At 65.5% G+C, this 53,932-nt stretch carries 61 protein-coding genes and 1 riboswitch (2 of these 62 running past the window's edge); of the genes, 39 read left to right on the top strand and 22 right to left on the bottom strand.

Going from position 1 to position 53,932, the window contains the following annotated elements:
* On the bottom strand, nt 1-347 hold the start of the coding sequence (locus FJV43_RS22950) for a DUF1800 family protein (RefSeq protein WP_239621253.1). The gene continues 1,210 nt to the left of window position 1, outside the view; only the first 347 of its 1,557 coding nucleotides appear in the window; it begins with the start codon at nt 345-347; its stop codon lies beyond the left edge, outside the window.
* A gap of 113 nt (nt 348-460) precedes the next feature.
* On the opposite strand from FJV43_RS22950, the gene FJV43_RS22945 reads away from it, so the two are divergent.
* Nucleotides 461-658, top strand: coding sequence for a cysteine-rich CWC family protein (locus tag FJV43_RS22945; RefSeq protein WP_239621251.1), 198 nt, complete (start codon nt 461-463; stop codon nt 656-658).
* Nucleotides 659-730: 72 nt separating this feature from the next.
* Here the strand turns inward: FJV43_RS22945 and FJV43_RS22940 are convergent, their stop codons facing one another.
* The 3 genes from FJV43_RS22940 to FJV43_RS22930 form a co-directional block, all read right to left on the bottom strand.
* Nucleotides 731-1,429 (bottom strand): glutathione S-transferase family protein, encoded by a 699-nt coding sequence (locus tag FJV43_RS22940; RefSeq protein WP_239621249.1) that lies wholly within the window; start codon nt 1,427-1,429, stop codon nt 731-733.
* Nucleotides 1,430-1,561: 132 nt separating this feature from the next.
* Nucleotides 1,562-1,792 (bottom strand): hypothetical protein, encoded by a 231-nt coding sequence (locus FJV43_RS22935; RefSeq protein ID WP_239621247.1) that lies wholly within the window; start codon nt 1,790-1,792, stop codon nt 1,562-1,564.
* Nucleotides 1,789-2,568, bottom strand: a complete 780-nt coding sequence (locus FJV43_RS22930; RefSeq protein ID WP_239621245.1) for a sulfite exporter TauE/SafE family protein — start codon at nt 2,566-2,568, stop codon at nt 1,789-1,791. The genes FJV43_RS22935 and FJV43_RS22930 overlap by 4 nt, the downstream gene beginning before the upstream one ends.
* 314 nt (nt 2,569-2,882) lie before the next feature.
* Between FJV43_RS22930 and FJV43_RS22925 the strand changes: the two genes are divergently transcribed.
* The 9 genes from FJV43_RS22925 (at nt 2,883) to FJV43_RS22885 (ending at nt 11,737) form a co-directional block, all read left to right on the top strand.
* Nucleotides 2,883-3,797: a LysR substrate-binding domain-containing protein gene (locus tag FJV43_RS22925; protein ID WP_239621243.1), complete on the top strand. Its 915-nt coding sequence runs from the start codon at nt 2,883-2,885 to the stop codon at nt 3,795-3,797.
* A gap of 115 nt (nt 3,798-3,912) precedes the next feature.
* On the top strand, nt 3,913-4,137 hold the full coding sequence (locus tag FJV43_RS22920; protein ID WP_028176666.1) for a hypothetical protein: 225 nt from the start codon (nt 3,913-3,915) through the stop codon (nt 4,135-4,137).
* Nucleotides 4,138-4,192: 55 nt separating this feature from the next.
* Nucleotides 4,193-4,420, top strand: a complete 228-nt coding sequence (locus FJV43_RS22915) for a hypothetical protein (RefSeq protein ID WP_239621241.1) — start codon at nt 4,193-4,195, stop codon at nt 4,418-4,420.
* A gap of 94 nt (nt 4,421-4,514) precedes the next feature.
* Nucleotides 4,515-7,478 carry an excinuclease ABC subunit UvrB gene (gene uvrB / locus FJV43_RS22910; protein ID WP_239621239.1) on the top strand — a complete coding sequence of 988 codons (2,964 nt, stop codon included), beginning with the start codon at nt 4,515-4,517 and terminating at the stop codon, nt 7,476-7,478.
* A gap of 641 nt (nt 7,479-8,119) precedes the next feature.
* A complete protein-coding gene (locus FJV43_RS22905) occupies nt 8,120-8,566 on the top strand; it encodes a nuclear transport factor 2 family protein (protein ID WP_239621237.1) in 447 nt (148 codons plus the stop codon).
* 234 nt (nt 8,567-8,800) lie between these two features.
* Nucleotides 8,801-9,241: a nuclear transport factor 2 family protein gene (locus tag FJV43_RS22900; protein ID WP_061877450.1), complete on the top strand. Its 441-nt coding sequence runs from the start codon at nt 8,801-8,803 to the stop codon at nt 9,239-9,241.
* A gap of 351 nt (nt 9,242-9,592) precedes the next feature.
* A complete protein-coding gene (locus tag FJV43_RS22895) occupies nt 9,593-10,504 on the top strand; it encodes a hypothetical protein (protein ID WP_239629557.1) in 912 nt (303 codons plus the stop codon).
* 327 nt (nt 10,505-10,831) lie between these two features.
* The gene (locus tag FJV43_RS22890) at nt 10,832-11,254 is read left to right on the top strand and encodes a hypothetical protein (RefSeq protein WP_028176660.1); all 423 of its coding nucleotides are present in this window, start codon (nt 10,832-10,834) and stop codon (nt 11,252-11,254) included.
* 345 nt (nt 11,255-11,599) lie between these two features.
* Nucleotides 11,600-11,737 (top strand): hypothetical protein, encoded by a 138-nt coding sequence (locus tag FJV43_RS22885; protein ID WP_239621235.1) that lies wholly within the window; start codon nt 11,600-11,602, stop codon nt 11,735-11,737.
* Nucleotides 11,738-11,875: 138 nt separating this feature from the next.
* On the opposite strand, the gene FJV43_RS22880 is transcribed toward FJV43_RS22885, so the two are convergent.
* From FJV43_RS22880 to FJV43_RS22870, 3 genes are all read right to left on the bottom strand, one after another.
* Nucleotides 11,876-12,022 (bottom strand): hypothetical protein, encoded by a 147-nt coding sequence (locus FJV43_RS22880; RefSeq protein WP_194391538.1) that lies wholly within the window; start codon nt 12,020-12,022, stop codon nt 11,876-11,878.
* 196 nt (nt 12,023-12,218) lie between these two features.
* Nucleotides 12,219-12,701 (bottom strand): MaoC family dehydratase, encoded by a 483-nt coding sequence (locus FJV43_RS22875; RefSeq protein WP_239621234.1) that lies wholly within the window; start codon nt 12,699-12,701, stop codon nt 12,219-12,221.
* Complete coding sequence (locus tag FJV43_RS22870; protein WP_239621226.1) at nt 12,701-13,153, bottom strand: MaoC family dehydratase; 453 nt, start codon at nt 13,151-13,153, stop codon at nt 12,701-12,703. Before FJV43_RS22870 ends, FJV43_RS22875 begins: the two co-directional genes overlap by 1 nt.
* 156 nt (nt 13,154-13,309) lie before the next feature.
* On the opposite strand from FJV43_RS22870, the gene FJV43_RS22865 reads away from it, so the two are divergent.
* A complete protein-coding gene (locus tag FJV43_RS22865; protein ID WP_028176656.1) occupies nt 13,310-13,606 on the top strand; it encodes a DUF4282 domain-containing protein in 297 nt (98 codons plus the stop codon).
* Nucleotides 13,607-13,745: 139 nt separating this feature from the next.
* Here FJV43_RS22865 and ychF read toward each other — a convergent pair whose 3' ends face one another.
* The 4 genes from ychF to FJV43_RS22845 form a co-directional block, all read right to left on the bottom strand.
* Entirely contained in the window at nt 13,746-14,843 is a 1,098-nt protein-coding gene (gene ychF, locus FJV43_RS22860; RefSeq protein ID WP_239621224.1) for a redox-regulated ATPase YchF, read from the bottom strand.
* 149 nt (nt 14,844-14,992) lie between these two features.
* Nucleotides 14,993-15,598 carry an aminoacyl-tRNA hydrolase gene (gene pth / locus FJV43_RS22855; RefSeq protein ID WP_239621222.1) on the bottom strand — a complete coding sequence of 202 codons (606 nt, stop codon included), beginning with the start codon at nt 15,596-15,598 and terminating at the stop codon, nt 14,993-14,995.
* Between the two features lie 58 nt (nt 15,599-15,656).
* A complete protein-coding gene (locus FJV43_RS22850) occupies nt 15,657-16,376 on the bottom strand; it encodes a 50S ribosomal protein L25/general stress protein Ctc (protein WP_239621214.1) in 720 nt (239 codons plus the stop codon).
* 284 nt (nt 16,377-16,660) lie between these two features.
* Entirely contained in the window at nt 16,661-16,912 is a 252-nt protein-coding gene (locus tag FJV43_RS22845; protein WP_194391531.1) for an accessory factor UbiK family protein, read from the bottom strand.
* Nucleotides 16,913-17,113: 201 nt separating this feature from the next.
* On the opposite strand from FJV43_RS22845, the gene lgt reads away from it, so the two are divergent.
* From lgt to FJV43_RS22820, 5 genes are all read left to right on the top strand, one after another.
* The gene (lgt, locus tag FJV43_RS22840) at nt 17,114-17,959 is read left to right on the top strand and encodes a prolipoprotein diacylglyceryl transferase (RefSeq protein WP_239621212.1); all 846 of its coding nucleotides are present in this window, start codon (nt 17,114-17,116) and stop codon (nt 17,957-17,959) included.
* A gap of 20 nt (nt 17,960-17,979) precedes the next feature.
* The gene (locus FJV43_RS22835) at nt 17,980-19,098 is read left to right on the top strand and encodes an SAM-dependent methyltransferase (protein WP_239621209.1); all 1,119 of its coding nucleotides are present in this window, start codon (nt 17,980-17,982) and stop codon (nt 19,096-19,098) included.
* Nucleotides 19,095-19,862: a peptidoglycan editing factor PgeF gene (gene pgeF / locus FJV43_RS22830; RefSeq protein WP_239621207.1), complete on the top strand. Its 768-nt coding sequence runs from the start codon at nt 19,095-19,097 to the stop codon at nt 19,860-19,862. The genes FJV43_RS22835 and pgeF overlap by 4 nt, the downstream gene beginning before the upstream one ends.
* A 252-nt stretch (nt 19,863-20,114) precedes the next feature.
* Nucleotides 20,115-20,741, top strand: coding sequence for a hypothetical protein (locus tag FJV43_RS22825; protein WP_239621205.1), 627 nt, complete (start codon nt 20,115-20,117; stop codon nt 20,739-20,741).
* Nucleotides 20,742-20,935: 194 nt separating this feature from the next.
* A complete protein-coding gene (locus FJV43_RS22820) occupies nt 20,936-21,889 on the top strand; it encodes a ribose-phosphate pyrophosphokinase (protein WP_028176647.1) in 954 nt (317 codons plus the stop codon).
* A 157-nt stretch (nt 21,890-22,046) separates the two neighbouring features.
* On the opposite strand, the gene FJV43_RS22815 is transcribed toward FJV43_RS22820, so the two are convergent.
* Nucleotides 22,047-22,610: a 6,7-dimethyl-8-ribityllumazine synthase gene (locus FJV43_RS22815; RefSeq protein ID WP_239621203.1), complete on the bottom strand. Its 564-nt coding sequence runs from the start codon at nt 22,608-22,610 to the stop codon at nt 22,047-22,049.
* A gap of 76 nt (nt 22,611-22,686) precedes the next feature.
* A riboswitch (FMN riboswitch) is annotated at nt 22,687-22,858 on the bottom strand.
* Nucleotides 22,859-23,299: 441 nt separating this feature from the next.
* Between FJV43_RS22815 and FJV43_RS22810 the strand changes: the two genes are divergently transcribed.
* On the top strand, nt 23,300-23,800 hold the full coding sequence (locus FJV43_RS22810; RefSeq protein ID WP_028176645.1) for a YbjN domain-containing protein: 501 nt from the start codon (nt 23,300-23,302) through the stop codon (nt 23,798-23,800).
* A gap of 205 nt (nt 23,801-24,005) precedes the next feature.
* Complete coding sequence (gene proC, locus FJV43_RS22805) at nt 24,006-24,830, top strand: pyrroline-5-carboxylate reductase (protein ID WP_239621201.1); 825 nt, start codon at nt 24,006-24,008, stop codon at nt 24,828-24,830.
* A 125-nt stretch (nt 24,831-24,955) separates the two neighbouring features.
* Here the strand turns inward: proC and FJV43_RS22800 are convergent, their stop codons facing one another.
* The 5 genes from FJV43_RS22800 to FJV43_RS22780 all read right to left on the bottom strand — a co-directional run bounded on the left by FJV43_RS22800 (nt 24,956) and on the right by FJV43_RS22780 (nt 29,211).
* Nucleotides 24,956-25,360 (bottom strand): hotdog domain-containing protein, encoded by a 405-nt coding sequence (locus FJV43_RS22800; RefSeq protein WP_239621199.1) that lies wholly within the window; start codon nt 25,358-25,360, stop codon nt 24,956-24,958.
* A 111-nt stretch (nt 25,361-25,471) separates the two neighbouring features.
* On the bottom strand, nt 25,472-25,675 hold the full coding sequence (locus FJV43_RS22795) for a tautomerase family protein (protein WP_025033847.1): 204 nt from the start codon (nt 25,673-25,675) through the stop codon (nt 25,472-25,474).
* A 117-nt stretch (nt 25,676-25,792) separates the two neighbouring features.
* Nucleotides 25,793-27,313, bottom strand: coding sequence for a histidine--tRNA ligase (hisS, locus tag FJV43_RS22790; RefSeq protein WP_239621198.1), 1,521 nt, complete (start codon nt 27,311-27,313; stop codon nt 25,793-25,795).
* Between the two features lie 159 nt (nt 27,314-27,472).
* Nucleotides 27,473-27,997 carry a DUF2314 domain-containing protein gene (locus tag FJV43_RS22785; protein ID WP_239621196.1) on the bottom strand — a complete coding sequence of 175 codons (525 nt, stop codon included), beginning with the start codon at nt 27,995-27,997 and terminating at the stop codon, nt 27,473-27,475.
* 131 nt (nt 27,998-28,128) lie between these two features.
* Nucleotides 28,129-29,211: a branched-chain amino acid aminotransferase gene (locus FJV43_RS22780; RefSeq protein ID WP_239621183.1), complete on the bottom strand. Its 1,083-nt coding sequence runs from the start codon at nt 29,209-29,211 to the stop codon at nt 28,129-28,131.
* A gap of 413 nt (nt 29,212-29,624) precedes the next feature.
* Between FJV43_RS22780 and FJV43_RS22775 the strand changes: the two genes are divergently transcribed.
* Genes FJV43_RS22775 through FJV43_RS22765 form a run of 3 tightly spaced genes read left to right on the top strand, consistent with a single transcriptional unit; the run spans nt 29,625 to nt 32,230 of the window.
* Nucleotides 29,625-30,089, top strand: a complete 465-nt coding sequence (locus FJV43_RS22775) for a MarR family transcriptional regulator (RefSeq protein ID WP_165935919.1) — start codon at nt 29,625-29,627, stop codon at nt 30,087-30,089.
* Complete coding sequence (locus FJV43_RS22770) at nt 30,086-30,817, top strand: response regulator transcription factor (RefSeq protein WP_035674584.1); 732 nt, start codon at nt 30,086-30,088, stop codon at nt 30,815-30,817. The genes FJV43_RS22775 and FJV43_RS22770 overlap by 4 nt, the downstream gene beginning before the upstream one ends.
* 24 nt (nt 30,818-30,841) lie before the next feature.
* Nucleotides 30,842-32,230 (top strand): ATP-binding protein, encoded by a 1,389-nt coding sequence (locus tag FJV43_RS22765; protein ID WP_239621179.1) that lies wholly within the window; start codon nt 30,842-30,844, stop codon nt 32,228-32,230.
* Nucleotides 32,231-32,404: 174 nt separating this feature from the next.
* Here FJV43_RS22765 and FJV43_RS22760 read toward each other — a convergent pair whose 3' ends face one another.
* Both FJV43_RS22760 and FJV43_RS22755 read right to left on the bottom strand, forming a co-directional pair.
* On the bottom strand, nt 32,405-32,935 hold the full coding sequence (locus FJV43_RS22760) for a DUF3617 family protein (protein ID WP_239621177.1): 531 nt from the start codon (nt 32,933-32,935) through the stop codon (nt 32,405-32,407).
* 42 nt (nt 32,936-32,977) lie between these two features.
* Nucleotides 32,978-33,271 (bottom strand): hypothetical protein, encoded by a 294-nt coding sequence (locus FJV43_RS22755; protein WP_239621175.1) that lies wholly within the window; start codon nt 33,269-33,271, stop codon nt 32,978-32,980.
* Nucleotides 33,272-33,455: 184 nt separating this feature from the next.
* On the opposite strand from FJV43_RS22755, the gene FJV43_RS22750 reads away from it, so the two are divergent.
* From FJV43_RS22750 to FJV43_RS22735, 4 genes are all read left to right on the top strand, one after another.
* Nucleotides 33,456-33,917 (top strand): hypothetical protein, encoded by a 462-nt coding sequence (locus tag FJV43_RS22750; protein ID WP_239621173.1) that lies wholly within the window; start codon nt 33,456-33,458, stop codon nt 33,915-33,917.
* 119 nt (nt 33,918-34,036) lie between these two features.
* Nucleotides 34,037-34,729, top strand: a complete 693-nt coding sequence (locus FJV43_RS22745) for a ribonuclease T2 (RefSeq protein ID WP_239621171.1) — start codon at nt 34,037-34,039, stop codon at nt 34,727-34,729.
* Between the two features lie 84 nt (nt 34,730-34,813).
* The gene (gene rlmJ, locus FJV43_RS22740; RefSeq protein WP_239621169.1) at nt 34,814-35,674 is read left to right on the top strand and encodes a 23S rRNA (adenine(2030)-N(6))-methyltransferase RlmJ; all 861 of its coding nucleotides are present in this window, start codon (nt 34,814-34,816) and stop codon (nt 35,672-35,674) included.
* Nucleotides 35,675-35,938: 264 nt separating this feature from the next.
* Nucleotides 35,939-36,154 carry a cold-shock protein gene (locus FJV43_RS22735; RefSeq protein ID WP_028176631.1) on the top strand — a complete coding sequence of 72 codons (216 nt, stop codon included), beginning with the start codon at nt 35,939-35,941 and terminating at the stop codon, nt 36,152-36,154.
* A gap of 70 nt (nt 36,155-36,224) precedes the next feature.
* Here the strand turns inward: FJV43_RS22735 and FJV43_RS22730 are convergent, their stop codons facing one another.
* The gene (locus FJV43_RS22730; protein ID WP_061877423.1) at nt 36,225-36,848 is read right to left on the bottom strand and encodes an outer membrane protein; all 624 of its coding nucleotides are present in this window, start codon (nt 36,846-36,848) and stop codon (nt 36,225-36,227) included.
* A gap of 234 nt (nt 36,849-37,082) precedes the next feature.
* Here FJV43_RS22730 and uvrC point away from each other — a divergent pair, with 234 nt between their 5' ends.
* The 7 genes from uvrC to FJV43_RS22695 all read left to right on the top strand — a co-directional run bounded on the left by uvrC (nt 37,083) and on the right by FJV43_RS22695 (nt 43,402).
* The gene (gene uvrC, locus FJV43_RS22725) at nt 37,083-39,158 is read left to right on the top strand and encodes an excinuclease ABC subunit UvrC (RefSeq protein ID WP_239621167.1); all 2,076 of its coding nucleotides are present in this window, start codon (nt 37,083-37,085) and stop codon (nt 39,156-39,158) included.
* A 108-nt stretch (nt 39,159-39,266) separates the two neighbouring features.
* Nucleotides 39,267-39,884 (top strand): CDP-diacylglycerol--glycerol-3-phosphate 3-phosphatidyltransferase, encoded by a 618-nt coding sequence (pgsA, locus tag FJV43_RS22720; protein ID WP_028176628.1) that lies wholly within the window; start codon nt 39,267-39,269, stop codon nt 39,882-39,884.
* Nucleotides 39,881-40,132: a molybdopterin converting factor subunit 1 gene (gene moaD / locus FJV43_RS22715; RefSeq protein ID WP_028176627.1), complete on the top strand. Its 252-nt coding sequence runs from the start codon at nt 39,881-39,883 to the stop codon at nt 40,130-40,132. Before pgsA ends, moaD begins: the two co-directional genes overlap by 4 nt.
* A 4-nt stretch (nt 40,133-40,136) precedes the next feature.
* On the top strand, nt 40,137-40,604 hold the full coding sequence (locus FJV43_RS22710) for a molybdenum cofactor biosynthesis protein MoaE (protein ID WP_239621165.1): 468 nt from the start codon (nt 40,137-40,139) through the stop codon (nt 40,602-40,604).
* Nucleotides 40,604-41,563, top strand: coding sequence for a 50S ribosomal protein L3 N(5)-glutamine methyltransferase (prmB, locus tag FJV43_RS22705; protein WP_239621158.1), 960 nt, complete (start codon nt 40,604-40,606; stop codon nt 41,561-41,563). The genes FJV43_RS22710 and prmB overlap by 1 nt, the downstream gene beginning before the upstream one ends.
* A 91-nt stretch (nt 41,564-41,654) precedes the next feature.
* Nucleotides 41,655-42,272: a phage holin family protein gene (locus FJV43_RS22700; RefSeq protein ID WP_239621157.1), complete on the top strand. Its 618-nt coding sequence runs from the start codon at nt 41,655-41,657 to the stop codon at nt 42,270-42,272.
* Nucleotides 42,272-43,402: a YihY/virulence factor BrkB family protein gene (locus FJV43_RS22695; RefSeq protein ID WP_239621155.1), complete on the top strand. Its 1,131-nt coding sequence runs from the start codon at nt 42,272-42,274 to the stop codon at nt 43,400-43,402. Before FJV43_RS22700 ends, FJV43_RS22695 begins: the two co-directional genes overlap by 1 nt.
* A 45-nt stretch (nt 43,403-43,447) precedes the next feature.
* On the opposite strand, the gene FJV43_RS22690 is transcribed toward FJV43_RS22695, so the two are convergent.
* Nucleotides 43,448-44,287, bottom strand: a complete 840-nt coding sequence (locus FJV43_RS22690) for a class I SAM-dependent methyltransferase (RefSeq protein ID WP_239621153.1) — start codon at nt 44,285-44,287, stop codon at nt 43,448-43,450.
* Between the two features lie 273 nt (nt 44,288-44,560).
* Here FJV43_RS22690 and FJV43_RS22685 point away from each other — a divergent pair, with 273 nt between their 5' ends.
* Together FJV43_RS22685 and FJV43_RS22680 are read left to right on the top strand one after the other, a co-directional pair.
* Nucleotides 44,561-46,027, top strand: a complete 1,467-nt coding sequence (locus FJV43_RS22685; protein WP_239621151.1) for an EAL domain-containing protein — start codon at nt 44,561-44,563, stop codon at nt 46,025-46,027.
* 15 nt (nt 46,028-46,042) lie between these two features.
* Entirely contained in the window at nt 46,043-46,897 is an 855-nt protein-coding gene (locus FJV43_RS22680) for a TIGR01459 family HAD-type hydrolase (RefSeq protein ID WP_239621150.1), read from the top strand.
* Between the two features lie 172 nt (nt 46,898-47,069).
* Here FJV43_RS22680 and FJV43_RS22675 read toward each other — a convergent pair whose 3' ends face one another.
* Nucleotides 47,070-47,465, bottom strand: a complete 396-nt coding sequence (locus tag FJV43_RS22675; protein WP_008567674.1) for a response regulator — start codon at nt 47,463-47,465, stop codon at nt 47,070-47,072.
* A gap of 230 nt (nt 47,466-47,695) precedes the next feature.
* Between FJV43_RS22675 and FJV43_RS22670 the strand changes: the two genes are divergently transcribed.
* From FJV43_RS22670 to FJV43_RS22650, 5 genes are all read left to right on the top strand, one after another.
* Nucleotides 47,696-48,667 (top strand): bifunctional riboflavin kinase/FAD synthetase, encoded by a 972-nt coding sequence (locus FJV43_RS22670; protein ID WP_239621148.1) that lies wholly within the window; start codon nt 47,696-47,698, stop codon nt 48,665-48,667.
* Nucleotides 48,668-48,870: 203 nt separating this feature from the next.
* On the top strand, nt 48,871-51,915 hold the full coding sequence (gene ileS, locus FJV43_RS22665) for an isoleucine--tRNA ligase (protein ID WP_239621146.1): 3,045 nt from the start codon (nt 48,871-48,873) through the stop codon (nt 51,913-51,915).
* Between the two features lie 9 nt (nt 51,916-51,924).
* Entirely contained in the window at nt 51,925-52,419 is a 495-nt protein-coding gene (lspA, locus tag FJV43_RS22660; protein WP_239621144.1) for a signal peptidase II, read from the top strand.
* Nucleotides 52,420-52,515: 96 nt separating this feature from the next.
* Complete coding sequence (locus FJV43_RS22655; protein WP_239621143.1) at nt 52,516-53,238, top strand: hypothetical protein; 723 nt, start codon at nt 52,516-52,518, stop codon at nt 53,236-53,238.
* 197 nt (nt 53,239-53,435) lie between these two features.
* Nucleotides 53,436-53,932, top strand: partial view of a pitrilysin family protein gene (locus FJV43_RS22650; protein WP_239629556.1) — the 5' portion only. The gene runs 895 nt beyond the window's last position; only the first 497 of its 1,392 coding nucleotides appear in the window; its start codon is at nt 53,436-53,438; its stop codon lies beyond the right edge, outside the window.

The following is a 53,932-nucleotide window of genomic DNA, read 5'->3' as shown; positions in this document are numbered from 1 at the left end:
ATCTGGCCGGCGATCTCCGTCGCCGCCGCGTTCAGCGATGGATTGCGGCGGAGCCCGGCGTTCCGTTCGGTCGGCGCGGCCGGCGGCGTCTCAGCGGGCGCGGCGGCCTTCGCCGCCTCGCGCGCCTGCTTGACCTGGTCCTGATAGGCAAACACCGCCTGCCCGAGTTGCGGCGTCGATTGCAGTCCCGACACTTCCAGCAGCACGCCGTTGGGACGCGCAAGCTCGGCCTTCACGAAGCCGCGCGGGTCGGAGCTTGCGTTGATGAGATCGCCCGACGCGCCGCCGCGGGCGCCGAAGCCAAAGCGGTTGAGCGCGACGAGGGCAGCTTGCGCATCGCGGGCCATCGATCTGTCCTTCGCGCGTTGGAGCCGCTTTCCTGATACGTGCGCGGCGCGTAATATACCGCAGCGACAGATGAACCCGACATGAAAATGACGGCGAAGCTTCGGCGTAGATCATGACAAATCCGAAAGAATCCGCGTTGCAGGAACCGCGCCGCCTCGCCTGCTCCCGCTGCGGCACCGAGTTCGGCTGCGACCTCTCGGGCACGTGCTGGTGCGCGGAGGAGACGGCAAAACTGCCGATGCCGCTCGAGGGCGAGGATTGTCTGTGCCGGGAGTGCTTGCGGAAGGCTGCGGCAGAGGCTGCTGGTTAGACGCGAGAACGTATCCGCACTCTCCGTGTCATCCCGGCGTTCCCCAAGACAACAGTATGGAGGCAGCGAGCCCTACAGCGCAAACCCCGGCGATGTCCGCGCCATGCCGTCGAACGCGTCGAGCAGTCTTTCGCGCCAAGCATAGACCGGATCGTCCGCCTCCAGCAGCTTGAACGGACTGACCACCCGCGCCCACTGAAAACCGCCGAACACGATGTAGTCGGCGTAGTTCGGCGCGTTTCCGCCGAGATAGGGCTGTTTCTTCAGGGCCTGCCGCATCACCTCCAGCGACTTGCGGAACGCGACCACGCCGGTGTCGCGGCTCGCCATCACCTCTTCCAGACTCTTGCCGCCGAAGCGCGCCTCGCGCGACTTGCGGAAATAGACGGCGTCGACCTCGGCGAGGTTGTTCGGGATGTCGGCGACGATCAGCGGAAAGATGCCGCCGACGATGGCGATGTCGCCGAAGGCATTGATCATGCGCGCCATGGCGCGGCCGCCCTCGCCGCCGAACAACGACGAACGATCGGGAAACTTGTCTTCCAGATAATTCGCGATGGTCCAGGAATCGACCACGGGCTCGTCGTCGTGCAACAGCACCGGCACCTTCTCCGAGCCGTGCGGCTGAAGCGTGCTCTTCTCGGTGAAGCGCCAGGGCAGCGATTCCGCCGCCAGCCCCTTGTGCGCCAGCGCCATCCGGGTGCGCCAGCAATACGGGCTGAACGGACGCGACGTGTCGGTGCCAACGAGTTCGTAGAGTTTGAGTGACATGGGCTGGCAGCCTCCTCATGCTCCGTCATTGCGAGGAGCTCCTGCGACGAAGCAATCCAGACTGTCGCCGCGGAAGCATTCTGGATTGGTTCGCTGGCGCTCGCAATGAACATGTGGAGACAGATCTGCGGATCACCGTCCGTTCGTGCGCAGCAATCTCTCGCCGTCCTCCGTCACCGCGATGACCAGCCCCACGCCGGCTATCGTCTCGCGGGCGACGTAGCCGCGATCCGCGGCATCTTCCCAGATGGTGAGGCGCGGGCAGGAGGTTTTCCAGGTCGCGATCACCTCGGCATAGGCGCGCGGCTCGCGCGCGACCCATTCGACGAAGTCCAGCACCAGCGGATCGGCGTTGCAGCTCATTGCAAACCTCCCTTGTCGAAGGCGGCCAGCACCGGGGTACGAACCAGGAGCCAGCCGCCATAGGCGATGTAGTAGCAGGCAATGGTGGTGATCAGCTTGTTCGACCATGCCAGGAATTGCTGGTCGGTCATGGCTTCGAGGATGCGCCGCGCCAGCGTGGTGCCGAGCATCGAGGCGACAATCGCAACGCCGGCGAGCACGGGATCGAGGCTCGCCGCCTGGTCGATGATGCCGCCGAAATAGAGGAGCTTGGTGAAATGGCCGACGAGCTGGCACATCGCCTTGGTGGCGACCTTCTCGCGCCGGCCGAAATCGCCGCCGAGGAAGAAGGTGTCGAGCAGCGGGCCGGAGACGCCGGTCATCAGCATCAGGCCCATGCAGATGGTGCCATAGACGGTGCCCTGCCAGAGACGGGCGGGATCGGGCTTGATGGTCGTCGGCAGGAGCCGCGCCATAAACGGCGTGGCGCCCAGCATCAGCAGTGCCACCGGCTTGTCCGGCACGTAGCGGGTAAGCGACCAGGCTGCGAGCGCGACGGCAGCGCCAACCATATAGTTCGCGACCGGCCGCCAGCGGATATGCGCCCGCCACAAGAAAGCGCGCCAGCCGTTGGAGGCCATCTGCGTGATCGCATGCAGCACCATCGCGGTCGGCAACGGCATCAGGGCCAGCAGCACGCCGATCAGGACCAGCCCGCCCGCCATGCCGAACAGCCCCGACAGGAACGCGGTGGCGACCATCAGCAATCCAAGGGCAGCGATCATGATGGGCGTCACGAGCAAAATCTCCGTGGTGCATGTAAGGGACGTGAGCTGCTCATTCCCCCTCGCCCCGCAAGCGGGGAGAGGGTTGGGGTGAGGGGGAGCCTCCGCAAGGGAAGTGGCAGTTGGACTCGCGGAGAGTCCCCCTCACCCGGAATCCAAGCTCTGCTTGGATTCCGGCCTCTCCCCGCAGGCGGGGAGAGGCGAAGAGGCCGCACCCGCGCTCCAACAAATCAGCAGGAATTGTGCTCATTCTAGTGCCTCGCTTGCTCGCCTCGCGCAAACTGAGTTATCTTGCCCTGGCATCAGCTTTCCTGAGGGTCGGGCATTTGCGGCGGTTGCTGTTTCTCAACGGCATCAAGGCGTTCGAGGCGGCGGCGCGGACCGGCAGCTTTGCTGCGGCCGGGCTGGAGCTGAGCGTGTCGGCGGCCGCCGTCAGCCGCATGGTGCATCTGCTCGAAGAGCGGCTCGGCGTCGCGTTGTTCGAGCGCAAGGCCAACCGCCTGGTGCTGACGCAGGCCGGCCGCGCCTATCAGAGCGGGCTGACCCCGATCTTCGATGCGCTGGCGAGCCTCACCGCGCAGGTGACGGCGCCCTCGAGCGTGCGCGTGCTCACCATCGGTGTCGGCCACACCTTTGCGATGCGCTGGCTGATCCCGCGCCTGTCGGAGTTTCGCAGCGAGGAGCCCGACATCGAGGTGCGCTTCACCACCGGCGGCGCGTCGGTTCCGTTCGGCGAGGACTGGAGCTGCGGCATCAAGCTCGGCACCGGCGACTGGCCCGGCCTCGTCGCCGAGCCGCTGTTTGCCGGCGACCTCACGCCGGTCTGCGTGCCCCGCCTCGCGGGCGGGCTGAAGCGCCCGGCCGACCTGAAGGGTCCGAGCCTGATCCGCGTCGCGCACTCCGCTGAGGACTGGCCGATCTGGCTGAAGGCCGCGGGCGTTGCGCGGATCAACGCGCGTGGACCCGAGTTCCAGTTTTACGGCCAGGCGCTGCAGGCAGCTGCCGACGGGCTCGGCATCGCCATGGGCATCCGCCCCTATATCGACGACGATCTCGCTGCCGGCCGGCTGGTGGCGCCCTTCGACCTCTCGGTGCCCAAGGGCATGCGCTGGTACCTGCTCTATCGCAGCTTTCAGACCGAGCAGCGCGACTTTGCCGCCTTCCGCCGCTGGATCATGCGCGCGGCCTCGGAACCCGCCGCCCGCCCCCGCCGGATCGGCCGCGCCAGCGCGCGGAACTGAAGCCTTTTCGACAAGCTTGAGCAAAAAAAGCCGCGTCGCTTGTGAACCGCTTCACATTCTGAAACTCGCAATCGTGGTCCCCTGACCCTCCGAAAAAAAAGTGGGACCTACACTCATGACGACCCTTTACGACGGCTTTGACATCGAATCCTTCGAAGCTGGCAAGGGGCTGTGGCACGCGCGGATCCGCCGGGCCGATTTCAGCCCGGTAGCCATCGACGGCGTGCTGTTTCCTGCCATGGAAGTCGGCTTCGCCTGGCCCGATCCCGATGCGGCGATCGCCGATGCCAAGCACCACATCGATCGCTTCCGCCGGCGGGCCGAAGGCGACGACGAATAGGCCAGCGGGTCCGCGGGCGGACCAGAGAAAAAGCGCGCAGGGGGGAACACCGGTCATGTCCATCATCGAAACCGACGCAGCGCGGCCGCGGATCTACACCCGCGTGGTGCTGTCCAACTGCCCGGAATGCGACGGCGATCTCGCGGTGCTCCGCGTGATCGCCGGCCGCGCCGGATGCGAGTACTGGACCATGCGCTGCAGCGATTGCGGCGGCATCCATCTCGACATCCTCGAGCCGCATGTCCCGGACGAAGACGACGGCGGGCCGCTGCCGGCGGCCTGAAGGTTCCGGCCTGCTGCCAACCTGCTGTCAGCAGCCCGCATCGCGACGGGCATTCGCCCTTTATCGCGGGGCGGACTCGTCCCATATTCGGCTGATGGCGAAGAAACCTGCATCCTCCGAAAAGTCCGGCAAATCCCCCAAGACCAAGGCCCCGAACTCGAAGGCGCATCGCCCCGATGTGCAGCCGATCGGGCCGGCGCTGGCCGAGCTGCTCAATCCCGCGATCAATCGCGGCGATGCCGGCCTTGGATCCGGCACCGGGCTGCAACCGCCGCCGGACAATTCGCGCGACCGCCGCGCCGGAGGCGAGGCCGCTGCGCATCGCGCGCGGGCCTCGACGCCGAAGGAATTTCCGCAGGACACTGCGCGGCCGATGCCGCTGCGGCCCAATCCGCAGCCGCCGGGGGCACGTCAGGCCGGATTGGAAGAGGCGCCGCAGGCCAATTACGGCACCGCGGCCACGATCCCGACGCTCGATCCGGAACTGGCCCGCCAGCTCGGGCTTCCCACCGAGGAGGACGATGCCGAGGCGCTGGCGCGGCCGCCGCGCAGCAAGATGGAGGCGCTCGGCGTCAAGGCGACCGCGGATGCGCTGGAAGCGCTGATCCGCGAGGGCCGGCCGGAGTTCCGCAAGGGCGACGGCTCCACGAAGGTGTGGACGCCGCACCGGCCGCCGCGCCCGGAGAAGTCCGAAGGCGGCGTGCGCTTCGAGATCAAGTCGTCCTACGAGCCCAAGGGCGACCAGCCGACCGCGATCGCCGAGCTGGTCGAGGGCATCAACCGCAACGACCGCTCGCAGGTGCTGCTCGGCGTCACCGGCTCGGGCAAGACCTACACCATGGCCAAGGTGATCGAGGCGACGCAGCGCCCGGCCCTGATCCTGGCGCCGAACAAGACGCTGGCCGCCCAGCTCTACGGCGAGTTCAGGAACTTCTTCCCGGACAACGCGGTCGAGTACTTCGTCTCGTACTACGACTATTACCAGCCGGAGGCCTACGTCCCCCGCACCGACACCTATATCGAGAAGGATTCCTCCATCAACGAGCAGATCGACCGCATGCGCCACTCGGCGACGCGCGCGCTGCTCGAGCGCGACGACGTCATCATCGTCGCCTCGGTGTCCTGCATCTACGGTATCGGTTCGGTCGAGACCTACACCGCGATGACGTTCGCGCTGAAGAAGGGCGAGCGCATCGACCAGCGCCAGCTCATCGCCGACCTCGTCGCGCTGCAATACAAGCGCACCCAGGCCGATTTCACCCGCGGCACCTTCCGTGTCCGCGGCGACGTCATCGACATCTTCCCGGCGCACTATGAAGACCGCGCCTGGCGCGTGAACCTGTTCGGCGACACCATCGAGACCATCGAGGAGTTCGACCCGCTCACCGGCCACAAGCAGGACGAGCTCGAATTCATCAAGATGTACGCCAATTCGCACTATGTGACGCCGCGCCCGACGCTGGTGCAGGCGATCAAGTCGATCAAGTTCGAGCTGAAGCAGCGGCTCGACCAGCTGCACGACCAGGGGCGCCTGCTCGAGGCGCAGCGGCTGGAGCAGCGTACCACCTTCGACCTCGAGATGATGGAAGCGACCGGAAGCTGCGCCGGCATCGAGAACTATTCGCGCTATCTCACGGGACGCCGTCCCGGCGAGCCGCCGCCGACGCTGTTCGAATACGTCCCCGACAATGCGCTGATCTTCGCTGACGAGAGCCACGTCACCATCCCGCAGATCGGCGCCATGTTCCGCGGCGACTTCCGCCGCAAGGCGACGCTGGCCGAATACGGCTTCCGCCTGCCCTCCTGCATGGACAACCGCCCCTTGCGCTTCGAGGAGTGGGACATGATGCGGCCGCAGACCGTCGCCGTCTCCGCTACGCCCGGCAGCTGGGAGCTGAACGAGAGCGGCGGCGTGTTCGTCGAGCAGGTGATCCGCCCGACTGGCCTGATCGATCCGCCCGTCGACATCCGCCCGGCGCGTACGCAGGTAGACGATCTTGTCGGCGAGGTGCGCGCCACCGCGCAGGCCGGCTATCGCTCGCTGATCACGGTGCTCACCAAGCGCATGGCGGAGGACCTCACCGAATATCTGCACGAGCAGGGCATCCGCGTCCGCTACATGCACTCAGACATCGACACCATCGAGCGCATCGAGATCATCCGCGACCTGCGCCTCGGCGCGTTCGACGCGCTGGTCGGCATCAACCTGCTGCGCGAAGGTCTCGACATTCCCGAATGCGCCCTGGTCGCGATTCTCGACGCCGACAAGGAAGGCTTTTTGCGCAGCGAGACCTCGCTGATCCAGACCATCGGCCGCGCCGCGCGCAACGTCGACGGCAAGGTGATCCTCTATGCCGACCAGATGACCGGCTCGATGGAGCGCGCCATCGCCGAGACCAACCGCCGCCGCGAGAAGCAGGTCGAGTACAACACCGCCAACGGCATCACGCCGGAGAGCGTGAAGAAGCAGATCGGCGACATCCTCAACTCGGTCTACGAGCGCGACCACGTGCTGGTCGAGGTCGGCGGCCACGACATGACCGACGACGTCATCTCGATCGGCCACAATTTCGAAGCCGTACTCGCCGATCTCGAAACCCGCATGCGCGAGGCCGCCGCCGACCTGAACTTCGAGGAGGCCGCGCGCCTGCGCGACGAAGTCAAGCGCCTGCGCGCGACAGAGCTCGCGGTGGTCGACGACCCCACCGCGAAGCAGCGCACCGTGCAGGGCAAGGCCGGCGCCTATGCCGGAGCGAAGAAGTACGGCGACGCCGCGAACTTGCCGGTGAGCGCCATGAAGAAGAAAACCGTCAGCTCGGCACTGAAGGCGAGCGGCGGCGGCAGCGGCTCGAAGGTGCACAAGCCGCATCTCGACGAAATGCACGGCCCGGAGTCCCTGCCTTACCGCGAAAACCGCGCGCTGCCGTCGAAGCCGTTCGGCAGCACCAGCCGCATCATCCAGCCGACGGATTCAAGGCAGTCGGGCCCGGAGTTCGGACCGGCGCCGAAGTCGACGGGCGGAATGCCGGGGCGACGGGGTGGGTGGAAGAAGAGGTAGGCGCAACCGCGCTGGTTGTGGCTATGGATTCCGGGCTCGCTGCTTCGCAGCGCCCCGGAATGACGAGGAGAGATTTGCTCTCCTCCCCCCATGCTCGCCGTCATCACCGACAGCAGCAGCAAGATCGTCACGAGCTGGAGCGAGGCGACGGGCTGGGTGCGCCAGGCCGTGATCTTGTCGGAGAGCGACAGATGGGCCTCGAAGAATTCTGGCTCATAGACGGTCCTGAACAAGGCCGGGAAGTCTCCCTGTTGAGACGGGGATGACGTTAGGCGGGATATCCGGGGGGTGATGTGAGATGGGTCAGGCGGTGCGGCCGCGGACGTCGCCTCTCCCCCACCTGCGGCAGCGCCATCTCACATGACTCTGGCGGCGCCTGAGCGCGCACCACGTCCTTCGAGACGGCGCTTATGCGCCTCCTGCTCCGCGCGCATTGCGCCATGCGCGCCATGCGCGCCATGCAACCGGATGGGCGGGAATTCCCGCATACCGCAATTCAACCCCCAATTGCACGCCATGAACCAGGCATGGCGCTCGCGCGTCATAATGTCTGCAACGTCCCTGTGACTTTGCGGATTGTCGGTGCGCGACACCACGCGTCGGCGCTGCGTGACGCCACGGGCCAGAGGAGGACGGGCAGGATGACGGTCGAGAAGCTGAATCGCCAACGCATCGTGCATCTGCTCGAGGCCTTCGCGCGCGGCGATATCGAGACGGCGCTGTCCTGCTGCACCGACGACGTCGACTTCCTCACCCACGCGCCCGTCGACGTGCTGCCGCACATGGTGCCGCGCCACGGCAAGGCCGAGCTGCGCGAGCTCTGGCAGACGGTCTGGTCGCGCTATTCGGAAATCCGCTACAAGGCGCCGCACATCCTCGCCGAAGGCGAGGCGGTCGCGACCTACATGCACGCCTATTACAGGAAGCGCAGCAACGACCGCATCGTGCAGTTCGACATGGCGGTGTTCTACACCTTCCGCGGCGGGCTGGTGGCGGAGATCCGCGAAATCATCGATTCCTACGACCTGGTGCAGCAGGTGCTGGAGCGGGAGATCGGGCCGCTGATCACGGGGGCGCGGGGCGATTGATGCTTCTCTCCCCTCGCCCTGGAACCCGCGTCGGGCTTGCGTACAGACCCGGAAGATTACGGGGTTCTGTTGTAAATCTTACAAATTCCGTTCAATGGTGCATTGCAAAAATGTGAATTGCGTTTTGGCCGAAACCGCTTATTTTATTTGTATACAAACGAGTTGAGCCCCGGCACCAGACCGTGCGTGGGGTTGTTTTCCGTTTTTCGCAAGCCAGCTTCAGGACTGCCCAAAATGACAGAGCACAGCCTCTGGCGTTTCTCGCGCGCGTTGCACCGCGCGATCAACGACCGGCATTTCGAGGACATCGAAGCGCTCATCGACGAGGACGTCGAGTGGGCGCTCTACGGCCCGATCGACATGTTTCCGTTCCTCGGCGCGCGCCAGGGCAAGGAGGCCGTGCTCGACGTCATCCGCCAGCTCGCCGACAATTTCCACGTTCGCCGCTTCGACCGCGAGAGCATCATGCTCGGCGTCGATTCCGCCGCCTCGATGCTGCGCTATTCACTGACCGCACTGGATTCCAACAAGCCGATCAGCTTGCGCGTGGCGCAGTTCGCCCAGTTCAGGGCGGGCAAGCTCGTCAGCATGCGCGTGCTGATCGACACCTTCGATCTGGTCGAGCAGGCACTCGGCCGCGCCATTCATCTGCCGAAGATGACCAGCGTCGGCTAACGCATGATCCGGAAAAGTGCGAAGCGGTTTTCCGAAAAGATCATGCGCAAACAACAACCTAAAGCGCGATGATGATCATCGCGCTTTAGGGGGGGACGCCAACGGGCCCCGCTTGTCGGGACCGACGACAAGGCTACCGCGACGTCCTGGCCTCCAGCCCCGCCGGATGCCGTCGCATCAAAAGCTCGTCGTCGGGCGCGCGCAGTTCGCGCGGCCCGTTGGTTCGCGTCCCCTTTGGAGAACCGCCACAATTCCGCAACGATGGATCAGCATCCTGTGAGCGGAATGGCGCATGGCTGAACGCCGATGTATATTATCGGCAAGCATGCGCTGGGGTTCGCGGGCAGGACGATGGAATTCTCGACAGGGTTTGGCTGGACCAGGCTGCCGGTGCTGGCGGCCGCATTCATTCTGGGCTCGGTGCTGACGTTACAGGCGCAGATCATTCCACCGGTCGCAGCAGTGCCCGACGAGGAGGCCGAGACCGAGGCCGCCGAGGCCCCCGACGTCAACGACCCCGACGTGCTCAAGGGCATCGACGTCGACAAGCTCGACTGGAGCCAGCTCGCGGTCGATGCCGGGACCGGTATCGACCCCATGGCTGCCAAGAAGCGCGCCCAGGCCGCAGCCAGGGACGGCCTGGACTGGTCCTCGAACCCCAATGCAAACGGCTCCTCGGCAGTGACCGTGAAGCAGTCCGTGTTCTCGTTCTGGGATACGCGGATCGGCGCCGACATGACGGTGACGAGCGAGCCGCGGACGATGTCCGAGCTGCTGGCGCAGAAGGCCACCAATGGCGGCAGCCTGCCGCAATCCTCCGGCAGCGCCTGGGCGGCGGCGACCGCGCCGGGCGCGGGCTCGCTCTGGGACAAGACCGCCGTGGAAGCCCGGGTCGATCCCGGCGCCGAGCACAGCAAGATCGGGGCATCGCTGACCAAGTCGGTGCCGCTGTCGGGCGACACGTCGCTGACGCTGCAGAACGGCTACAGCGTCAACCAGCAGGGCACCACCGCAGTCCCCGGCATCGGCGGACACGTCACGCGCAATTACGAGACCGACCAGACCGCCAAGGTCACCCTCACCGACACCGGCACCAGCATCACCGCCGGCCAGACGCTGTCGACCACCGACGACAAATGGCTGCGCAGAATCGGCGCCGAGCAGAAGCTGTTCGACAACGTCACTGTCTCCGGCTCGGTCGGCGAGACCTCGCAGGGCGCGATCAACAAGAGCGTGACGGCAGGGTTCAAGAAGAGCTGGTAGTCCCAGCTCCACCTTCTCCTCTCATCCTGAGGGCGCTCCGAAGGAGCGCGTCTCGAAGGATCGAGGCCCCTCTGCCGCAGCCGGGCCTGCATGGTTCGAGACGCGCGCGAAGAGCGCGCTCCTCATCATGAGGGGATAGGGTTGTCGTCGCCGCAACGGCGTTCATACTCTCCTAACCATGCGCCACGGCAAAACCCCTGAATCGTCCCCCCTTGCCGCATCTCGGCCCATTTGCGGCCAAATTCGGACGCCTTGATGAGGCAGCCTCACAGACGTCGTCGTGCGGGGGACACTCGCGCTGCGCTCAACGCGAACAGGGGAACAACGATGAACGCCACCCGTCCCGAAAAGATCGAAGCCACCGAGACCGAAACGGTCGACACCAACCTCGCCGCCGTGACCGAGGTCGAAGCCGGCATCCGCGATTTCGTCCGCAACGACATCGCCTATCTGCGCCGCCCGGCCGCGACCACGACCGACGCGCCGCCGCTCGACCCGAGCGCGGAAGCCACCGTCAACAACGTCAACTCGCTGATCCAGCGCGTCGCCGGCACGTCGCTCGCCGAGATCGAGAACCTGATCTCCGAGCTCGAGAGCCTGCGCGACCTGCTCCACGCCGAAGGCCAGCGCGTCCAGCGCGAGATCTCCGGCTACGCCCAGCTCAGCCAGGCCGCGATGAAGTCGACCCGCATGATCGCCGACAACGTCGCGCAGTGGAAGCGCGCCGCCGACGGCCTGCGCAACAGCTGATCGCAAAGCACGGCATCACCGGCCGCCGCGTTCCGGAAGGGGCGCGGCGGTTTTTGTTGGGGGGTGCGATCTCCCCAACGAAGGTGTCATCGCCCGACTTGATCGGGCGATCCGGTACTCCGAGACGGTGAGGCAGGAGCCGAGAGGCCGCGGCGTACTGGATGCCCCGGTCAAGCCGGGGCATGACCGTGGAGGGGATGACTGAAGGACATGGCAGCGCGGCAGTGAACACGCGGTCACGCACTCGCGCGGCCCAACACAGCCCCGCCTTTGAACCCTCCGCCCCGTCCCCGCGACAAACGCCAAGCGCTCGTGGCCGTTTTGGCCGAGCCTTGGGGACACGTCATGGAAAGCATTCGGCCCGACAACACGGACCCTATATCGCTGCAGCCCGCGCCGAATCAGCTCGGCACGATCATGCTGCGCTTTGTCGGATTGCTGGCGGTCGCGATCGCGGTGCTGGCGTTCGTCTACAGCCGCTGACAGAGGGCCGGACGTCGCCCCCTAAAGCGCGATGCGATTCGGATGAAGCGTCATCGCGGTCCGGATTGTCGTTTAAGCAGATCGTTCCTGAAACCGCTGCGCGCTTTTCCGGATCATGCTTCAGAAATCAACGCCCCCTTATCGGGCGGCCTCCACGGTCGAGGCGTCGAGGGTGTAGCCGCCATCGGCATAGCCCTTCACCACCATGCCGGCGACCAGCATCACGGCGAGCGTCGCGGTCGCGAAGATGAATCCAACGAATTTGAGTGCGCCGCGGTCTGCCATGGTCCTCGTCCCCTGTCCTCTGCCAATTCGTTTCAAATAGACAGCGACAGGTTCATAATTAGTTAGCAACTCACTGGTTCCGCCAAACTGCTCGCGGTAACCATGTTGCGCAGGCTTATGGCAGCCGCCCGGAATCGCGTCCATAGCGCGCGGGCAACACTCGCGCACTCATTTGCACCTTCATTCTGGAACGAGTCTAAGCGCTGTTCGCACGCGTCGGCACGAACGCGCTGGCGGTGATGGAATAGACTTCCTCGCCGCGCTGGTTGGTGCCGGTGGTCCGGGCCGTCAGAATGCCCCAGCCGGGGCGCGAGGCCGAGGTGCGCTTGTCGACGACGACGTTGACGAAAGCAACGGTGTCGCCGGCGAGCACGGGCCTGATCCAGCGCAGGTCGCGAAAGCCCGGCGACGGGCCCCACACCGCGACCTCCTCGCCGCGCGCTGCTGCTTCCCGCGCCAGACGCTGGCCGTCGGCGACAAGCAGGCTCATGCAGGCCGAGCCGACATGCCAGCCGGAGGCGGCGAGCCCGCCGAACAGCGAGTGCTTGCCTTCCTCCTCGTCGAGGTGAAAACGCTGCGGATCGAACTTTGCGGCGAACGTCTTGATGGCCTCGGCCGTGAACGTATAGCTGCCGATCTCGCGGCGCTGTCCGATCGCGATGTCTTCGAAGAACCGCATCAGACCGCTCCCTCGCGCCGCTTGATCAGGATCGGCGAGGTCATCTCGGCGAGGGCCTGCCCCGCCGCGTTGCGCATGGTGCATTTGAACTTGACGATGCCGAGCTCCGGTCGGCTCTTCGAGGTGCGCGCCTCCACGACGTCGACGTCGAGCATGAGATCGTCGCCGGGTCGAAGTGGCGACAGCCAGCGCACCTCATCCACGCCGGGCGAGCCGAGCGATGCGGCGCGGGTGATGAAGCCGTCGGCCATCATCCGCATCATCAGCGAGCACAGGTGCCAGCCCGAGCCGGACAGGCCGCGCAGCATGCTTTTCGCCGCCGCCTCCTCGTCGAGGTGCATCGGCTGCGGATCGAACTCGGCGGCAAAGGCCAATATCTCGTCGCGGGTGACACGGCGCGGGCCGAACGTTCCGAACCGGCCGGGCGGGAAATCTTCGAAGGTCAGGGTCATCTTGGGATTGGTTGGCGGAAATGACAGATTGTGGCCGCACTTTGCGGCAATCTCAACCCGCCGGCCCGCATGGCTCGTGCTACATATGGGGTGTCGGCGTTGGTCCTGAGTCGGATCTACCGACGGCCGAGGCCTGATTTGCCCCTGGGGAGAGCGATGTTTTCATTCAGCGACCTGTTTCAATGGGACCGCTTCATCACGCCGACGATCATCAAGACCTTCTATTGGCTGGTGATCGCGCTGATCTGCCTGTTCGGCCTCTCCGGCATTTTCTCTGGCCTGGCTGCGATGGCGATCAGCCCGTTCGGCGGCTTCCTGGTGCTACTGTCCTCGATCGCCAGCGTCGTGGTCGGCATCGTGTTCTCGCGCATCGTCGCGGAGCTGATCCTGATCGTCTTCCGCATCAACGAGCATCTCGGCGCGATCCGCGACCAGGGCGGCGGGATACGGTGAGCTTCTCGTGTCCCGGACGCGGCGCGGCATGAAATGACGCGACGCAGAGCCGGGACCCATGCCTCCGCATTTGGGACTCCTGGGCCCCGGCTCTGCAGCGCACCGCAAGCGCGCTGCGTCCGGGGCACGAGATCCAAGCTTACGTATTGAACCTGAAATGCATCACGTCGCCGTCGGCGACGACGTATTCCTTGCCTTCGAGGCGGAGCTTGCCGGCATCGCGCGCGCCGGCTTCGCCGCCGAACGCGATATAGTCCTCATACGCGATGGTCTCGGCGCGGATGAAACCTTTCTCGAAGTCGGTATGGATCACGCCGGCCGCGGCCGGCGCCTTGGTGCCGCGATGGATGGTCCAGGCGCGCGCTTCCTTCGGGCCGATGGTGAAGTAGGTGATGAGGTCGAGCAGCGTGTAGCCGGCGCGGATCAGGCGGTCGAGGCCGGCTTCCTCCAGCCCCAGCGTCTCCAGGAACTCCGCACGCTCCTCACGGGAAATGGTCGCGATCTCGGATTCGATTTTCGCCGAGATGACGACGGCAACCGCGCCTTCCTTGGCGGCCTGCTCCTGCACGGCCTTCGAGAACGAATTGCCGGTCGCGGCCGAGCCTTCCTCGACGTTGCAGACATAGAGCACCGGCTTGGACGACAGCAGGCCGAGCATGGAGAAGGCGCGCTCCTCCTCGGGCTTGCGGTCGACGAGGCGCGCGGGCTTGCCCTCGCGCAGCAGCACCAGGGTGCGGTTGACGAGATCGAGCTGCTCCTTGGCGTCCTTGTCGTTGCCCTTGGCTTTCTTGGTGAGATTGTCGACGCGCTTCTCGAGACTGTCGAGATCGGCGAGCATCAGCTCGGTCTCGATGGTCTCGATATCGGCGAGCGGGGCGATCTTGCCCTCGACATGGGTGATGTCGGAATCCTCAAAGCAGCGCACCACATGCGCGATGGCATCGACCTCGCGGATATTGGCGAGGAACTGGTTGCCGAGGCCTTCGCCCTTGGAGGCGCCGCGCACGAGGCCCGCGATGTCGACGAAGGTCAGCCGCGTCGGGATGATCTGGCCGGACTTGGCGATAACGGCGAGCTTCTCCAGCCGCGGATCGGGCACGGCGACCTCGCCGACATTCGGCTCGATGGTGCAGAACGGATAGTTCGCGGCCTGCGCCGCGGCCGTCTCGGTCAGCGCATTGAACAAGGTCGACTTGCCGACATTGGGCAATCCGACGATCCCGCATTTGAATCCCATGGTATCCTCTATCCGTATTCGTCATGGCCGGGCTTCGTCCCGGCCATCCACGCCTTAACGCGCGGAACGAAGAACGTGGATGCCCGGAACATCTAGCGCGAAGACGCGCTTCGCGCTTCTGCCCGGGCATGACGGAGAAAACGGCGACCCTATTCCTTGCCGTTGTCGTCCTTGGTCAAAAATCCCTTCGCCTGCATGGCCAGATGCACCCTGTTGGCGAAGGTCGCATCCGTGCCCTTGGCAAGCAGCGCGGCGTGCTCGGCGACGGCGTCGCAGAGCGTCGCCACCCATTCGTTGTCGGCCTTGGCGAAGTCCGACAGCACGTGGCCGTGCACCAGTTCCTTGACGCCGGGATGACCGATGCCGAGCCGCACCCGGCGGTAGTCGTTGCCGATATGCGCCGAGATCGAGCGCAGGCCGTTGTGGCCGGCGATGCCGCCGCCGATCTTCACCCGAACCTTGCCCGGCGGCAGCTCGAGCTCGTCATGGAACACGGTGACGTCGCCTTCGGCGATCTTGAAGAAGCCTGCCGCCTCCTGAACGCTGCGGCCGGACTCGTTCATGTAGGTCGTGGGCTTGAGCAGGATCACGCGCTCAGACCCGAGCGCGCCTTCCGAGGTCTCGCCCTGAAAGCGGCGGCGCCATGGTGCGAAACCGTGACGCCGCGCGATCTCGTCGACGGCCATGAAGCCGATATTGTGCCGGTTACGTGCGTATTTCGCGCCGGGATTGCCGAGCCCAACAAAGAGTCGCATGACGCGGCGCGCCCCTCGCTCGGCGCGCGATCAAGGACCGCGCGCCAGCCTTGAGAGATTACTTCTTCTTGTCGCCGCCGGCGGGAGCCTTGGCAGCCGCCGCCGGAGCAGCAGCAGCCGGAGCAGCCGCACCAGCCGCCGGAGCCGCCGCAGCGCCCGGAGCCGCGCCACCGGCAGCCGCCGCAGCCGCGGCCTTCTGCTCTTCGGCGTAGCCGGACGGCGGCACGATGGTGACGAGGGTCGCGTCCTCGCGGGTCAGCGCCTTCACGCCGGCCGGCAGCTTGACGTCCGACAGATGCAGCGAGTGACCGATTTCGAGCGAGCCGACATCGGCCTCGATGTATTGCGGAATGCTCTCGACGCCGCATTCGAGTTCGATCGCGTGGGCGACGATGTTGACGGTGCCGCCGCGCTTCACGCCCGGGGAGGTTTCAGCCTTCACCACGTGCAGGGGAACGCTGATGCGGATGGTGGCGCCTTCGCCGAGCCGCATGAAGTCGACATGGATCGGGAAGTCCTTGACCGGATCGAGGTGGTAGTCGCGCGGAATCACGCGGTGCTTCTTGCCCTCGAGGTCGATGTCGACCAGCGTGGTCAGGAACCGGCCGGCGAGGATGCGCTGGCGCAGTTCACGATCTTCGATCGAGATCGTCAGCGGGGGCTGGTTGTTGCCGTAGATCACTCCGGGCACTCTGCCGGCGCGACGCTCAGCCCGGGCGGCCCCCTTGCCGCTCTTCGGACGTGCGGTCGCCTTCAATTCCTTGACGGTCGTCGCCATATCGTTAAGTCCTTGTTTTTGCAAAAGTTAATGGGCCGCAGCGCGGCCCATGGCATCATCCGCAGCAAGCCTCCAGGGGTGCGGGGGCCGCGAACGTGGCGGGCTTTTACCCGGAAGATGCGGAAATGACAAGGAGAATGGGCTGGCGGGAAGAGGTACCGGCTGCCGTCATTCCGGGGCGGTCGCACCAGCGACCGAACTAGGGTGCGCAATTGCGCACCTGGGAATCTCGGGATTCCCGGTTCGATGCTGCCGCATCGCCCCGGAAGGACGCCGAGGGAAACTTACCCGCCGAGCTTGGCCTCCAGCGCCGCGATGCGGGCCTTCAGCGCCTCGTTCTCCTCGCGCGCGAGGCGCGCCATGTCCTTGACCGCCTCGAACTCCTCGCGCTTGACGAGGTCCATGTCGCGCAGGAATTTTTCCGCCTGGGTGCGCATCACGGTGTCGAACTCGCGCTTGACGCCCTGGGCGGCACCGGCGGCGTCGTTCATCAGGCGGCCGATCTCGTCGAACAACCGGTTGCTGGTCTGGGTCATCTCGGCCTCCGATAAACTTTGCGCGAACTCTCGAAAAGACAATGGCAATCCGCATCGAACGGTTCAAGGGCCGATCGCCGGTATCCTTGTCATGAACCGGTTTCCTTGCAATCGTATTCAACGTGCCTGCATAAGAAGAATCACGCGGCGTCCGCTGCTGGTGCTCCGTCGCCGCAATCTCGTCCAGACATAGAAGGCGCGATGCCCTTTCTGCTGATCGACTTTCCCGCCTTCAAGCCGATCGCGATCGAGATCGGTCCGTTCGCGATCCGCTGGTATGCGCTGGCCTATATCTGCGGCATCGTATTCGGTTGGCTCTATGCGCGCTCGCTCCTGAAGAACCAGCGCCTGTGGGGCGGACCGGCGCCGATCTCGCTGGTTCAGATCGACGACTTCATCCTGTGGGTCACGCTCGGCATCATCCTCGGCGGCCGCACCGGCTACGTGCTGTTCTACAATCTGCCCTTCTTCATCGATCATCCCGCCGCGATCTTCAAATTGTGGGAAGGCGGCATGTCGTTCCATGGCGGCTTCCTCGGCTGCGTCGTCGCGGTGATGTGGTTCGCCTATTGCAACCGCATCTCGATCCTGTCGCTCGGCGACATCACCACCGCCGTCGCCCCGGTCGGGCTGCTGCTCGGACGAATCGCCAACTTCATCAACGGCGAATTGTGGGGCCGCGCCACGGATGCGAGCCTGCCCTGGGCGATGGTCTTCCCCAACGATCCGACGCAGCTGCCGCGCCATCCGAGCCAGCTTTACGAAGCGGGCATGGAGGGCATCCTGCTGTTCACGGTGCTCGCGATCATGATCCGCTTCGGCGCGCTGAAGCGCCCCGGCATGATCCTCGGCGCCTTCATCCTGATCTACGGCCTGACCCGCATCGCCGGCGAGCATTTCCGCGAGCCGGACGCGCAGCTCGGTTTCCTCTGGGGCGGGTTAACCATGGGCATGCTGTTGTCGATCCCGATGCTTATCGTCGGTGCGTTACTTATTGTATGGGCTGTCAGGCGGGGGGCGCCGAAGCCCCTCCAGGCCATTCGTTAGTTCATTTCGAGAAGACAGCCGTGACCGACTCGCCGCTCCTCAACGAGATCAAGGCGCTGATCAAATCCTCAGGCCCGATGCCGGTCTGGCGGTACATGGAATTGTGCCTGATGCATCCGCGCTACGGCTATTACGTCTCGCGCGATCCGCTCGGGCGCGAGGGCGACTTCACCACCGCCCCCGAGATCAGCCAGATGTTCGGCGAGCTCCTGGGACTGTGGACCGCCTCGGTCTGGAAGCACATGGGCTCGCCGCAATTCTTGCGACTGATCGAGCTCGGCCCCGGCCGCGGCACCATGATGGCGGATGCGCTACGCGCATTGCGCGTGCTGCCGCCGCTCTACCAGGCGCTCAACATCCACCTGGTCGAGGTCAATCCCGTCCTGCGCGAACGGCAGAGTGCGACGCTGGCGAACGTGCGCAACATCGCCTGGCACGACAGCATCGACGACGTACCGGACGGCCCCAGCATCATCCTCGCCAATGAATATTTCGACGTGCTGCCTATCCGCCAGATGGTCAGGCTCGAGAACGGCTGGCACGAGCGTGTGATCGAGATCGACCCCAACGGCAAGCTTCAGTTCGGCGCGGCGCCGGAGCCGACACCGCGCTTCGAGGTGCTGCTGCCGCCTCTGGTGCGCGCGGCGCCCATCGGGGCGGTCTTCGAGTGGCGGCCCGACGGCGAGATCATGAAGCTCGCCACGCGCGTGCGCGACCAGGACGGCGCGGCGCTGATCATCGACTACGGCCATCTGCGCAGCGATGCCGGCGACACCTTCCAGGCCATCGTGCGCCACAGCTTCGCCGATCCCTTGAAAGCCCCGGGCCAGGCCGACGTCACCGCACATGTCGACTTCCAGGCGCTGGCGCGCGCGGCCGAGGATGTCGGCGCCCGCGTGCACGGCCCGGTGACGCAAGGCGACTTCCTCAAGCGCATCGGCATCGACACCCGCGCCGCCGCCTTGATGCAGAAGGCGACACCCGAAGTCGCCACCGACATTTCGGTCGCGCTCAAGCGCCTGACCGATACCGGGCGCGGCGGCATGGGCTCGATGTTCAAGGTGCTCGGCATCTCCGAGCCGCGGCTGACGGGCCTTGCCGGCCTCAGCGATTTCGAACAGGCCGGAGAGACCTCATGACGCTTGCTTCGTCGCTGCTGTCCGCCGTGCCCGGCCTGCGCCATGCCTTCTTCACCCGCGAAGGCGGCGTCTCCGGCGGCATCTATTCCGCGCTGAACGGCGGGCTCGGCTCCCATGACGACCAGGCCCTCGTCGCCGAGAACCGCCGCCGCATGGCCGAGCATGTCGGCGTCGCGCCCGAGCGCTTCCTCAGCCTGCACCAGATCCATTCGCCCGACGTGCTCGTGGCTGATGCGCCGTGGCCGAACGGGCCGCGGCCCAGGGGCGACGCGCTGGTGACCAGGACGCCAGGCATTGCGCTCGGCGTCTCCACTGCCGATTGCGGCCCGGTGCTGTTCGTCGATCCCAATGCGCGCGTGATCGGCGGTGCGCATGCCGGCTGGAAGGGCGCACTCGCCGGCGTGCTGGAAGCGACGATCTCGGCAATGGAGGATCTCGGCGCAACGCGCGGCGGCATCATCGCCGCGATCGGCCCCCTGATCCGGCAGGAGAGCTACGAGGTCGGCAACGAGTTCGTGACGCGCTTCATCGAGGCTGACGCCGAGAACGCGATGTTCTTCATCCCGTCCGTGCGCGAGGGCCACGCGATGTTCGATCTCGCCGGCTTCATCCGCAAGCGGCTGGACATGGCGGGCATCCTGATGATCGACGATCTCGGCCTCGACACCTATGCCGACGAACGTTTCTTCAGCTATCGCCGCTCGGTGCATCGCAAGGAGCCCGACTACGGCCGGCACGTTCACGCCATCGCGCTGGAAGGGTGAGATCTCGTGCCCCGGCTCAGCGCAGCGGCACCATAGCGCGTCGAAGACGCGCGTGGACGCGCTTATGGTGCCCCAGCGCGTCCGGGACACGCACCGTTTTCCCGACCATCGCTTTGAAGGCTGAACGCTGGACGCGTGAACACAACGGCAACCCCGTGTCATTCCGGGGCGATACCCGGAACGTAACACAGCAGCTTGTGGCGCTGCCGCCCTAGACGTTAATCGATTTTAACGATATCGCTGCCCTCCAGAATGAGGGAAGCGTCATCTTTTCTGCGCCGCGCGGGGTCGCGCGTGCTGGCGATCATGCTGCTGGCGGCTGCGACTGCGCTTGGCGGCTGTGCCGGCGGCAACGCGCCGGGCAATTCCTATGCGATGGCGCCGAGCGGTGGCGGCGGCGCCACGGTGGCGTTCGAATCCATCGACGGACCGCCGCCGCAGGTGTTCGACCGCATGGTCGGGGTGCTCGACAGCGAATCCAAGCTGCGCAGCCTGTCCGTGGTCTCCCGCGAGGGCACGGCTGCCTACCGCGTGCGCAGCTACCTCTCCGCCCAGGTGGTGCGCGGCAAGACGGTGATCGCCTGGGTCTGGGACGTCTACGACGCCAACCAGCAGCGGGCACTGCGCCTCTCCGGCGAGGAACCGACCTCGGCCAAGGGCGGCCGCGATGCGACACGTGATGCTTGGGCGGCCGCCGACGACCTCGTGTTGCGGAAGATCGCCCAGGCCGGATTCAGCGGACTTTCCAACATGATCAACGGAGCGCCGGATGCACCGGGCGCGGCTCCGGCTTTGCGCGGACCGGCGGTGGCGAGCGTCATCAGGGACGCTCCGCGGTCGGACATGCCGGCCTCGGCCCTCGGCTATGCCGAGCAATAACCTCAGCTAAACCACGGCCTCAAGTCGCGGCCAAGCCGTTGACCCGACTCTGGATTTTCAAAGGGAAAACGTAGCATCCCGGGTTGCCATTGCAGCCTCCGGCCTGATATTTCCTCGCCCGTCGTAACCGTGCTTCCAGTGGGTATTTTCTGATGTTGAACGTCGTATCCAGCAAAGCGCGGGAGGAAGCGTCCATGTCGGGCAAGAACGGCTCCATCAAGCTCGTCGCCGGCAACTCCAATCCGGCTCTCGCACAGGCCATCGCGCAAGGGCTCCACATGCCGCTGACCAAGGCGGTGGTGCGGCGCTTCGCCGACATGGAGATCTTCGTCGAGGTCCAGGAGAACATCCGCGGTTCGGATGCCTTCATCATTCAGTCGACCTCGTTTCCGGCGAACGACAATCTGATGGAGCTGCTGATCATCACCGACGCGCTGCGCCGCTCTTCGGCGCGCCGCATCACTGCAGTGATCCCCTATTTCGGCTATGCTAGGCAGGACCGCCGCTCCGGCTCGCGCACGCCGATCTCGGCCAAGCTCGTCGCCAATCTGATCACCCATGCCGGCGTCGACCGCGTCATGACGCTCGACCTGCATGCCGGCCAGATCCAGGGCTTCTTCGACATCCCGACCGACAATCTGTTCGCTGCCCCCCTGATGGTGCGCGACATCCGCGAACGTTTCGACCTCGGCAAGGTGATGGTGGTCTCGCCCGACGTCGGCGGCGTGGCCCGCGCCCGCGGCCTCGCCAAGCGCATCAACACCCCGCTCGCGATCGTCGACAAGCGCCGCGAGCGTCCCGGCGAGTCCGAGGTCATGAACGTGATCGGCGACGTCTCCGGCTACAGCTGCATCCTGGTCGACGACATCGTCGACTCCGGCGGCACGCTGGTGAACGCGGCCGACGCGCTGATCGCCAAGGGCGCCAAGGACGTCTACGCCTACATCACCCATGGCGTGCTCTCCGGCGGCGCGGCCGCCCGCATCACGAACTCCAGGCTGAAGGAGCTCGTGATTACCGACTCGATCCTGCCGACCGAGGCGGTGAGCAAGGCGCCGAACATCCGCACGCTGCCGATCGCGAGCCTGATCTCGGACGCGATCGCGCGCACCGCCGCGGAAGAGTCGGTGTCGAGCCTGTTCGACTGATTTTCTTCGCCTCTCCCCGCCTGCGGGGAGAGGCCGGAATTTGCGACAGCAAATTCCGGGTGAGGGGGACTCTCCGCGAGTCCAGCTGTCACCGTCCCCGCGGAGACTCCCCCTCACCCCAACCCTCTCCCCGCAAGCGGGGAGAGGGAGATACAGCCTACCCCACGATCCCCGCCGCGACCTGGCCGCGCAGACGTTCGAGGCCGTGCAACGTCTCCGCACAGGCTGCCGCGACTTCCACGCCCTTGATGGCAAAATGCTTGCGGAAGAAGTCGTAGTGCACCTCGGTCTCGTGGAATTGCTGCGGCGTCAACACGGCCGAGAACACGGGCACCTCGGTACGGAGCTGCACGTCCATCAGCGCCTTGATCACGGTGTCGGCGACGAATTCGTGCCGGTAGATGCCGCCGTCGACGACGAGGCCGGCCGCAACGATCGCGGTGTAGCGCCGCGTCTTGGCGAGGACCTGCGCGTGCAGCGGGATCTCGAACGAGCCCGGCACCTCGAACACGTCGACATGGGTGAGGTGGCGCGCCTCGGCCTCGTTGATGAACGCGATGCGGGCCTCCTCGACCACGTCGCGGTGCCAGCAGGCCTGCACGAAGGCCACCCGCTGCGGCTTGGCAAAACGCGGATGCTCGATTGCCGGCGGGTCCACGGGAACCGGCGGCTGGGTCGTCTGGGACGTTTCGTTTTGGGGATCTTGCAACATCTGATTCATGGCTTTCCTCAGTTAAGGACCAGAATCAGGGCACACGGAACGACAAACAGCCGCACCTTGCGATGCGTCTGCCACCGACCGTTCTCTTTCATCCGGACTTTAACCGTCGGCTTCGGAGTTGCACCGAATCTGCTGACCCTTCCCTTCGGCAAGATCCTTTTCAGGAAACCTGGGGGAAGGCGCTCGCGGGCTTAGGCCTGTCGGCCCTTACCGCCGGTGGGGACTTTCACCCCGCCCTGAGAACATCGGCCGTCCGGGATGAACGGCCTGACCGGAAATATGCCGCCCTCGCGCAGTCGCGGCAAGCGCGTTCGGCATGGGCAAAGCGCATGGTCCCATGCCGGGGTCGAGGTCCTCCTGGCGCCGGCCCGCGCCGGAACTCACGATTGGCGGCGCTCCCAGGGAATCCGATTCCGGTTTGTTCTCCTCGATCCGGAATTGGGACCTCCAACGTTAAGAATTGTGGCGGAGATGAGCTGTGGACGAACGAGTCCTGGCTTGTGGACGGACTCGCGACCCCGTTGCGCAGATTCCGCAAATCACATCACTTGATCCGCGACAGGCCCGCGCTGATCCGAGGGGCTCGCGAGAGCGACCCCAGGGATCGCCGCAGCGACGTTTAGGGAGCGCGCGCCGGGCCCAACCGCGTGCGTATCAAAGACAACAAGAAGGCAAGAGGTCGAGACGGCATGTCCCTGCTCGAAGGCACCATCGATTCCAGAAGCCATCCGCTCGCGGTGGTCGAGGACATCGCTGCCAGCAACAACTGGCCGTTCGAACGCTCCGGCGAAGACGAACTCACGATTGTCTCCAAGGGACAATGGACCGACTACCAGCTCTCCTTCACCTGGATGGGCGAGATCGAAGCGCTGCATCTGGCCTGCGCCTTCGACATGAAGATTCCATTGCCGCGGCGGAGCGAGGTGCAGCGGCTCGTCGCAGCGGTGAACGAGCAGCTGTGGGTCGGCCATTTCGACCTCTGGACCAACACCGGCATGGTGATGCACCGCCAGGCCCTGGTGCTGCCGGGCGGCCTCATCGCCTCGACCGCGCAGTGCGAAGCCATGCTCGCCGGCGCCATCCACGCCTGCGAGCGCTACTTCCCGGCGTTCCAGTTCGTGGTGTGGGCGGGCAAGACCACCGCGCAAGCCATGGACGCGGCCATGTTCGACACGGTGGGCGAGGCATAGAGCTCGCAATGCATGGGGAGCCGCAGCTCCCTCCCTACGTCATCCCGGACAAGCGCGCCCAAAGCGCGCGCCGATCCGGGATCCATACCGCGTGATGGCCACTTGTGGCACGCGGCTTGTTGCCAACACCTCGATCCACTAGAACCGCCTGTGGTTATGGATCCCCGCCTTCGCGGGGATGACGCCTGAGTTTGTGGCAGCAGCGATGGCGAACAACACCCTCCAAAACATCACCGGCACCATCCTGCTCGCCGGCGCCGGCAAGATGGGTGGCGCGATGCTGACGGGATGGCTGGCAGGCGGGCTCGATCCGCGCCGCGTCGCGGTGATCGATCCGCACATTGCGCCCGAGATCTCCGCACTCGCCGCCAAGGGCGTCGTGCTCAATCCCGATGTGAAGACCGCCGGCCCGGTCGAGACGCTGGTCGTCGCGGTGAAGCCGCAGATGTTCCGCGAGGCCGGCGCCAAGCTGAAGCCGTTCGTCTCGGACCGGACCTCGGTGGTCTCGATCATGGCGGGCACCACGATCGCCTCGCTTGCCGAAGTCTGCGGCGGCGCCGTGGTGCGCGCGATGCCGAACACGCCGGCTGCGATCGGCCGCGGCATCACCGTTGCGGTCGCAGCCCAGGACGTCAGCGCCGCCCAGCGTGCCGTGGCCGATGCGTTGCTGCGCGCCACCGGCGCGGTGGAATGGGTCGAGGACGAAGGCCTGATGGACGCGGTCACCGCGGTGTCGGGCTCGGGGCCGGCCTATGTGTTCCTGCTCGCCGAGGAGCTCGCGCGCGCCGGTGTGGAAGCGGGCCTGCCCGAAGCGCTGGCGACGAAGCTCGCCCGCGAGACCGTCGCCGGCTCCGGCGAACTGCTGCACCGGTCGGAGCTTCCCTCGGCCACGCTGCGCCAGAACGTCACCTCGCCCGGCGGCACCACGGCCGCGGCGCTCGGCGTGCTGATGGGCGAGCCCGGCCTGCGCGATCTCATGATCCGCGCGATCGCCGCGGCGACGCAGCGATCGAAGGAGCTGGCGAAGTAACAGGTGCCGTAGAGCGGGCAAAGGCGCAAAGCGCCGCGCCGACCATCTTTACCGAACCGCGAAAGTCGGTGGGCACGCTTCCGCCTTCGCTCCTTGAGCTTCGGCGGACAGGTCGCTTTGCCCACCTACGGCACCGTGCCAGCCCCCAGCCGCTTGTTGAACGTCTCGACATTGACGAGACCGCGGGCATGGCGGCCCTCCCCGAGCTTGCGCGTGCCCTCGAAGGCCTCGACCTCGAAGCGGATGACGCGGCGCTCGACCGCAACCACCTTCGCCGTGGTCCGCACCGTCGCGCCGACCAGCGCCGCGGCCAGATGGCGGATGTCGACCTCGGTCCCTACCGTGACCCAGCCCGGCTGAAGCGCCGAGCGGATCGCATCGCCCGCCGTCATCTCCATCTCGAGGATCATCATCGGGGTCGCATAAACAAACGGCATGCCAGGCACGAAATGCCCGACCGTGCGCTCGGCCGGGACCACCAGCGTGCGCTCGGCGCTCATGCCGATCGTGATGAAATCGCGTGCGTCCATGGTGCTTGCTCGTCATTCCGGGGCGGCGCGTAGCGCCGAACCCGGAATCCAGAAGTTTGCGGCACGAGATCCGGGTTCGCGTTTCGCGCGCCCCGGAATGACGCTAACGCGTCACTTCTTCGCCGCCGCCGCGCGCTCAACAAACGTCTTGCCACCCTTCATCTTGTGGCGGAGCGGGGCTTCGTTGATCTGGATGACGACGGCATCGGCATCGACGCCGAGATTCTTCACCAGCGCCTGGGTGATGTCGCGCATCATGCCGGCCTTCTGCTCGTCGGTGCGGCCTTCGGCCATGCTGATGGTGATCTCAGGCATCGTTGTCTCCCTGCTGCTGTCGCGATGACCGGGCACGCCCCGGTCCTTCATGAAGGTGCGCATCAAACAGGACGTGGATGCCCGGGACAAGCCCGGGCATGACGCCCGCCGGAATGGCTATCCCCACTTTACGTCATGGCGCGCGAGGACCTCACGCACCTTTGAAACCAGATCGGCTTCGCTGCAGGAGAACTGCGCCGGCCGGGTCTCGCGCCATTCCTGGTTGGAGGCGATCGCGGCGGCGGCCTTCGCGCCCTCGATCAGGTCCTTGACCTGCACCTCGCCGCGCGCCTTTTCATCCGATCCTTGGATGATCACGCAAGGTGAATTGCGGCGATCAGCGTATTTGAGCTGGTTGCCCATGTTCTTGGGATTGCCGAGATAGAGCTCGGCGCGGATGCCGGCGGTGCGCAGGCTTGCCACCATTTTCTGGTAGTCGGCGACACGGTCGCGATCGAACACGGTGACGACGACGGGACCGAATTCGGGCCGCGTGTCGAGCTTGCCGAGCAGCGTCAGCGCGGCCTGCAAGCGCGACACGCCGATCGAGAAACCGGTCGCGGGCACCGGCTCGCCGCGGAAGCGCGAGACCAATCCGTCGTAGCGCCCGCCGCCGCCAACCGAGCCGAACCGCACCGGGCGGCCCTTCTCGTCCTTGGTGTCGAGCAGGAGCTCCACCTCGTAGACCGGGCCGGTGTAGTATTCGAGCCCGCGCACGACGGAGGGATCGATCTTGATGCGATCCGCGCCATAACCCGACGCCGTCACCAGCCTGGCGATCTCGTCCAGTTCGCTGACGCCGGCCTGACCGACTTGGCTCTTGGCAAGGTAAGTTTCCGCCGCGGCGATGGCCTCTTTCCAATCGTCGCGCGGCTTGGTGATGGCGAGAACAACGTCAGCTTCCGCCGCGCTCAGGTTGGCGCCCTTGGTGAAGTCGCCCTTGCCTTCTTCACCGCCGTCCCATCGTCCGGGACCCAGCAGCTTGCGCACTTCGTCGGCGGAGAACTTGTCGAGCTTGTCGATCGCGCGCAGCACGGTCAGCCTGCGGCCTGCGTTCTCGTCACCGGCGAGCCCGATGGCTTCCAGGACTCCGTCGAGCACCTTGCGGTTGTTGACCTTCACGACGTACTGGCCGCGCGCAATGCCGAGCGCCTCCATCGTGTCGGCCGCCATCATGCAGATCTCGGCGTCCGCGGCCGGCGTCGCCGAGCCGACCGTGTCGGCGTCGAACTGCATGAACTGGCGGAAGCGGCCGGGGCCGGGCTTCTCGTTGCGGAAGACATAGCCGACGCGGTAGCTGCGGTAGGGCAGGACCAGCGCGTCGGTGCCGTAGCGCTCGCCGACATAGCGGGCGAGCGGCGCGGTCAGATCGTAGCGCAGGCTGATCCACTGCTCGTCGTCGTCCTGGAACGAGAACACGCCCTCGTTCGGGCGGTCCTGGTCGGGCAGGAATTTGCCGAGCGCGTCGGTGTATTCCATCGCCGGCGTCTCCACCGGCTCGAAACCGTAGAGCTCGTAGACGGCGCGGATCTTCTCGACCATCTCGCGCGTCGCCCGGATCGCAGCGGGATCACGATCCTCGAGCCCGCGCGGCAGGCGCGCCTTCAGTTTCTGGGGTTTTTTGGGTTTCTCGGCCATGCGCGGCGTTTACCAGCCGACGGGGAATGCGGCAACGGGGTGTTAGAGGGCGACGTCATTCCGGGGCTCGCGAAGCGAGAACCCGGAATCTCGAGATTCTCAGGTGCGCAATTGCGCACCATAGTTCGCCCTTGGGGCGCCCCGGAATGACGGCCAGCCTTACGGCTGCTCCATTCGTGCCCGGATGGCATCCGCATCCGCCTTCGGCAGCGACTTCAGGGTCGGCTTGATGGTTTCACCACCGACGATCTTGCCGTTGCGCGTGAACATCCAGTCCGAGACGTCGGCTTCGCCAAACGAGACTTTGTCGCCGGCGTGCTTGCCCGGTAGATCGCGCGGCTCGTTTGCCAAGAGCCCGGTAAAGGTCCCGTCAGGCTGCTTCTTCACCTCGCCAACCCAGATGTGCTCGCCGCCCTTGCGGGTCGAGAAGCGCACCTTCAAGGCGTGCCCGGTCTCCGACGGCTTCGGCGATGCGTAGGAGGCCCAGAAGGCCGGGAGCGTAGCGCGACCCCGCTCGATAGCCGCATTCATCTCGGGATCGGCGGTCTGCACGGTCACGATGGGCGAGCGATCTTGCGCGACCACTTCGTGCGTGGGGCCGATGGTCAGGATGCCGAAGACGGAGACGCCGGTGATTGCGGCGAGAACGACCCATTTGATGGGCTGCGAGAGCTTGGTTGCCATGACTACAAGGTCCTGATGTCGCGATGTGTCCTTTGTCGCATGTCGGCAACGGCACGTTCAGTGCGCAATAAACCACGAACATTGCGTGTTTCCCCTCTCCTTGTGAGAGAGGGAAAACTTCTCACCGCCGGTCAAAACACCTTGCGGATCCAGTTGTGTGGATCGTTGGTGCGGCCGTACTGGATGTCGACGAGCTGCTTGCGCAGGCCCATGGCGACAGGGCCGGCGCCGCCACCCGAGATCTCGAAGTCGCCGCTCACCGAGCGCACTTTGCCGATCGGGGAGATCACAGCGGCGGTGCCGCAGGCGAAGGCTTCCTTCAGGCGGCCCGAGGCTGCGTCCTTGCGCCACTGCTCGATCGAGTACGGCTCCTCGCGCACGGTCTTGCCGGCATCGCGGGCGAGCGTGATGATGGAGTCGCGGGTGATGCCCGGCAGAATGGTGCCGAGCGGCGGCGTCGAGAGCGAGCCGTCGTCGAACACGAAGAACACGTTCATGCCGCCGAGCTCCTCAATGTAACGGCGCTCGACCGAGTCGAGGAAGACGACCTGATCGCAGCCGTGCTGGATCGCTTCGGCCTGGGCGCGCAGGCTCGCGGCATAGTTGCCGCCGCATTTGACGGCGCCGGTGCCGCCGACCGCGGCGCGGGTATAATTCTCGGACACCCAGATCGAGACCGGCGCAGGCCCGCCCTTGAAGTAGGAGCCGACCGGCGAAGCGATCACCGCAAAAATGTAATCGGACGACGGCTTGACGCCGAGGAAGTTCTCGCTCGCGATCATGAAGGGGCGCAGGTAAAGGCTGCCCTCGCCGCCCGGAATCCAGGCCCGGTCGATGCGCACGACCTGCTCGACCGCCTCGATGAAGACGTCTTCTGGCAGCTTGGCCATTGCCATGCGGTCGGCCGAGTCCCTGAAGCGCCGCGCATTGGCGTCGGGGCGGAACAGGTTCACCCCGCCGTCGTCGCGCTTGTAGGCCTTGAGCCCCTCGAAGATTTCCTGGGCGTAGTGCAGGACCGCGCCGGCCGGATCGAGCTGGAAGTTGGCGCGCGCCTCGATCCGCGCCTCGTACCAGCCGCCCTTGGCCTGGCTGTAGCGGACGATCGCCATGTGATCGGTGAAGACCCGTCCGAAGCCGGGGTCCACCAGCTTGGCGACGCGGTCCTTCTCAGGGGTTGGATTGGATGCGGGCTGGATGTCGAATTTCATGCTCATGTCCTTGCCTCCCGCTGCCGGTGGCGGCGCTGTTCTGGCGCCCGCCTGCCCGCTTCCGGGGCCCGGCTGGCTTTGATTGGTTTCTGCCGGACCACCGCCAGCCTTTTTACGGCCGGTTTCCGTGGACAGCATGTCGCCGAGGACATGCTTTTGCGGAAGGCGGAAGTCCAGTATGTTTTGCCGAAATGCCGCTCGACAATCGCACGGTAGATCTGATCCGGCCGTCGTCGCCTGTCCGGCTCTCTCCGGCGCCTTGCTCCGATGCTACCCGACGCGAAGCGATCTAAAATTTCGTGCGGGTCGATCGTTTTGTAACATTGAACCCAAGATACGTCAATATGCCTGACATAAATTTCGTGACTTCCTCTCACGACGCCGCCGAGCCCAGGCCGGCCGCAGACGGTGGAGGCAATTTGCGCTGGGATATCATCGAGCTGCTGTTCTTCGCCTACCGCGACTTCGTCGGCGATCCCGACCAGGAGCTGGAGGCGTTCGGCTTCGGCCGGGCCCACCACCGCGTCCTGCATTTCGTCTACCGCTATCCCGGCCTCAAGGTCGCCGACCTCCTCGACGTCCTGCGCATCACCAAGCAGTCGCTTGGCCGCGTGCTCAAGCAGCTGCTGGACGAGGGCTACATCGTGCAGAAGACCGGCGACAATGATCGCCGCCAGCGCCTGCTCTACGCGACGCCGAAGGGCGAGGCGCTGGTGCAGAAGCTCGCCGGACTGCAGACCACGCGGATCAACAGGGCGCTCGCGGAGATGGCTCCGCAGGACGCCGAGACCGTGAAGCGCTTCCTGCGCGCGATGATCGACCGAGACGACCCGGACAAGGTGCTCGAGACGATCTTCGCTTCCGTCAACCACGACAAGGAGTGACCGTGCCGCTCGCTGCCACGCTCGCCCGCCCGCCGGTGCAACCCGCCGACGACGCCCCGCATCTGCTGCTGGTCGACGACGACCGCCGCATCCGCGATCTGCTCTCGCGCTTTCTCGCCAGTGAGGGCTACCGCGTCACCACCGCGGCGAGCGCCGGCGATGCACGCTCGAAACTGCTGGGCCTGCATTTCGACCTCCTGATCCTCGACGTCATGATGCCGGGCGAAACCGGCTTCGATCTCGCCCGCTTCATCCGGACCTCCTCCTCGGTGCCGATCGTGATGCTGACGGCGCGCCACGAACCGGAATCCCGCATCGAGGGCTTGCAGATCGGCGCCGACGATTACGTGGCAAAGCCGTTCGAGCCGCGCGAGCTCGCGCTGCGCATCAACAACATCCTCAAGCGCGCCGCCCCGCCGCCACAGGTCGCGATCGTGGAGAAAATTGCCTTCGGTCCCTACGTCTACCATCTCGAGCGCGGCGAATTGCGCCAGGGGGAGGAGGTCATCCACCTCACCGACCGCGAGCGCGAGATGCTGCGGATTCTCTCGGAAACACCGGGAGAGACCGTGCCGCGCAGCGCGCTGACCGGCAACGGCAGCGTCAACGAGCGCGCCGTCGACGTGCAGATCAACCGCCTCAGGCGCAAGATCGAGACCGACCCCGCCAATCCGCTGTTCCTTCAGGCGGTGCGCGGCATCGGCTACCGGCTGGTGGCCTCGCCTTGAGACCCAAGCAGTGAAGCGCGACCGATGAGCACGATCGATACCGGCCTGACGCTGCTGCGAAGCGCTGCCGGCCGCGTCTCCGCCGCCAATGGCTGGATGGGCAACGCGTTCAAGGGCTGGATGCCGACCGGCCTCTACGCCCGCGCGCTCCTCATCATGATCGTGCCGATGGTGGTGCTGCAATCGGTCGTCGCCTTCGTGTTCATGGAACGGCACTGGAACACGGTGACGCGCAGGTTGTCGGCTGCGGTGGTGCAGGACATCGCCGCGCTGATCGACGTCTACAAGGGTTATCCGCAGGACAAGGACCGTGACCAGATCCGCCGCATCGCCCAGCAGCGCCTCGGCCTCGTGGTCGATTTCCTGCCCGCCGGCGACATGCCGCCGCCGGGACCAAAACCGTTCTTCTCGCTGCTCGACCAGACGCTGTCGGTGCAGCTCGGCCGCCAGATCGGGCGCTCGTTCTGGATCGACACGGTCGGCCGCTCCAACCTCGTCGAGATCCGCATCCAGCTCGACGACGCCGTGATGCGCGTGTTCGCGCAGCGCAGCGCCGCCTACGCCTCGAACTCGGAGATCTTCCTGTTCTGGATGGTCGGGACGTCCTCGATCCTCTTGATCGTCGCGGTGCTGTTCCTGCGCAACCAGATCAAGCCAATCCTGCGCCTTGCCGATGCCGCCGAGAGCTTCGGCAAGGGCCGCGAGGCACCGAACTTCCGCCCGAGGGGCGCGCGCGAGGTGCGGCGCGCGGCAGTCGCCTTCCTCGAAATGAAGTCGCGCATCGAGCGCACCATGGAGCAGCGCACCGCGATGCTCGCGGGCGTCAGCCACGATCTGCGTACCATCCTGACCCGCTTCAAGCTCGAGCTGGCGCTGATCGGCGACAGTCCGGAGCTCGAGGGCATGCGCAAGGACGTCGACGAGATGTCGATGATGCTGGAGGATTACCTCGCCTTCGCCCGCGGCGATTCCGGCGAGCAGTCGCAGCCGACCGACATGGCCCAGGCCCTCGAAGAGCTGCGCAGCGATGCCGAACGCCACGGCCACAACGCGACCGTCGCATTCCACGGCCTGCCCGTGGTGACGGTGAAGCCGGCCTCGTTCAAGCGCTGCCTCGCCAACCTCATCACCAACGCGGCACGCTACGGCAGGAACATCGCGATCACCGGCCAGCGCGATCACCGTTATTTGACCGTCACGGTCGACGACGACGGCCCGGGCATTCCCGCTCACTTGCGCGAAGAAGTGTTCAAGCCGTTCCTGCGGCTCGACAACGCCCGCAACCAGGACGAAGGCGGCACCGGCCTCGGCCTTGCCATCGCCCGCGACATCGCCCGCTCGCATGGCGGCGACATCACGCTCGGCGACAGCCCGATGGGGGGATTGAGGGCGAGCGTGCGGATTCCGGTGTAGGCTGCTCTTCACCTTCTCCCCTTGTGGGAGAAGGTGGCGCGAAGCGCCGGATGAGGGGTATCTCTCCGCGCGTGCAAGTCTCATTTGAATTCGCGGAGAGAAACCCCTCACCCGTCTCGCCGCTAACGCGGCGAGCCACCCTCTCCCACAAGGGGAGAGGGGAGGAAGACAAACCTACTTCGGCAGCAGCGCCTTCAGCTTGTCCATGTCGCGCACGTTCATCTTGAAGCCGCCGGGCATCACGATGTCGCCGGGCTTCTGGTCCGGCTTGCAGGCGCCCAGCCACTTGGCTTGCAGTGTCATGGTGCTATCGCGGCCGGCCGCGCCGGCGACGCCGCCTTGCGCGTGCGAGGTGGTCTTCACCGTGTAGGCCGAGTTGAAATCGCCCGTGATCTCGGCATGCGACGTCGTGCTGACACCCGCGACGTTGCACTCGGAATCGCTGACATAGCCGGTCGCAGTCTTCTTGATCTCCTGCCTGGCGCAGATCTGCTTGGCCATCGGGGAGACGTTGTTGCTCATCTCCTTGTCGACGGTCTCGTCGGTGCAGTGCTGCATGGTCATCTCGGGCATGGGCGAGCCGGTCGTGACCAGCTTCATTTCCCAAAGACCAGCCTTTCGTACCGGCAAATCGTCGGCGCTCGCGGTACCTGCCGACAACACGAGACAAATGGCCGCGCCGAGCAAAGCGAGTTTGCGCGTCATGTGGGAGACTCCCGGCTGAGAGTGCCGACCTTCGACAGCGCCTCAGTACAGCGTGCGGATCGGCTGCTCGGCGGCACCATAGGGCACCCAGCGGCAGGCGAACGAGATGTAGCCGCCGTCATAGCCCTGCACCGCGAGGAATTTGGCGACCTTGCCGTAGCGTGCGCAGTGATCGACCGCGACTTGACGCGCGTCGACCTGGGTCGCCATCGAATAGGCGATGATCCCGCCGGTGTCGTTACCCTTGAACGGCGGCACCGGAAGGATGTCGGCCCGCGCCGACTGGCTCGCCATCAGACCCAGGGCAAGAAGGCCAGCGGCCGCAATGATTCGCATTCCCGTCACTCCAATTGGCTGGCGCCAGTCTACGGTGCCGGGATGGAAGTGAAAAGAACAGAAGCCCGGTTGGCCGCGACGTCCCGGTCAACTCCTGGCCAAGTGTTGCCGCGCTGCACTTGACCTCCCCCGGCCTTCGCGGCACCGTCTGAACTTCGCAAGACTTGAGCTGTCTGGATTGACCATGCGCGCCCCCTCCCCGAAATCGCTTCGCTTTGCCGCCCTGCTCGGCCTCATTTTCGGGGCGCTGTCGCTCGGCGAGGCCAGGGCCGCCAATCCACTCGAGCTGAATTTCTGGCTGAGCGGACCGCGCTACGACGGCGCCGTCGTCGATTGCGACAAGGCCCTGCCGACGATCGCCACCCAGTTCTGGGAAAAAGAGAGCTCGTTCTGGAATTCCTCGTTGAAGATCACCAGCTTCTCCGCCGTTCGCGAGGTCGCCTTCAGGCCCTGGCAGTCCGACAACATTCCGCGCCGCTTTTGCACCGGCGAGGCCATGCTCAATGACGGCAAGGTGCGCAAGGTGCACTTCTCGATCATGGAGGATGGCGGCTTTGCCGGCTACGGCGACGGTGTCGAGTGGTGCGTGGTCGGGCTCGACCGCAACTGGGCCTACAATCCGGCCTGCCGCGCCGCCAAGCCCTGATCCGAAGAACGCCTGATTCGGTTGATCATCCGTCAGATGACGGCGGCCTCGAATTTTGTTCTTGAAATGTTCTCTTTGCCTGCTAGGCTGCGCGCACAGTCTAGTTGAGGGGCGTTGCCATGTTTCATCCCAGATTGCGTTCGTTGTCCCGTCTGATGATCTCGCTGACCCTCGCCGCCGGGCTGGCAACGCTCGCCGGCGGCGCGAAAGCCCAGGACAAGCGGCAGAACGCGCCGGGCGAGTTCGACTTCTATGTGCTCGCGCTGTCGTGGTCGCCCTCGTTCTGCGAAGAGGCGGCCGAGCGCGGCGGCCGCTCCCAGATCCAGTGCGGCGGACGGCCCTACGCTTTCGTCGTGCATGGGCTGTGGCCGCAATATGAGAACGGCTTCCCGGAATATTGCCAGCGCCCGGCGCCGCGGCTGAACCGCAACATCGTGTCATCGATGCTCGATTTGATGCCGGCGCCGGGCCTGATCTTCAACGAGTGGGACAAGCATGGCACCTGCTCCGGGCTCGAGGGCCGCAGCTATTTCGAGACGATCCGGAAAGCGCGCGCCACGATCAAGATCCCGGCCGACTATCTCGATCTGTCGCAGGCCAAGACCGTGGCGCCGGCGGAAGTCGAGGAGGCCTTCATCAAGGCCAATCCGGGCCTCAGCAATGCCAGCATCTCGGTCACCTGCAACCGGACACGGCTGTCCGAGGTCCGCATCTGCCTCAGCAAGGACCTGCAATTCCGCGCCTGCGACGAGATCGAGCGCCGCGCCTGCCGCCGCGACCAGGTGACGATGCCGCCGATCAGGGGCGGTTGAGGCCGGCTGCTCCGATCGTCGTTTCGAGGCGCGCATCGCGCGAACTATGATGCGCAGCGTCGCGCGATGTCGTAACTCTCCGCCATGAACTACCGCCACGCCTTCCACGCCGGCAGCTTCGCCGATGTCATCAAGCACATCGTGCTGGCGCGCATCCTCACTTATCTGCAGGACAAGCCGGCGGCGTTCCGCGTCATCGACACCCATGCCGGCGCCGGCCTCTACGATCTCGACAGCGACGAGGCGCGCCGGGGCGGCGAATGGCTGACCGGCATTGCGCGGCTGCTGCAGGCGCGCCTGTCGAACGAGACCGCGGCGCTGACCAAGCCCTATCTCGACATCGTCCGCGCCTTCAATCCGAAGGGCGAGCTCAAGGCCTATCCGGGCTCGCCGTTGATCGCGCGCGGCCTGCTCAGGCCGCAGGACCGGCTCGTCGCATGCGAGCTCGAGCCGAAGGCGCGGAAAGCGCTGATCGACGTGCTGCGCCGCGACGAGCAGGCCCGCGTGGTCGATCTCGACGGCTGGGTGGCACTGCCGGCCTTCGTGCCGCCGAAGGAGCGGCGCGGCCTCGTGCTGATCGACCCGCCCTTCGAGGCCAAGGACGAGTTCGAGCGGCTCGGCGAAGCCTTCTCGGCGGCTTTCGCGAAATGGCCAACCGGTATCTATGTAATTTGGTACCCGGCCAAGAACCGGCGCGCCACCGATACGCTGGCCCAGACGGTCGTGCGGCTCGCAGCTGCAGCAAAGCCCCCCGGGAAATGCCTGCGCCTCGAATTCAGCGTCGCGCCGCAGGCCGACAGAGCCGCCCTCACTTCCACCGGGCTCTTGATCGTCAATCCGCCCTATACGCTGCACGGCGAGCTCAAGACCATTCTGCCCGAACTGGAAATGCCGCTCGGCCAGGGCGGAGCTGCCAGATTCCGATTGGAGGTGCCCAAGCCTTAAAGCCAAGCCGTAACACTCCGGCATTCTTGGGAAAAATATGCAGGACCGGTAGTCAATCTGCAACGAACCGTATTATGCTGTTTCCGTGACTGGCTTTACGTTCCGCTTCCGCGAATGGTTGCGGCGGAGTGAAGGCCTAAGAAAGATCCGGCCGGACCGATGAGGTCCGTCCAAGGATGGCCAGCTCCCGGGCTCCGTAAGGCCCGGTCATGTCGTGACGTGAGTCTGCGTCGCGGCGGAGGAGCAATGAGGGGGAGTTTCCCGATGGCCATGACGGGAACGGTCAAGTTCTTCAACGGCGAGCGCGGCTACGGCTTCATCAAGCCTGACGACGGCGGTCGCGATGTCTTCGTTCACATCACCGCTGTGGAGCGGGCGGGACTGAAGGACCTTGCCGAAGGACAGCGTATCACTTTCGAAGTCGAACCGGACAAGAAGGGGAAAGGCCCGAAGGCGGTCAATTTGGTGATCCTCGCCTAGCGAGCCTAGCGCAAAAAAATCCCGACCGCGAGCGGCCGGGAGGCTGGTCCGGTATTTTCTTCTTGAGACGTCAGAAGTGATAGTTCACGCCTGCGCGGACAACGCTGGCGCTATAGCCGTTGGACACGCCCGTAATCGCGAACTGACTCGTGGACAGATCGATGTAGAGATATTCGAGCTTGACGCTCCAGTTCGGCGCGAGGCCCACTTCCGCGCCGGCACCGATGGTCCAGCCCGCCGTGGTGTGCGATTCCGTCCAGCCGAAGGTCTGCCCACGCAGCTCGCCGAACGCAAGACCGGCGGTGCCGTAGAACAGCACGTTGCTGAACGCGTATCCCGCGCGGCCGCGCAGGGTGCCGAACCACGGATTGGAGAATTTCCACGGCGCGAAGGTGTCGTCGGCGCCGGCAGCCTGGATGTCGCCCTCGACACCGAACACCCACGGGCCGTTCTGGAAATTGTAGCCGGCTTGCACACCGCCGACGAAGCCCGACGGCTTCGAGGGGTTGTTGTCCACCGAGCCCCATTCATAGCCGATGTTGCCGCCGAGATAGGGACCTGCCCAGCTATAGGCATTGAGCGGCTGGTTGACGGTATAGGGCGCACGTTGCCCATAACTGAGATCGGCGGCTTCTGCCGAAGCCGTCCAGCCGGCCGCAACCAACGCGGCCGCGCCCACAACGAGCCCCTTCATCACTCACTCCAACGCAACTGTCGCAACCTGCGCGATGCCTGCGGCGCCGCGCCGGCCCTGCATGGTTACGGAACCAAGAACTTTTCGCGTAGGATTTATCGAGAGTTTTAAGTTAAAGGGCTGTTAAGTCGGGTTACTGCGCTGTTAACAGACTTAAGGAAGCGTTACCGGGACCTGTGCGTGCGGCAGGGCCGGAACTTCAAATCGACACCCCCAGCGCCTAAATTCGTCCTCATGGTTCACGATTCCACCGACAATCCGGACGACGCACGCGCGCGCAAATCCCGGCGCGGCATGGCACCGGATGGCCCGCCCCAGGAGATCCAACAGGAGACGGCGCCGCCGGACCTCGATCCCGCCAGCGCAAGCGGCGACGACGAGGACGATGCGCGGCTGCCTGATATCCTGGAGGAGAGTGGCGCCGTCGGCGAAGGCCCGCTCGCGACCGGCCACGAGGCGATCGAACGCGCGGTTCGGCTCGCCCCCACCTCGCCCGGCGTCTATCGCATGCTCAATGCGAATTCCGACGTGCTCTATGTCGGCAAGGCCAAGAACGTCAAAAAGCGCCTGTCCAGCTATGCGCGCCAGAGTGCGCCGCTGCCGGCCCGCATCCTGCGCATGATCGCCGCCACCGTCACCGTGGAGATCGTCTCGACCAACACCGAGACCGAGGCGCTGCTGCTCGAGGCGAACCTCATCAAGCAGCTGCGGCCGCGCTTCAATGTGCAGCTGCGCGACGACAAGTCGTTTCCCTATATCCTGATCACCGGCGATCATTGGGCGCCGCAGATCCTGAAACATCGCGGCGCGCAGACCCGGCCCGGGCGCTATTTCGGCCCGTTCGCCTCCGCGGGCGCGGTCAATCGAACCATCACGGCGCTGCAGCGCGCATTCCTGATCCGCTCCTGCACCGATTCCTTCTTCGAGAGCCGCACCCGGCCCTGCCTGCTCTACCAGATCCGCCGCTGCGCCGGCCCCTGCACCCGCGAGATCGATTTTCCCGGCTATACGACGCTGGTGCGCGAGGCGACCGACTTCCTCTCCGGCAAAAGCCATGCGGTGAAGCAGGAGCTTGCCGGGGAGATGGAGAAGGCGGCCAACGAGCTCGAATTCGAGCGCGCCGCGCTCTACCGCGACCGCCTTGCTGCGCTCTCGGCGATCCAGTCGCAGCAGGGCATCAATCCGCGCACGGTGGAAGAAGCCGACGTGTTCGCCATCCACCAGGAGGGTGGCTTCTCCTGCGTCGAGGTCTTCTTCTTCCGCACCGGCCAGAACTGGGGCAACCGCGCCTATTTCCCACGCGCGGAAAAGACCTTTACGCCGGAAGAAGTGCTCGGCTCGTTCCTCGCCCAGTTCTACGACGACAAGCCGCCGCCGAGGAACATCCTGCTGTCGCACGAGATCGAGGAGAGCGAGCTGCTCGCCAATGCGCTGTCGATCAAGGCCGGCCACAAGGTCGAGGTCACGGCGCCCAAGCGCGGCGAGAAGAAGGAGCTCGTCACCCACGCGCTGACCAATGCGCGCGAGGCGCTCGGCCGCAAGCTCGCGGACACCGCGACGCAAGGCCGCCTGCTGGACGCCATGGCCGCGACGTTGAACCTGCCGCACCCGCCCAAGCGCATCGAGGTCTACGACAACAGCCACATCCAGGGCACCAATGCGGTCGGCGCCATGATCGTCGCGGGGCCCGACGGCTTCGTGAAGAACCAGTACCGCAAGTTCAACATCAAGTCGGAAGGACTGACGCCCGGCGACGATTACGCCATGATGCGCGAAGTGCTGGAGCGCCGCTTCAAGCGCCTGATCAATCCGCCCGAGGAGGGTGCAGCCAAGGCAAAGGACGACGACTTCCCGCAATGGCCCGACCTCGTGATCATCGACGGCGGCCGCGGGCAGCTCAACGCCGTCCGCGAGATCTTTGCAAATCTCGGCCTGACGCAGGTGTCGCTGATGTCGGTCGCCAAGGGACCGGACCGGGATGCCGGCCGCGAGACCCTGTTCATGCCGGAACGCGAGGCCATCAAGCTCGAACCGCGCGATCCCGTGCTCTATTTCATTCAGCGCCTGCGCGACGAGGCTCACCGCTTCGTCATCGGTTCGCACCGCAAGCTGCGCAAGAAGGACATCCGCGAGGCCGGCTTGCAGGAGATTCCGGGCATCGGCCCGTCCCGCAAACGTGCCTTGCTACATCATTTCGGGACCCTGAAGGAGATCGAGCGGGCCTCGATCGCCGATCTCGGCAAGGTTCCGGGGGTGAGCGCCGAGAGCGCCCGCAGGATTTTCGAGTATTTCCATCCCCAGCCGGGATGAACTAAAGGGGGACCCAAAGGGAGCCTTGGTCATATGGTCGTCGTATCCCGCACCCATCTGGGAAGCGGAACGGTTGACCTTCAGGCCCGAGCGGTATTGGTAGGACGGATGAACATCGCCACGACACGAGGGACGACGAGGCGCGCGATGTCCCTCCCGAACATCCTGACCTATGGCCGGATCGCCGCGATTCCGGTCGTGGTCGGATGCATTTACGCGCAGTCCATCCTGGATCAGCCGCTGTGGCTGCGCTGGGTCGCGGTCGCCATCTTCATTGCGGCTGCGGTCACCGACTACCTCGACGGCTATTACGCGCGGATCTGGAATCAGCAATCGGCATTCGGCCGGATGCTCGATCCGATCGCCGACAAGCTGCTGGTCGCCTCCTGCCTGCTGATGCTCGCCGCCGACGGCATCATCCACGGCTGGTCGCTGTGGGCCGCCATCGTGATCCTGTGCCGCGAGATCCTGGTCTCGGGCCTCCGCGAATACCTCGCTGCGCTCCGCGTCAGCGTGCCCGTGACCAAGCTTGCGAAGTGGAAGACCACGGTCCAGCTGGTTGCGATCGGCTTCCTGCTCGCCGGCCCGGCTGGCGACGAGGTGCTGCCCATCGTCTCGATGATCGGGCTGGCGCTGCTGTGGGCCTCGGCGATCCTCACCATCTACACCGGCTACGACTATTTCCGTGCGGGAATCCATCACCTCATCAAGGAGGACGAGGGATGAAGGTGAAGTATTTCGCCTGGGTGCGCGAGCGCGTCGGCAAGGCCGAGGAGACGATCGAGCCGCCCCCGAACGTGCGCACCGTCGAGGAACTGATCGCCTGGCTGTCCGGCCAGGGCGAGGCTTATGCGTATGCATTCGAGAAGCCAAAGGTGATCCGCACAGCGATCGACCACGCCCACGTCAAATCAGACGCCGCGATCGCGGGCGCCCGTGAGATCGCGTTCTTCCCGCCGATGACCGGCGGCTAGGCTCATGACCTGCCCCGTCACCATCCGCATCCAGGAGGGCGATTTCGACATCGCGCGCGAGATCGCGCTCCTGACGAACAGCCACACTGACATCGGCGCGGTCGTGAGCTTCTCCGGCATCTGCCGCGCCGACGAGGACAGTGCCAAGGTCGCCGCGCTGACGCTCGAACATTATCCGGGCATGGCAGAAGAAGAGATCGGGCGCCATGTCGACGAGGCGACCTCGCGGTGGCCGCTGAACGGCGTCACGGTGATTCACCGCGTCGGCCGCTTCATGCCGGGCCAGAACATCGTGCTGGTGCTGACCGCCTCGCAGCACCGACAGGCCGCGTTCCAGGCGGCCGAGTTCCTGATGGACTATCTCAAGACCAGTGCGCCGTTCTGGAAGAAGGAAGAGAGCGCCACCGGCACGGGCTGGGTCGAGGCCCACGCCCGCGACGACGAAGCCGCCGCGCGCTGGACCAAATCCTGATGGCAAGAGCAACCAAGAAGACTGCGCGCAGCCGCGCCGCGCCAAAGCTCGCGAAAGTCGGACGCGGCGAGCTCCTCACGCTGCTCGATTTCGTCCGCTATGCGGTGAGCCGCTTCAATGAAGCCAAGCTCGCTTTTGCCCACGGCACGACCGATCCGGTCGCCGAAGCCGCCTTTCTGGTCTGCGAGGCGCTGCATCTGCATCCCGAACAGCTCGAGAGCTTCGCCAACGCGCGCGTCACGGCCGCGGAAGGCAAGACCGTCCTCGATCTGATCCACCAACGCGTGACCACGCGCAAACCGGCCGCCTATCTCGTCAACAAGATCTACATGCGCGGCCTGCCCTTCTATGTCGACGAGCGCGTCATTGTTCCGCGCTCCTTCATCGGCGAGCTCCTGGATTCGCATTTCGGCGGCGACGGCGAGGCCGGCTCGCTGATCGACGATCCCACCACCGTCGGGCGCGTGCTCGATCTCTGCACGGGGTCGGGGTGCCTCGCCATCCTCGCCGCGCATCATTTCCCGAATGCCATTGTTGATGCCGTCGACATCTCCAAGGGCGCGCTCGAAGTCGCCGCACGGAACGTCGGCGAGTTCGGGCTGGAGGACCGCATCAGCCTGTATCGCGGCGACCTGTTCGCCCCGCTCGGCGACAACAGATACGATCTGATCATCACCAACCCGCCTTACGTCGATGCCGAAGGCATGGCCGCGCTTCCGCCGGAATGCCGGGCCGAGCCCAAGCTCGCCTTCGACGGCGGCGCCGACGGCCTCGATGTGGTGCGCCGCATCCTGCGCGATGCGCCCGATCACCTGACGCCGGATGGCGGGTTGATCTGCGAGATCGGCCGCGGCCGCGAGCCGGTCGACGAAGCCTTTCCGGAGCTGCCGCTGCTCTGGCTGGACACCGAGGATTCCGAGGGCGAGGTGTTCTGGATCGCAGCCGCCGATCTCGGCTGATTCAGCACGACGGATCCCGCTCCGTCGGAACAAGTCAAATACCGCCACGTTCATCCCCCGAGGAATTTTCTCGCTCTCGGAGGATGTCCGTATGCTCGCGCCATCGGGCGAATTGCTACGCGCCGGCATGGCGCTCAAGCTCAATCACGTCAAACGCGCCGCCCAATCCTATTTGCGCGACCAGACCGGCCGCGCAACCGGCAGGATGACATCCTACGCGGTGGCCGGCGGACTGTTCGCGGTCGCGGGCCTGTTCGTTGTCGCGGCATTTTTCGTCGGACTGATCGCCCTGTACCGCTGGCTCGCGATCACTTACGGCCAATTCTGGGGTCTTGGTGCCGTCGGCGCAGTGCTGCTGGTGCTGGCTGCGGTCTGCGCCGGGGTGGCCATGGCCGAGATGAAACGCAAGGCCAAGCCGGTCGTGCCGCTTGCGAGCCGCCTGCGCGTGGCGATCGCGACGCCGCGGATCCCACGTGGAACGGTCAAGCAGGCGGTGAAGGAGGTCGCAACGACGATTCCCCTCGTGCCGCTTGCGCCGGGTGAACGTGGTCATGGCAGCAAGGCTCATGACGGCAAGCCTTATGGCGGCAAGATTTGGCCGGTCCGCGCCAACCGCCCCGTGCAACTCGGCCTGATGCTCGCAGCCGTCGGCTTGGTCGGGCTCACGGCCGCCCGCCGGCGGCGCCACAGGCACAGTCTGGATGCGTGATGCCGGCGCGGCGCTCCGAGCAGATCGACTCCTGGCTGCTGGTGGCGGCGACGACCGTCTTCGTGCTGACGGCGGAACGCTACTTTCAGGACTCGGGCCTGATCCGGTCGGGGCCCCCGCAAGACCACCGCAAAGGCGAAGCGAATTCGCCGGAAACGCACCCGGCCGGCGCGGCGACGCAGCCCGGCAGGGGCCGCCATGCGAAGAGCCCGCTCACGATCCCCTGGGCGGGTTGGAAGGATATCTTCTGGCGGACCTATCAGCGCATCGACGAGGATCGCCTGCTCGCGACGGCGGGCGGCGTCGTCTTCTTCGGGCTGCTCGCCATCTTCCCCGCAGTCACGGCGCTCGTCTCCTCTTATGGCCTGTTCGCCAACCCGGCGACGATCAGCGCCAACCTCCATACGCTTGCGACCATGCTGCCCGAGGGCTCGTTCCAGATCGTCGAGGACCAGGTCGCGCGCGTGGTGTCGAACGGCACCGCCACGCTGGGTGTCACGTTCCTGTTCGGCCTGCTGCTTGCGATCTGGAGTGCCAATGCCGGTGTCAAGGCGATCTTCGACGCCCTCAACGTCGCCTACGAGGAACGCGAGAAGCGCAGCTTCATCCGGCTGAACTTGGTCTCGCTGGCCTTTACCGTCGGCGGCATCGTGGCGCTGCTGTTGATGGTGGGGGCCGTCGTCGCCTTCCCGCTTGCGCTCAATCATCTCGGCCTGGCGCCTGAAAGCAAGCTGATCGTGGCGCTGGCGCGATGGCCGCTGCTGTTCCTGATCCTGCTCGTCGCACTCGCCATCCTCTACCGCTTCGCTCCCAGCCGTGACGCGCCGCGCTGGCAATGGCTGAGCCTCGGCGCCGTGACGGCCGCGATCCTCTGGATCGCCGGTTCTGCCCTGCTCTCCTGGTATCTCTCGGAATTCGCCAATTACAACGCGACCTACGGCTCTCTGGGCGCTGCGATCGGCCTGATGATGTGGATGTGGATGTCGGCGATCGTCATCATGTTCGGCGCCGAGCTGAACTCGGAGATCGAGCGGCAGACGCTGCGCGACACGACCACCGGGCGGCCGAAACCGCTCGGCACCCGCGAAGCCGTCTCGGCCGACACGGTCGGCGCCACCGCGCCATTTTGATCGGTGGCGGTCAGGCCGGAGCCGGCCCGACCGCATCTTGGGCCATCAGCGCTTGGTGATCACGGCTTCCAGATATTCGCTGTGCACCACGATCGTGCCGTCGTCGGCGTGGTTGAACTCCCCGAGCAGCGCCAGGAGGTCGCGCTTCAGCGCAGCCTGGCCGCTCTCGTCGAGCGCGGCAAACGCCTTCAGCGTAGGCCCGTAGAAGGTCTTGAAGATGTCGAGCCAGTGGTCCGGCGAGCGATAGCGGAACACGAACATGCGCGGCTCGGCGGCAATCTCGGAAGCCTGGCTTCCGAACATCTCTTCCAGCCGCGCTGCCGTGCCCCACAGCGCAGGTGACTTCACCCCCGCCGGCGGCGGCAAATGCCTGCCGATGGTCTTGAACAGCTGGCCGATGAAACCTTCCGGCGTCCAGTTGGCGAGGCCGATTTTGCCGCCGGATCTGCAGACCCGCGCGAGCTCGGAGGCGGCCTTGTCCTGATCCGGCGTGAACATCACGCCGAAGGTCGAGAGCACGACGTCGAAGGTGGCATCGGCAAACGGCAACGCTTCGGCATCCGCCTCGCGGAACTCGACATTGAGATGTTCGGCCGCCGCGCGCTCCTGCCCGCGCTTGAGCAATGCCGGCACGTAGTCGGTGGATGTGACGTCACACCAGCGCCGCGCCGCAGCCAGCGTCGCATTGCCGTTGCCGGCGGCGACGTCGAGCACCTTGCTGCCGGCGCGCAAGTCGATTGCCTCACAGAGCTGTTCGCCGACGATCTGCAAGGTGGTGCCGACAACGGCATAGTCGCCCGACGACCAGGCGCCGTGCTGGCGCTGCTTGACGGCGCCAAGGTCAGGCTGGGATGTGGGCTGCTTGAGGGCTGCGGATGTCGACATGGGCAAATCTCCTGGGGTTGAAAACGCCGGGACGATAGGGCGCATGCGGCCCGCTGGCCTTGAGAGCAGCGTTATTTTGCGCTGAGAACGCCTTGATTTCCGGACGGGAGCCGGCGGCGGGCCTGATGCAGGCTGCCGGACAGTCACTATCCCCTCGAATCAACAATGATGTTAGGGTCATGCATTGCTTGGGGGAGCATGAGCCGTGACGGGTTGGAGCGCGACCCGTGTTTTCCCGGTGAAGCAGTCAGCTCTTGAGGCATAACGCGCGGCATGATTCGCATTTCGACGATCTTCATCGCCATCTGCATGGTCCTGGTCGCGGCCTCGCTCGGGCTCGTGCTGTATTCGGTCGCCGGCATCAGCGGAACGGAATCGGCCATCGTCGCGCTGACCGCGCTGACGTTCCTGATCCTCTACAACGCGGTGTCGATGCGGCTGCGCGACCGCAGCGACGTCGGCGGGCAGATCGCCGACCTCTCGCGGGGCACCGCCGACCTCGCCCGACAGGTGGCCGAGTTCGGCCGCCGGCTTGCCGCGATCGAGGGCCGCATCGCCTCGTCCAATTCGGCCAACTCCGACCGCGTCCAGTCGGTGATCGGCGAGATCAACGAACTCGGCGGATTGGTCAGGCAGCTTGCCACCACCGTGTCGGCCCATGAGGATCTGCTGGCCGGCCACGCGCCGGCCCCCGCCCCGGTCATGAGGCTCGAGCCGGAGACGCCGATCGATTTGGCTGCCTCCTTCGAGGAGAAGCCGGTCGCCGCTTCCCCGCTGCCCGCGCCGCCCCGGCCGGCACCGGCGGTCCAGGCTCAGCCCGCCAACCCGGTTCAGACCGGCAACGGACGCAGCCAGACCCAGTTGCTCGCGACGCTGCGCAATGCAATCGACGAGAACCGCGTCGACATATTCCTGCAGCCGATGGTGACGCTGCCGCAGCGCAAGGTGCGGTTCTACGAGGCGGTGACGCGCCTGCGCGACGAGCGCGACCAGCTGATCGTCGCCGAGGAGTTCATCAGCATCGCGGAAGCCTCCGGCTTGATCGGGCGCATCGACAACATGGTAATGCTGCGCTGCGTGCAGGTGCTGCGGCGCCTGATGGTGCGCAACAAGGACGTCGGCGTGTTCTGCAACCTCGCAGCCTCCACGCTCGGCAATTCCACCACCTTCGCGCAATGCCTCGACTTCCTCGAAGCCAACCGGGCGCTGGCGCCCTCCCTGGTGCTGGAGTTCAAGCAGTCGACGTTCCGCAATCTCGGCCCCGCCGAGACCGAGAATCTCGCGGCGCTCGCCCAGCGCGGCTTCCGTTTCTCGATCGACCATGTCACGGATCTGCGCATCGAGCCGCGCGAACTGGCCGATCGCGGGGTGCGCTTTATCAAGGTGCCGGCCACACTGCTGCTCGATCCCAGGCAGGCCTCGACCTCGGACATCCACCCATCCGATCTCTCCGACCTGCTCGGCCGCTTCGGCATCGACCTGATCGCCGAGCGGATCGAGGGCGAGCGCGCGGTGGTCGACCTGCTCGACTACGATGTGCGCTTCGGACAGGGGTTCCTGTTCGCGCCGCCGCGGCCATTGCGGCCGGAGGGGCCATCTGCTACCGCCGGGGCACCGCCGAACCAGACGAAAGACATTCAGGGACCTCATGCCTCCGGCACACCCAGCTCAGGCGCGACGTCTTCTGCGCCTCCGCCACAACGCATCACCGGCAACGCGGCGCTCGCGCGCCGCATCTGATCGGCCGCGCAGATCATGACTACGCTACATTTTGCCGAAGGCCTGCGCGAGCTCGTGGGCGGTGTGGACGTCGTGCTCAGCGACATCTGGGGCGTGGTCCATAACGGACTGGAATCCTTCCCCGAAGCCTGCGAGGCGCTGCACACCTATCGCAGCCGCGGCGGTACGGTGATCCTGATCACCAACGCGCCGCGCCCGGCCGACTCCGTACAGCGGCAATTGCGCAAGCTCGGTGTCCCCGATGAGACCTATGACGCGATCGTATCTTCAGGCGACCTGACCAGGCTCTATGTCGCCGAGCATCCCGGCCGCAAGATGTTCTGGCTTGGCCCCGAGCGCGACAATTCGATCTACCGCGGCCTCGATGCCGTGACCGCGCCGCTGGAGGAAGCCGACTACATCGTCTGCACCGGCCTCTATGACGACGAGACCGAGACGGCGGAAGACTATCGCGGCATGATGCTGAAGGCACGCGAGCGCAAGCTGACGCTGGTCTGCGCCAATCCCGACATCGTGGTGGAACGCGGCGACCGGCTGATCTATTGCGCCGGGGCGATCGCGGAGCTCTACCGCGAGCTCGGCGGCGACGTGATCTTCTATGGCAAACCGCACCGGCCGATCTACGAGCGCGCCATGTCACTCGCCGGGGAACGCCAGGGCTACCAGATCGACCGCAAGAAGGTGCTGGCGATCGGGGATTCCGTCCGCACCGACCTGACCGGCGCGCGCGAATTCGGCATCGACTGCCTGTTCGTGACCCGCGGCATCCATGCCGAGGAGTTCGAAGGTCTTGACCAGCTCGACCCGACATCGGTCGTGGAATTGTTCGGCCACCCGCCGAAGGCGCTGATGCGCGAATTGAAGTGGTGACGGCGCGGATGACCGCGCAGGCACTTCGGGCTTAGACCGATTGCCTAAGTGTCCGACGCCGTCATGGCCGGGCTTGACCCGGGGCCATCCACGTCTCTTTGCAAACGCGGATGCCCGGGACGAGCCCGGGCATGATGATCTCAACAAATGAATGTTGTCAGACGAGGCGCGCTTACGCGCTCGCCATGTCCGGGAAGACCGCCTCGATCTTGGTCTTCAGCGTCGCCGCATTGAACGGCTTGACGATGTAGTTGTTCACGCCGGCCTTTTTGGCCGCGATCACGTTCTCGGTCTTGGATTCTGCCGTGATCATGATGAAGGGCGTAGTGGCGAGGTTCGGATCCGCGCGGACTTCGCGCAGGAGGTCGTAACCCGTCATCGGCTCCATGTTCCAGTCGGAGATCACGAGCCCGTACTTCTTGCCACGCATCTTGTTCAGCGCTGCCGAACCGTCGCTGGCATCATCGATGTTCTCGAAGCCAAGCTGCTTCAGCAGATTCCGGATGATACGGATCATGGTGCTGTAGTCATCCACCACCAGAACCGGCATCGACAAATCAACCGCCATCTCGACTCCCCCAACGCAAACCCAGGAATATTAGGATCCGGACCTGCCAGGCCGGAGCCCGGCAGTTCCACGCCTCAAGGACTAGCATCAAGGCGTTAAACAGCGCGTTAATTGCGGACATCGCCAAAGGACTGAAATCGTGTTCAATCTCTGCGCTCCCCCGCTTGACTCCCTCAGGCCGGTCGAGCCACGGTCCGGGCCGGTCCTGCCCGGTTCGAGAAATTCCCCTGATGGCTCCGCCTTTTACCGTTATCCGCGACACAACGCCGGATTCCGCGATTCCGAGGGGCGCCGTGGTCGCCATGGGCAATTTCGACGGCGTTCATCTTGGCCATCGCGCGGTGATCGCGGCAGCGCTGGAGATGGGCCGGACGCATGGCCGCCCTGCGCTGGCATTGACCTTCGAGCCGCATCCGCGGCGATTTTTCAGCCCCAACACCCCGCAATTCCGCCTGACGGACGAGCGGGCCAAGCTGCGGCTGTTGGCCGGCACCGGGCTGGCCGGCGCCGTGGTCATGACCTTCGACAAGGCGCGTGCCGGAACCACCGCGCAAGATTTCATTCACCATGACCTGATCGGGCGCCTCGGCGTCAGCGGCATCGCGGTCGGTTACGACTTCCATTTCGGCAAGGGGCGGGTCGGCTCGCCGAGCCTTCTCGTCAACGAGGCGCCCCGGCTCGGCATCGAGGTCGACGTGCAACCGCATGTCGATATCGACGAGCGGCCCGTCTCCTCCAGCGCGATCCGGATCGCCCTCGCCGAGGGCCAGCTCGACGACGCGACCACCATGCTGGGCGCGCCCTGGTTCATTACCGGCGAGGTCATCCATGGCGAAAAACGCGGCCGCGACCTCGGCTATCCCACCGCCAACATTCGCCTGGACGCCAATTGCGGGCTCAAGCACGGCATCTACGCGGTGCGGGTCGGCCGCGGTACCGAGCGGCTCGACGGCGTGGCCAGCTTCGGCCGCCGTCCGACCTTCGACAATGGCGCCCCGCTCCTGGAGATCTTCCTGTTCGACTTCAAGGGCGACCTCTACGGGCAGCTCCTCGACTGCGCCTTCATCGGCTTCATCCGCGAAGAGCTGAAATTCGACAGCCTTGAGGCCCTGATCCGCCAGATGGACGACGATTCCGCCCGCGCCCGCGCCATCCTGGCCGGCGCCCCGGACGCGTTTCCGAGGCTGGGCGTGATCGATTGAGCCCGAAACCGGGCCACCCGAACCTTTGCGCTTCCCTTGGCCCCCTGCTATGGAGTGCCCATGTTTGCGCGGCGCATCATAGGGATTAGCGGCCCGGCTTCCGCCTGAGCCTTTGGCTCGGCGCAAGACCGGGATTTTGTCGTTTCACTCCCGCGATTCCGCATCGCGATCCGTTCCCGCGCCCTTCCGAGCCAGTCAGCCTCATGTCCGAAAAGCCGCAGAAGTCCCAAAAGTCTGAAGCCAAAGACTATTCGAAAACCCTGTTCCTGCCGCAGACCGAATTCCCGATGCGGGCCGGCCTGCCGCAGCGTGAGCCGGAGATCCTCAAGCGCTGGTACGAGATCGGCCTCTACGAGAAGCTGCGCGAGGGCGCCAAGGGCCGCGCCAAATTCGTGCTGCATGACGGCCCGCCCTACGCCAACGGCAACATCCATATCGGCACTGCGCTGAACAAGATCCTGAAGGATCTCGTCACCAAGAGCCAGCAGATGCTCGGCTTCGATTCCAACTACGTGCCGGGCTGGGACTGCCACGGCCTGCCGATCGAGTGGAAGGTCGAGGAGGAGCACTACCGCAAGAAGGGCAAGCAGAAGCCCGACTTCCGCGACAGCGCCGCAATGATCGATTTCCGGAAGGAGTGCCGCGCCTATGCCACGCACTGGCTCGGCATCCAGCGCGAGGAGTTCAAGCGCCTGGGGGTGATCGGCGACTGGGACCATCCCTACGCCACCATGAGCTATCCCGCCGAAGCGCAGATCGCACGCGAGCTGATGAAGTTCGCCGCCAACGGCACGCTCTATCGCGGCTCCAAGCCGGTGATGTGGAGCGTGGTCGAGAAGACCGCGCTGGCCGAAGCCGAAGTGGAGTACGAGGACCACACCTCCGATACGGTGTGGGTGAAATTCCCGGTGACCTCGCCCGCGCACGGTGCGCTCGCCTCCGCAAGCGTCGTGATCTGGACCACCACGCCCTGGACGCTGCCCGGCAACCGCGCCATCTCGTTCTCGCCGAAGATCGCCTACGGTCTCTACAAGGTGACGGACGCGCCCGCCGACAATTGGGCCAAGACCGGCGACCTCCTCATCCTTGCCGACGCGCTCGCGGAAGAAGTCTTCAAGCAGGCGCGCGTGACGGCATATGAGAAGGTCCGCGAGGTCCCCGGCGACACCATGGACGCGATCGAATGTTCCCATCCGCTGAAGGGCCTTGGCGGCGGCTATGACTTCGTCGTGCCGCTGCTGCCCGGCGACCATGTCACCGACGACACTGGCACCGGCTTCGTGCACACGGCGCCCGGCCATGGCCGCGAGGACTTCGATGTCTGGATGGCGCAGGCGCGCGATCTCGATGCGCGCGGCATCAACACCGCGATCCCCTACACCGTCGACGAGAACGGCGCCTACACCGATCATGCCCCGGGTTTTGTCGGCAAGCGCGTCATCAACGACAAGGGCGAGAAGGGCGATGCCAACGAGGCCGTGATCAAGGCGCTCGTGGAAAAAGGCATGCTGCTCGCGCGCGGCCGGCTGAAGCATCAATATCCGCACTCCTGGCGCTCCAAGAAGCCGGTGATCTTCCGCAATACGCCGCAATGGTTCATCGCGATGGACAAGCCGATTGTGGACGCCCCGGGCAAAGCCGGGGCTACGGACATCGCGATGGCCGGCAACGCGAAGAGCGGCGACACGCTGCGCGCCCGCGCGCTGCACGCGATCTCGGTGACACAATGGGTGCCGCCATCGGGCGAGAACCGTATCAACGGCATGATCGAGGCGCGGCCGGACTGGGTGATCTCGCGCCAGCGCGCCTGGGGCGTGCCGATCGCCGTGTTCGTGCGCGAGAAGGGTGACGGCTCCGCCGAGATCCTCCAGGACGAAGCCGTCAATGCGCGCATCGGTGAAGCGTTCGAGAAAGAAGGCGCCGACGCATGGTACGCGAAGGGCGCGCGCGAGCGTTTCCTCGGGGCGCGCGCGAACGAAGACTGGCAGAAGGTCGACGACATCCTCGACGTCTGGTTCGATTCAGGCTCGACCCACGCCTTCGTGCTCGAAGACCCCGTGCATTTCCCGGGGCTATCAGGCATCAAGCGCAAGGTCGACGGCGGCACCGACACGGTGATGTATCTGGAAGGCTCGGACCAGCACCGCGGCTGGTTCCACTCCTCGCTGCTGGAAAGCTGCGGCACGCGCGGACGCGCGCCCTACGACATCGTGCTGACCCACGGCTTCACCCAGGCCGAGGACGGCCGCAAGATGTCGAAGTCGCTCGGCAACACCATCGAGCCGCAGGCCGTCATCAAGGAATCCGGCGCCGACATCCTGAGGCTCTGGGTCGCATCCAGCGACTACACTGACGACCAGCGCATCGGCCCCGAGATCCTGAAGAACACGGTCGAGACCTATCGCAAGCTGCGCAACACCGTGCGCTGGATGCTGGGCACGCTGCATCACTACAAGCCGGCCGACGCAGTCGCGCCCGCCGAGATGCCCGAGCTGGAGCGCCTGATGCTGCACGAGCTCGCGGTGCGCGCCGGCGCGATCGGCAAGGCCTATCGGGAGTTCGACTACAAGACCGTGGTCGCGATCCTGTCCGCCTTCCTGAACAGCGAGCTCTCCGCGTTCTACTTCGACATCCGCAAGGACACCCTTTACTGCGATCCGCCCTCTTCGCTGGCGCGCAAGGCGGCGCTGACGACCATCGACCTGTTGTGCGCCTCGATCCTGAAATGGCTGGCGCCGATCCTCAGCTTCACCGCGGAGGAGGCCTGGCGCATGTACCGGCCCGACGCCGAGCCGTCCGTGCATCTGACGCTGTTCCCGACCGACCTGGAAGACCTGCGCGACGACAGGCTCGCCGCAAAATGGGAGACGATCCGCAACGTCCGCCGCGTCGTCACCGGGGCGCTCGAGCTCGAACGCGCCGCCAAGAACATCGGCTCCTCGCTCGAGGCGTCGCCGGTGATCTATGTCGCCGACCGCGACATGCTGATGACGCTGTTCGACACCGATCTCGCCGAGATCTGCATCACCTCGAACTACGAGGTGCGGGAGGGCGAGGCGCCGGCTTCGGCGTTCCGTCTCGATGCCGTGCCCGGCGTTGCGGTCGTGGTGGAGAAGGCGGTCGGCACCAAATGCGCCCGCTCCTGGAAGATTTCGCCGATGGTCGGCGAAGACCCTGAATACCCCGACGTCACCCCGCGCGATGCGAAGGCGCTGCGCGAATGGAAGGCGCTGGGGGTGGGCGTCTGATCCCCGACCATGACCCCGCTCCGCGCCGGCATCCTCTCAGCCCTGGTCACGCTGGTGGCCGACCAGGCCTCGAAGCTCTGGCTCTTGAACGTGTTCGACCTCGCCCGTCGCGGCGCGGTGCGGGTGACGCCATTCTTCGACCTGGTGCTGGCCTGGAACATCGGAATCAGCTTCGGCTGGCTCCAGAACGACAGCCAGGCAGCGCAGCTCGCGCTGATGGCCGTCAAAGGTATCGCGGTGGTCGCGCTGGCGATCTGGATGGCCCGCTCGCACACCATGCTTGCGACGATCGCGCTCGGCCTGATCATCGGCGGCGCCATCGGTAACGGCATCGACCGCCTAGCCTATGGCGCTGTGGTGGATTTCGCCCTGCTCCACATCGAGATCGCCGGAAAAACCTATAATTGGTATGTGTTTAACCTCGCGGACGTGGCCATCGTTGCTGGGGTGGCGGCGCTATTGTATGATTCCTTCCTGGGGGTACCCGCCGCAAAAGCGCCCTGATCCCGGCCGATACGGACCGGCGGTGGAACCCGGCCTTTGCGAGGATGAGCGCCGCGTGCGCGCGGCAATCTGCCACAATATGGAACAGGTAAAGCAATGCGCAGCGCGATAACCAGCGATTCGATGGTGCGAGACCCCCGGTGGGGGCTCTGGCGGGCATTGAAATTGTCCGCTGTCGCACTTGGCATCGGTCTCGTCATGTCGACCGGCGCGGCCCGCGCCGGTGACGACGACGAGGAAGACGATATGACCTTCGAAGAGAGGCTCATCGACAATCTGATGTCCGGCATCGGCGCCAAGAGCATGGAAAAGAAGGGCATCGAATACCGCGAGCGCTCGCCGCTGGTCGTGCCGCCCAAGCTCGATCTGCCGCCGCCTGCGACCGAAGCCAAGGCTGCGCCGAACTGGCCCAAGGACCCCGAAGAAAAGCGCCGCAAGGAAGCCATCGCCGCGCGCAAGAAGGCCACCAAGGCAACGGAGAACTGGCAGGCCGCCCAGCCGCTGACGCCTGCCGAGATGAAGGCCGGCCAGGTCGCCGCAGCGCCCCGCACGAGTAACGATCCGATTCAGCCGGGCACCAACGGCAACCCCTCGCTGAGCCCCGCCGAGCTCGGCTTCACCGGCGGCCTGTGGAACATGATGAAGGGTGGCAGCAGCTCCGAGTCCAAGGAGTTCACGTCGGAGCCGCCGCGCCAGTCGCTGGTCGAGCCGCCGCCGGGCTACCAGACGCCGTCGCCGAACTACGCCTATGGCGCCGGGCCGGACAAGTCGCGGCGGATGTACTACGACATCATGTCCGGCAAGGACAAGGAACAATAGCGTTCCTGTCCACTGCGACATCCTGACAAAAGCGAAGCCGGCGCCTCCCTGCGCGCCCGGCGCAGCCGTAAATTGCCTATCAGTAACTTGCCTACGAGATGCGTTCTCTGCTTCGTGACGCGAAGCCTCAGCCGCACGGTGTAGCATGCCGTGCCTCCGAGCCGGACATCCGGGCTCGGCCTTTCAAAAGGATCATGATGTCCTCTTACCGATCGGCTGCCTGCCTCCTTGCCGCGCTGCTTTCGACGAGTGTCCTCTCAGCCGGCACGTCCCTCGCCCAGACCACGGTAACATCGGCTCCGCCCGCCAGCTTCACGCTCAGCAACGGCATGCAGGTCGTGGTGATCCCGGATCACCGCACGCCCGTCGTCACCGAGATGATCTGGTACAAGGTCGGCTCGGCGGACGAGACCCCCGGCAAATCCGGGCTCGCGCACTTCCTCGAGCACCTGATGTTCAAGGGCACCTCGAAGCATCCGGCCGGAGAATTCTCCCAGACCGTGCTTCGCATCGGCGGCAACGAGAACGCCTCGACCTCGGTCGACTACACCAATTACTACCAGCGTGTGCCGAAAGAGCAGTTGCCGACCATGATGGAGTTCGAGGCCGACCGCATGACGGGCCTCGTCCTCAAGGACGAGAACGTGCTGCCCGAGCGCGACGTCGTGCTCGAAGAGTACAACATGCGCGTCGC

Origin of the sequence: Bradyrhizobium sp. I71 (genome assembly GCF_022354745.1) — a bacterium.
GTDB classification, from domain to species: domain Bacteria; phylum Pseudomonadota; class Alphaproteobacteria; order Rhizobiales; family Xanthobacteraceae; genus Bradyrhizobium; species Bradyrhizobium liaoningense.
The sequence above is the reverse complement of the archived record's forward strand: the minus strand, read 5'-3'. Positions and strand labels throughout refer to the sequence as shown.

Excerpts from the sequence above, each read along its gene's own strand:
- FJV43_RS22945 (WP_239621251.1), top strand. The coding sequence starts at position 461 with ATGACAAATCCGAAAGAATCCGCGTTGCAGGAACCGCGCCGCCTCGCC.
- FJV43_RS22940 (WP_239621249.1), bottom strand. The coding sequence starts at position 1,429 with ATGTCACTCAAACTCTACGAACTCGTTGGCACCGACACGTCGCGTCCG.
- FJV43_RS22935 (WP_239621247.1), bottom strand. The coding sequence starts at position 1,792 with ATGAGCTGCAACGCCGATCCGCTGGTGCTGGACTTCGTCGAATGGGTC.
- FJV43_RS22920 (WP_028176666.1), top strand. The coding sequence starts at position 3,913 with ATGACGACCCTTTACGACGGCTTTGACATCGAATCCTTCGAAGCTGGC.
- FJV43_RS22915 (WP_239621241.1), top strand. The coding sequence starts at position 4,193 with ATGTCCATCATCGAAACCGACGCAGCGCGGCCGCGGATCTACACCCGC.
- uvrB (WP_239621239.1), top strand. The coding sequence starts at position 4,515 with ATGGCGAAGAAACCTGCATCCTCCGAAAAGTCCGGCAAATCCCCCAAG.
- FJV43_RS22905 (WP_239621237.1), top strand. The coding sequence starts at position 8,120 with ATGACGGTCGAGAAGCTGAATCGCCAACGCATCGTGCATCTGCTCGAG.
- FJV43_RS22900 (WP_061877450.1), top strand. The coding sequence starts at position 8,801 with ATGACAGAGCACAGCCTCTGGCGTTTCTCGCGCGCGTTGCACCGCGCG.
- FJV43_RS22895 (WP_239629557.1), top strand. The coding sequence starts at position 9,593 with ATGGAATTCTCGACAGGGTTTGGCTGGACCAGGCTGCCGGTGCTGGCG.
- FJV43_RS22890 (WP_028176660.1), top strand. The coding sequence starts at position 10,832 with ATGAACGCCACCCGTCCCGAAAAGATCGAAGCCACCGAGACCGAAACG.
- FJV43_RS22885 (WP_239621235.1), top strand. The coding sequence starts at position 11,600 with ATGGAAAGCATTCGGCCCGACAACACGGACCCTATATCGCTGCAGCCC.
- FJV43_RS22880 (WP_194391538.1), bottom strand. The coding sequence starts at position 12,022 with ATGGCAGACCGCGGCGCACTCAAATTCGTTGGATTCATCTTCGCGACC.
- FJV43_RS22875 (WP_239621234.1), bottom strand. The coding sequence starts at position 12,701 with ATGCGGTTCTTCGAAGACATCGCGATCGGACAGCGCCGCGAGATCGGC.
- FJV43_RS22870 (WP_239621226.1), bottom strand. The coding sequence starts at position 13,153 with ATGACCCTGACCTTCGAAGATTTCCCGCCCGGCCGGTTCGGAACGTTC.
- FJV43_RS22865 (WP_028176656.1), top strand. The coding sequence starts at position 13,310 with ATGTTTTCATTCAGCGACCTGTTTCAATGGGACCGCTTCATCACGCCG.
- ychF (WP_239621224.1), bottom strand. The coding sequence starts at position 14,843 with ATGGGATTCAAATGCGGGATCGTCGGATTGCCCAATGTCGGCAAGTCG.
- pth (WP_239621222.1), bottom strand. The coding sequence starts at position 15,598 with ATGCGACTCTTTGTTGGGCTCGGCAATCCCGGCGCGAAATACGCACGT.
- FJV43_RS22850 (WP_239621214.1), bottom strand. The coding sequence starts at position 16,376 with ATGGCGACGACCGTCAAGGAATTGAAGGCGACCGCACGTCCGAAGAGC.
- FJV43_RS22845 (WP_194391531.1), bottom strand. The coding sequence starts at position 16,912 with ATGACCCAGACCAGCAACCGGTTGTTCGACGAGATCGGCCGCCTGATG.
- lgt (WP_239621212.1), top strand. The coding sequence starts at position 17,114 with ATGCCCTTTCTGCTGATCGACTTTCCCGCCTTCAAGCCGATCGCGATC.
- pgeF (WP_239621207.1), top strand. The coding sequence starts at position 19,095 with ATGACGCTTGCTTCGTCGCTGCTGTCCGCCGTGCCCGGCCTGCGCCAT.
- FJV43_RS22825 (WP_239621205.1), top strand. The coding sequence starts at position 20,115 with ATGAGGGAAGCGTCATCTTTTCTGCGCCGCGCGGGGTCGCGCGTGCTG.
- FJV43_RS22820 (WP_028176647.1), top strand. The coding sequence starts at position 20,936 with ATGTCGGGCAAGAACGGCTCCATCAAGCTCGTCGCCGGCAACTCCAAT.
- FJV43_RS22815 (WP_239621203.1), bottom strand. The coding sequence starts at position 22,610 with ATGAATCAGATGTTGCAAGATCCCCAAAACGAAACGTCCCAGACGACC.
- FJV43_RS22810 (WP_028176645.1), top strand. The coding sequence starts at position 23,300 with ATGTCCCTGCTCGAAGGCACCATCGATTCCAGAAGCCATCCGCTCGCG.
- proC (WP_239621201.1), top strand. The coding sequence starts at position 24,006 with ATGGCGAACAACACCCTCCAAAACATCACCGGCACCATCCTGCTCGCC.
- FJV43_RS22800 (WP_239621199.1), bottom strand. The coding sequence starts at position 25,360 with ATGGACGCACGCGATTTCATCACGATCGGCATGAGCGCCGAGCGCACG.
- FJV43_RS22795 (WP_025033847.1), bottom strand. The coding sequence starts at position 25,675 with ATGCCTGAGATCACCATCAGCATGGCCGAAGGCCGCACCGACGAGCAG.
- hisS (WP_239621198.1), bottom strand. The coding sequence starts at position 27,313 with ATGGCCGAGAAACCCAAAAAACCCCAGAAACTGAAGGCGCGCCTGCCG.
- FJV43_RS22785 (WP_239621196.1), bottom strand. The coding sequence starts at position 27,997 with ATGGCAACCAAGCTCTCGCAGCCCATCAAATGGGTCGTTCTCGCCGCA.
- FJV43_RS22780 (WP_239621183.1), bottom strand. The coding sequence starts at position 29,211 with ATGAGCATGAAATTCGACATCCAGCCCGCATCCAATCCAACCCCTGAG.
- FJV43_RS22765 (WP_239621179.1), top strand. The coding sequence starts at position 30,842 with ATGAGCACGATCGATACCGGCCTGACGCTGCTGCGAAGCGCTGCCGGC.
- FJV43_RS22760 (WP_239621177.1), bottom strand. The coding sequence starts at position 32,935 with ATGACGCGCAAACTCGCTTTGCTCGGCGCGGCCATTTGTCTCGTGTTG.
- FJV43_RS22755 (WP_239621175.1), bottom strand. The coding sequence starts at position 33,271 with ATGCGAATCATTGCGGCCGCTGGCCTTCTTGCCCTGGGTCTGATGGCG.
- FJV43_RS22750 (WP_239621173.1), top strand. The coding sequence starts at position 33,456 with ATGCGCGCCCCCTCCCCGAAATCGCTTCGCTTTGCCGCCCTGCTCGGC.
- FJV43_RS22745 (WP_239621171.1), top strand. The coding sequence starts at position 34,037 with ATGTTTCATCCCAGATTGCGTTCGTTGTCCCGTCTGATGATCTCGCTG.
- rlmJ (WP_239621169.1), top strand. The coding sequence starts at position 34,814 with ATGAACTACCGCCACGCCTTCCACGCCGGCAGCTTCGCCGATGTCATC.
- FJV43_RS22735 (WP_028176631.1), top strand. The coding sequence starts at position 35,939 with ATGGCCATGACGGGAACGGTCAAGTTCTTCAACGGCGAGCGCGGCTAC.
- FJV43_RS22730 (WP_061877423.1), bottom strand. The coding sequence starts at position 36,848 with ATGAAGGGGCTCGTTGTGGGCGCGGCCGCGTTGGTTGCGGCCGGCTGG.
- uvrC (WP_239621167.1), top strand. The coding sequence starts at position 37,083 with ATGGTTCACGATTCCACCGACAATCCGGACGACGCACGCGCGCGCAAA.
- pgsA (WP_028176628.1), top strand. The coding sequence starts at position 39,267 with ATGAACATCGCCACGACACGAGGGACGACGAGGCGCGCGATGTCCCTC.
- moaD (WP_028176627.1), top strand. The coding sequence starts at position 39,881 with ATGAAGGTGAAGTATTTCGCCTGGGTGCGCGAGCGCGTCGGCAAGGCC.
- FJV43_RS22710 (WP_239621165.1), top strand. The coding sequence starts at position 40,137 with ATGACCTGCCCCGTCACCATCCGCATCCAGGAGGGCGATTTCGACATC.
- prmB (WP_239621158.1), top strand. The coding sequence starts at position 40,604 with ATGGCAAGAGCAACCAAGAAGACTGCGCGCAGCCGCGCCGCGCCAAAG.
- FJV43_RS22700 (WP_239621157.1), top strand. The coding sequence starts at position 41,655 with ATGCTCGCGCCATCGGGCGAATTGCTACGCGCCGGCATGGCGCTCAAG.
- FJV43_RS22695 (WP_239621155.1), top strand. The coding sequence starts at position 42,272 with ATGCCGGCGCGGCGCTCCGAGCAGATCGACTCCTGGCTGCTGGTGGCG.
- FJV43_RS22690 (WP_239621153.1), bottom strand. The coding sequence starts at position 44,287 with ATGTCGACATCCGCAGCCCTCAAGCAGCCCACATCCCAGCCTGACCTT.
- FJV43_RS22685 (WP_239621151.1), top strand. The coding sequence starts at position 44,561 with ATGATTCGCATTTCGACGATCTTCATCGCCATCTGCATGGTCCTGGTC.
- FJV43_RS22680 (WP_239621150.1), top strand. The coding sequence starts at position 46,043 with ATGACTACGCTACATTTTGCCGAAGGCCTGCGCGAGCTCGTGGGCGGT.
- FJV43_RS22675 (WP_008567674.1), bottom strand. The coding sequence starts at position 47,465 with ATGGCGGTTGATTTGTCGATGCCGGTTCTGGTGGTGGATGACTACAGC.
- FJV43_RS22670 (WP_239621148.1), top strand. The coding sequence starts at position 47,696 with ATGGCTCCGCCTTTTACCGTTATCCGCGACACAACGCCGGATTCCGCG.
- ileS (WP_239621146.1), top strand. The coding sequence starts at position 48,871 with ATGTCCGAAAAGCCGCAGAAGTCCCAAAAGTCTGAAGCCAAAGACTAT.
- lspA (WP_239621144.1), top strand. The coding sequence starts at position 51,925 with ATGACCCCGCTCCGCGCCGGCATCCTCTCAGCCCTGGTCACGCTGGTG.
- FJV43_RS22655 (WP_239621143.1), top strand. The coding sequence starts at position 52,516 with ATGCGCAGCGCGATAACCAGCGATTCGATGGTGCGAGACCCCCGGTGG.